At 42.4% G+C, this 57671-nt stretch carries 42 protein-coding genes, 1 tRNA gene and 2 pseudogenes (2 of these 45 cut by a window edge); 29 read left to right on the top strand and 16 right to left on the bottom strand.

Annotation, left to right across the window (positions count from 1 at the left end; translation table 11 throughout):
- Positions 1–2373: the 3' portion of a PAS domain S-box protein gene (locus H6G83_RS16625; protein ID WP_190474251.1), read on the top strand. Its footprint begins 228 nt before the window's first position; only the last 2373 of its 2601 coding nucleotides appear in the window; the start codon falls outside the window, past its left edge; the stop codon is at positions 2371–2373.
- A gap of 371 nt (positions 2374–2744) precedes the next feature.
- Here the strand turns inward: H6G83_RS16625 and H6G83_RS16620 are convergent, their stop codons facing one another.
- Positions 2745–4004 carry an RNA-guided endonuclease InsQ/TnpB family protein gene (locus H6G83_RS16620; RefSeq protein ID WP_190474249.1) on the bottom strand — a complete coding sequence of 420 codons (1260 nt, stop codon included), beginning with the start codon at positions 4002–4004 and terminating at the stop codon, positions 2745–2747.
- A 23-nt stretch (positions 4005–4027) separates the two neighbouring features.
- Here H6G83_RS16620 and tnpA (H6G83_RS16615) point away from each other — a divergent pair.
- Positions 4028–4437: pseudogene (tnpA, locus tag H6G83_RS16615) on the top strand (IS200/IS605 family transposase).
- 138 nt (positions 4438–4575) lie between these two features.
- Here the strand turns inward: tnpA (H6G83_RS16615) and H6G83_RS16610 are convergent.
- A complete protein-coding gene (locus tag H6G83_RS16610; RefSeq protein ID WP_190474247.1) occupies positions 4576–5490 on the bottom strand; it encodes a manganese catalase family protein in 915 nt (304 codons plus the stop codon).
- A 994-nt stretch (positions 5491–6484) separates the two neighbouring features.
- Between H6G83_RS16610 and H6G83_RS16605 the strand changes: the two genes are divergently transcribed.
- The 5 genes from H6G83_RS16605 to H6G83_RS16585 all read left to right on the top strand — a co-directional run bounded on the left by H6G83_RS16605 (position 6485) and on the right by H6G83_RS16585 (position 16652).
- Positions 6485–6979 (top strand): hypothetical protein, encoded by a 495-nt coding sequence (locus H6G83_RS16605; RefSeq protein ID WP_190474245.1) that lies wholly within the window; start codon positions 6485–6487, stop codon positions 6977–6979.
- Between the two features lie 568 nt (positions 6980–7547).
- On the top strand, positions 7548–12767 hold the full coding sequence (locus H6G83_RS16600; RefSeq protein ID WP_190474243.1) for an nSTAND1 domain-containing NTPase: 5220 nt from the start codon (positions 7548–7550) through the stop codon (positions 12765–12767).
- A 115-nt stretch (positions 12768–12882) separates the two neighbouring features.
- A complete protein-coding gene (locus H6G83_RS16595; protein WP_190474241.1) occupies positions 12883–13923 on the top strand; it encodes a nitrilase-related carbon-nitrogen hydrolase in 1041 nt (346 codons plus the stop codon).
- Positions 13924–14002: 79 nt separating this feature from the next.
- Positions 14003–15415, top strand: coding sequence for an aldehyde dehydrogenase family protein (locus H6G83_RS16590; RefSeq protein ID WP_190474238.1), 1413 nt, complete (start codon positions 14003–14005; stop codon positions 15413–15415).
- A gap of 370 nt (positions 15416–15785) precedes the next feature.
- The gene (locus H6G83_RS16585; RefSeq protein WP_190474236.1) at positions 15786–16652 is read left to right on the top strand and encodes an isocitrate lyase/PEP mutase family protein; all 867 of its coding nucleotides are present in this window, start codon (positions 15786–15788) and stop codon (positions 16650–16652) included.
- A 745-nt stretch (positions 16653–17397) separates the two neighbouring features.
- Here the strand turns inward: H6G83_RS16585 and H6G83_RS16580 are convergent.
- Together H6G83_RS16580 and H6G83_RS16575 are read right to left on the bottom strand one after the other, a co-directional pair.
- Entirely contained in the window at positions 17398–17865 is a 468-nt protein-coding gene (locus tag H6G83_RS16580) for an Hsp20/alpha crystallin family protein (protein ID WP_190474234.1), read from the bottom strand.
- Between the two features lie 213 nt (positions 17866–18078).
- Complete coding sequence (locus tag H6G83_RS16575; RefSeq protein ID WP_190474232.1) at positions 18079–19044, bottom strand: stage II sporulation protein M; 966 nt, start codon at positions 19042–19044, stop codon at positions 18079–18081.
- Between the two features lie 81 nt (positions 19045–19125).
- On the opposite strand from H6G83_RS16575, the gene H6G83_RS35380 reads away from it, so the two are divergent.
- A complete protein-coding gene (locus H6G83_RS35380) occupies positions 19126–20091 on the top strand; it encodes a DUF975 domain-containing protein (protein WP_242044635.1) in 966 nt (321 codons plus the stop codon).
- 57 nt (positions 20092–20148) lie between these two features.
- Positions 20149–20922 carry an RDD family protein gene (locus tag H6G83_RS16565; protein WP_190474230.1) on the top strand — a complete coding sequence of 258 codons (774 nt, stop codon included), beginning with the start codon at positions 20149–20151 and terminating at the stop codon, positions 20920–20922.
- Positions 20923–20980: 58 nt separating this feature from the next.
- Here H6G83_RS16565 and H6G83_RS16560 read toward each other — a convergent pair whose 3' ends face one another.
- The gene (locus tag H6G83_RS16560; RefSeq protein ID WP_190474229.1) at positions 20981–21811 is read right to left on the bottom strand and encodes a squalene/phytoene synthase family protein; all 831 of its coding nucleotides are present in this window, start codon (positions 21809–21811) and stop codon (positions 20981–20983) included.
- Between the two features lie 632 nt (positions 21812–22443).
- Between H6G83_RS16560 and H6G83_RS16555 the strand changes: the two are divergent.
- Together H6G83_RS16555 and H6G83_RS16550 are read left to right on the top strand one after the other, a co-directional pair.
- A pseudogene (locus tag H6G83_RS16555) lies at positions 22444–25731 on the top strand (ATP-binding protein); the annotation flags it as partial.
- A 121-nt stretch (positions 25732–25852) separates the two neighbouring features.
- Positions 25853–27628: an SWIM zinc finger family protein gene (locus H6G83_RS16550; RefSeq protein ID WP_190474227.1), complete on the top strand. Its 1776-nt coding sequence runs from the start codon at positions 25853–25855 to the stop codon at positions 27626–27628.
- Positions 27629–27632: 4 nt separating this feature from the next.
- On the opposite strand, the gene H6G83_RS16545 is transcribed toward H6G83_RS16550, so the two are convergent.
- The 3 genes from H6G83_RS16545 to H6G83_RS16535 form a co-directional block, all read right to left on the bottom strand.
- Positions 27633–27995 carry a type II toxin-antitoxin system PemK/MazF family toxin gene (locus tag H6G83_RS16545; RefSeq protein WP_190474226.1) on the bottom strand — a complete coding sequence of 121 codons (363 nt, stop codon included), beginning with the start codon at positions 27993–27995 and terminating at the stop codon, positions 27633–27635.
- Positions 27989–28222, bottom strand: coding sequence for a hypothetical protein (locus H6G83_RS16540; RefSeq protein WP_190474224.1), 234 nt, complete (start codon positions 28220–28222; stop codon positions 27989–27991). The genes H6G83_RS16545 and H6G83_RS16540 overlap by 7 nt, the downstream gene beginning before the upstream one ends.
- 439 nt (positions 28223–28661) lie before the next feature.
- Positions 28662–29171, bottom strand: a complete 510-nt coding sequence (locus H6G83_RS16535; protein WP_190474222.1) for a pentapeptide repeat-containing protein — start codon at positions 29169–29171, stop codon at positions 28662–28664.
- Between the two features lie 468 nt (positions 29172–29639).
- Between H6G83_RS16535 and H6G83_RS16530 the strand changes: the two genes are divergently transcribed.
- The 3 genes from H6G83_RS16530 to H6G83_RS16520 all read left to right on the top strand — a co-directional run bounded on the left by H6G83_RS16530 (position 29640) and on the right by H6G83_RS16520 (position 32893).
- Positions 29640–29825: a hypothetical protein gene (locus tag H6G83_RS16530; protein WP_190474220.1), complete on the top strand. Its 186-nt coding sequence runs from the start codon at positions 29640–29642 to the stop codon at positions 29823–29825.
- A 77-nt stretch (positions 29826–29902) separates the two neighbouring features.
- On the top strand, positions 29903–30703 hold the full coding sequence (locus tag H6G83_RS16525) for an ABC transporter permease (protein WP_190474219.1): 801 nt from the start codon (positions 29903–29905) through the stop codon (positions 30701–30703).
- Between the two features lie 342 nt (positions 30704–31045).
- Positions 31046–32893 (top strand): bifunctional serine/threonine-protein kinase/formylglycine-generating enzyme family protein, encoded by a 1848-nt coding sequence (locus tag H6G83_RS16520; RefSeq protein WP_190474216.1) that lies wholly within the window; start codon positions 31046–31048, stop codon positions 32891–32893.
- A gap of 599 nt (positions 32894–33492) precedes the next feature.
- On the opposite strand, the gene H6G83_RS16515 is transcribed toward H6G83_RS16520, so the two are convergent.
- Complete coding sequence (locus H6G83_RS16515) at positions 33493–34485, bottom strand: DUF1517 domain-containing protein (RefSeq protein ID WP_190474207.1); 993 nt, start codon at positions 34483–34485, stop codon at positions 33493–33495.
- Positions 34486–35583: 1098 nt separating this feature from the next.
- Between H6G83_RS16515 and H6G83_RS16510 the strand changes: the two genes are divergently transcribed.
- The gene (locus H6G83_RS16510) at positions 35584–36843 is read left to right on the top strand and encodes a glycosyltransferase family 4 protein (protein WP_190474205.1); all 1260 of its coding nucleotides are present in this window, start codon (positions 35584–35586) and stop codon (positions 36841–36843) included.
- A gap of 9 nt (positions 36844–36852) precedes the next feature.
- Here H6G83_RS16510 and thiS read toward each other — a convergent pair whose 3' ends face one another.
- Positions 36853–37065: a sulfur carrier protein ThiS gene (thiS, locus tag H6G83_RS16505; RefSeq protein ID WP_190474203.1), complete on the bottom strand. Its 213-nt coding sequence runs from the start codon at positions 37063–37065 to the stop codon at positions 36853–36855.
- Positions 37066–37350: 285 nt separating this feature from the next.
- Positions 37351–38457 carry a thiamine phosphate synthase gene (locus H6G83_RS16500; RefSeq protein WP_190474287.1) on the bottom strand — a complete coding sequence of 369 codons (1107 nt, stop codon included), beginning with the start codon at positions 38455–38457 and terminating at the stop codon, positions 37351–37353.
- 471 nt (positions 38458–38928) lie between these two features.
- Between H6G83_RS16500 and H6G83_RS16495 the strand changes: the two genes are divergently transcribed.
- On the top strand, positions 38929–40617 hold the full coding sequence (locus H6G83_RS16495; RefSeq protein WP_242044637.1) for a DUF1565 domain-containing protein: 1689 nt from the start codon (positions 38929–38931) through the stop codon (positions 40615–40617).
- A 30-nt stretch (positions 40618–40647) separates the two neighbouring features.
- Here the strand turns inward: H6G83_RS16495 and H6G83_RS16490 are convergent, their stop codons facing one another.
- Positions 40648–41286 carry a group I intron-associated PD-(D/E)XK endonuclease gene (locus tag H6G83_RS16490; protein ID WP_190474201.1) on the bottom strand — a complete coding sequence of 213 codons (639 nt, stop codon included), beginning with the start codon at positions 41284–41286 and terminating at the stop codon, positions 40648–40650.
- Between the two features lie 71 nt (positions 41287–41357).
- Positions 41358–41431, bottom strand: a tRNA-Arg gene (locus H6G83_RS16485).
- A gap of 362 nt (positions 41432–41793) precedes the next feature.
- Here H6G83_RS16485 and H6G83_RS16480 point away from each other — a divergent pair.
- From H6G83_RS16480 to H6G83_RS16470, 3 genes are all read left to right on the top strand, one after another.
- Positions 41794–42468, top strand: a complete 675-nt coding sequence (locus H6G83_RS16480; protein ID WP_190474199.1) for an Npun_F0813 family protein — start codon at positions 41794–41796, stop codon at positions 42466–42468.
- Positions 42469–42635: 167 nt separating this feature from the next.
- The gene (locus H6G83_RS16475) at positions 42636–43493 is read left to right on the top strand and encodes a hypothetical protein (RefSeq protein WP_190474196.1); all 858 of its coding nucleotides are present in this window, start codon (positions 42636–42638) and stop codon (positions 43491–43493) included.
- Between the two features lie 18 nt (positions 43494–43511).
- A complete protein-coding gene (locus H6G83_RS16470; RefSeq protein WP_190474194.1) occupies positions 43512–44741 on the top strand; it encodes a hypothetical protein in 1230 nt (409 codons plus the stop codon).
- Between the two features lie 107 nt (positions 44742–44848).
- On the opposite strand, the gene H6G83_RS16465 is transcribed toward H6G83_RS16470, so the two are convergent.
- Positions 44849–45790: an ADP-ribosylglycohydrolase family protein gene (locus tag H6G83_RS16465; RefSeq protein ID WP_190474193.1), complete on the bottom strand. Its 942-nt coding sequence runs from the start codon at positions 45788–45790 to the stop codon at positions 44849–44851.
- 451 nt (positions 45791–46241) lie between these two features.
- Between H6G83_RS16465 and sir the strand changes: the two genes are divergently transcribed.
- Entirely contained in the window at positions 46242–48194 is a 1953-nt protein-coding gene (gene sir, locus H6G83_RS16460) for a sulfite reductase, ferredoxin dependent (RefSeq protein WP_190474191.1), read from the top strand.
- Between the two features lie 148 nt (positions 48195–48342).
- Here the strand turns inward: sir and tnpA (H6G83_RS16455) are convergent, their stop codons facing one another.
- The gene (tnpA, locus tag H6G83_RS16455; RefSeq protein WP_199328467.1) at positions 48343–48735 is read right to left on the bottom strand and encodes an IS200/IS605 family transposase; all 393 of its coding nucleotides are present in this window, start codon (positions 48733–48735) and stop codon (positions 48343–48345) included.
- 59 nt (positions 48736–48794) lie between these two features.
- On the opposite strand from tnpA (H6G83_RS16455), the gene H6G83_RS16450 reads away from it, so the two are divergent.
- From H6G83_RS16450 to H6G83_RS16435, 5 genes are all read left to right on the top strand, one after another.
- On the top strand, positions 48795–50006 hold the full coding sequence (locus tag H6G83_RS16450; protein WP_190474189.1) for an RNA-guided endonuclease InsQ/TnpB family protein: 1212 nt from the start codon (positions 48795–48797) through the stop codon (positions 50004–50006).
- Positions 49963–50202, top strand: a complete 240-nt coding sequence (locus H6G83_RS36415) for a DUF6888 family protein (protein WP_390822127.1) — start codon at positions 49963–49965, stop codon at positions 50200–50202. Before H6G83_RS16450 ends, H6G83_RS36415 begins: the two co-directional genes overlap by 44 nt.
- The gene (locus H6G83_RS16445; protein ID WP_190474186.1) at positions 50199–50399 is read left to right on the top strand and encodes a DUF6887 family protein; all 201 of its coding nucleotides are present in this window, start codon (positions 50199–50201) and stop codon (positions 50397–50399) included. Before H6G83_RS36415 ends, H6G83_RS16445 begins: the two co-directional genes overlap by 4 nt.
- Positions 50400–50462: 63 nt before the next feature.
- Entirely contained in the window at positions 50463–51170 is a 708-nt protein-coding gene (locus H6G83_RS16440) for a 16S rRNA (uracil(1498)-N(3))-methyltransferase (RefSeq protein WP_190474183.1), read from the top strand.
- Between the two features lie 102 nt (positions 51171–51272).
- Positions 51273–52358 carry a tetratricopeptide repeat protein gene (locus H6G83_RS16435; RefSeq protein ID WP_190474182.1) on the top strand — a complete coding sequence of 362 codons (1086 nt, stop codon included), beginning with the start codon at positions 51273–51275 and terminating at the stop codon, positions 52356–52358.
- A gap of 232 nt (positions 52359–52590) precedes the next feature.
- Here the strand turns inward: H6G83_RS16435 and H6G83_RS16430 are convergent, their stop codons facing one another.
- Complete coding sequence (locus tag H6G83_RS16430) at positions 52591–53040, bottom strand: hypothetical protein (RefSeq protein ID WP_190474179.1); 450 nt, start codon at positions 53038–53040, stop codon at positions 52591–52593.
- Between the two features lie 529 nt (positions 53041–53569).
- Here H6G83_RS16430 and H6G83_RS16425 point away from each other — a divergent pair.
- The 4 genes from H6G83_RS16425 to H6G83_RS16410 all read left to right on the top strand — a co-directional run.
- A complete protein-coding gene (locus H6G83_RS16425; protein WP_190474281.1) occupies positions 53570–54235 on the top strand; it encodes an esterase/lipase family protein in 666 nt (221 codons plus the stop codon).
- Between the two features lie 365 nt (positions 54236–54600).
- Complete coding sequence (locus H6G83_RS16420) at positions 54601–55398, top strand: TIGR00297 family protein (protein WP_190474177.1); 798 nt, start codon at positions 54601–54603, stop codon at positions 55396–55398.
- A 199-nt stretch (positions 55399–55597) separates the two neighbouring features.
- Positions 55598–56356, top strand: a complete 759-nt coding sequence (locus tag H6G83_RS16415) for a peptidylprolyl isomerase (protein ID WP_190474175.1) — start codon at positions 55598–55600, stop codon at positions 56354–56356.
- Positions 56305–57671: the 5' portion of a peptidase domain-containing ABC transporter gene (locus tag H6G83_RS16410; protein ID WP_190474173.1), read on the top strand. Its footprint extends 1318 nt past the window's final position; the window shows 1367 of its 2685 coding nt (coding positions 1–1367); its start codon is at positions 56305–56307; its stop codon lies beyond the right edge, outside the window. The genes H6G83_RS16415 and H6G83_RS16410 overlap by 52 nt, the downstream gene beginning before the upstream one ends.

Here is a 57671-nt window from a genome sequence, read left to right as displayed (position 1 = left end):
ATTGAGTCAGGACATCTGTTAGGGATATTCACAGAGCGAGATTTGGTAAGACTAGCTGCATCGAAAATTGATTTTGCGGATTTAAAAATAACTGAGGTGATGACACAACCAGTTATCACCCTGAAAATCTCACATTTTCAAGACATTTTTACCATCTTATCGCTATTTCATCAACATCAAATTCGTCATCTGCCAATTTTGAATGATAGTGAGCAATTAATTGGCATTGTGACTATGACTAGCTTGTTGCCAGCATTGAATCCAATGGAAACACTTTGCAGCCTTCAAGCTTTAATCCAGCAATCTTGTAGCCTGAGCGCATGGTGCGATGAAGCTATCCCCACCATACAGGATCAACAAACAGAAGTTACCTTATATAGTGGCATGGCTGAAGATATCACCGATCGCCAACAATCAGAATTAGCCGTAAAAGACAGTGAAGAATTCTACCGCTTCGTTGTCACAGCCATGAGTGAGGGAATTATATTGCAGCAAGCTGATGGCAAAATTATCACTTGTAACGCCAGTGCAGAGAGAATTTTAGGGTTGAGCCGAGAGCAAATCATAGAACGCACCATTGATGATCAACGTTGGCTAGCCATTCGTGAAGACGGTTCTCCTTTTCCTAGTGAAGAGTATCCAGCAATGGTGACTTTACGTACAGGCCAACCCTGTGCTAATGTGATATTGGGCATTTACAAGCCAAACGGCCAATTAGCTTGGATTTCCCTTAATACTCAGCCGTTGCATCGAGAAAATGAAACAGTCCCTTATGCTGTAGTTACATCCTTTGCCGATATTAGCGAACGGCAAGCCGCACTGCAAGAACGCCAACAAGCAGAACAAAAAATTCGTGAGCAAGCAGCTTTACTAGAAATAGCCACCGATGCCATTTATGTCAGAGATTTACACAGCGAAATCCTATTTTGGAATCAAGGTGCAGAACGTCTGTATGGTTGGTCAAAACAGGAGGCTATTGGCAGGAATGCACAAGAATTACTATATACAGAAACTTTAGTTCACCTCAATGAACAAGCTTTTAACGTTGTCACCCAGATAGGAGTATGGCAAGGTGAATTGCAGAAAGTAACCAAATACGGCCAAGAAATTATTGTCGAAAGCCGTTGGACGCTGATGCGTGATGCAGCAGGGGAAGCAAAATCAATTTTAATTGTTGATACCGATATTACCCAGAAAAAACAACTAGAAGAACAGTTTTTTCGCGCGCAACGATTAGAAAGCTTGGGTACACTTGCAGGTGGCATCGCGCATGACTTAAATAATATATTGACACCAATTTTAGCAGCTGCCCAAATCTTGAAAATTAAATTGCCCAACGAGCAAGAGCGATCGCCTACAGTAGAAGGAGCATCATCACAATACCTGTTAGAGATTCTCGAAAATAACGCCAAACGTGGCGCAGGTTTAGTCAAACAGGTGCTATCCTTTGCACGGGGCTTTAAAGGAGAGCGGATCACAGTCCAACTCAAGCACTTAATTACCGATATTATCCTGATTGGTAAACAGACATTTCCTAAATCGATTGAATTTATCAGTAGCTTCCCGGAAGAACTTTGGGCTGTTTGTGGAGATGTCACTCAATTGCATCAAGTGTTGATGAATCTCGTCGTCAATGCCCGTGATGCCATGCCAGATGGTGGTACTATTAACATCACAGCCGAAAATATTTTTATTGACGAAACCTACTCCAGCATGGTATTGGAGGCGAAAGTCGGCAATTATATTAAAGTAACTGTCGCGGATACGGGTGTAGGAATGTCGGCAGAAATTTTAGATAGAATTTTTGAGCCATTCTTCACTACAAAAGACATAGGCGCAGGTACAGGTTTAGGACTGTCAACGGTACTAGGCATTATTAAAAGTCATGGCGGTTTTGTCACCGTCTCCAGTAAAGTTGGTCAAGGTAGCAAATTTAAACTCTTCTTACCAGCAATTCCCGCAATACCAGATTTACCCACCCAAGAGATAGAAACCCCACCAGGCAATGGAGAATTGATTCTCATTGTCGATGATGAAGCGCCGATTCGGGAAATTGCCAAGATGATTCTCGAAGATCATAACTACAATACCCTCATAGCTGCTAATGGTATCGAAGCGATCGCCCTTTATGCCCAAAACAAACATCGCATCAACGTTGTTCTCATGGATATGATGATGCCAGAAATGGATGGTGTCACAGCCATTCGCACCTTAAGAAAAATGAACTCTCATGTGCGAATTATTGCTACCAGTGGCATTAATGTCACAGAAACCTTAGCACAAGCCGCAATAGTTGGTGTACAGCAAGTTTTATCCAAACCTTTCACCGCCCAGGAATTATTAAACACCTTGCATCATGTACTTCAGGGTTAAGATGGGGGAGTAGTCTGAGCCAATCAAATTGCTGCACCCATTGCATCCTGACAATGATTGCGTTTTCATGACGCAAAAAACCTCTTTGGGTAAATTTACCCAAAAAAAAACCCCTTTTGGGGGATAGGGTAATAGACGTTTGTAGTAGAATCAATATCGTATAGTTAATTCGTCTACGATCACGGTTAACACTGTGGTCGTTTTCCCCATTCTAAGCTGTGTCATTAAAAGCGGGATGAGGGGTCATAGCTCTCACTGCACAGTCAGCCGAAAAGGTGTAACCTATTAGTTTTGGCTTTAGTAGGGTGGGCAATGCCCACCAATTTCCACAAGGGAAGTGCAAGTTGAGAGCCTGAGTGACAACTCTCCCGCTAATTGCAAGCAATATAGCGGGAGCATCTCAAATTCACATAAGAGACTTGCTGCTTCAGTGGCTGACCAACGTCTAAGCCTCCACAGCCAGGAATCGGTAGTCCCACCGACCCAAGTTTTAGTAAGTTAAGTGCGCTGTTCCAGTCACGGTCAATAACCAGTCCACAAGAGCAACTGTGAACACGAACCGCCAAAGTTTTCTCAACTCTCACGCCACAATCAGAGCAATTAATACTTGTGCCTCTAGGGTCAACACCTCGCGTATGCTTGCCGCGTCTTACCGCTACTGCTTGCATGATTTGAAGGAATGCACCCCAGGCAACATCTAGTATTGATTTAGCTAATCGTGTTCTAGCCAGTCCCTTAATATTCAGGTTTTCAAAAATAATTAAGTCATAGGAATTAACTAGCCAATGAGCAACTTGATAATGAAATTCTTTCCTTTGTCTTGCAACGTGCAGGTGAATAAGTGCAACAATATTCGCTTGTTTTTGGTAGTTTTTAGACCCCTTAGTTTTACGTGCGAGTTGGCGTTGCTGACGGGCTAAAGTTGCCTGAGCTTTGCGATAATACTGCGGCACTTCAATGCTTTGCCCATCGGCAGTAGTTAAAAACTTTTCTAATCCTACATCTATGCCAGTAGCGGTTTTAATATCGTCAAGAGGTAGCACTTTGGGTATGCTTTTATCTTCCAAGGAAAAACTTGCATACCATCCATCTGCTTTTTTAAGAATAGTTACTTGTTTAAGCTCAAATCCATCTAGAATTGGTCGGTGTAGGATTACCTCAATTTCACCAATCTTGGACAACTTAAGAATATTACCCGTCAAATGTGCGCCTGCTTTGGCACAGTTGACACGCGGAAACGTGAACGAGCAAATATCACCACGTTTTTTAAATCGTGGTCGTCCTCCTCGTTTCCCATTCTTATCTGGCACTAACCACCGTTTCCACGCTTTGTCTAACCTCATCAGGTTTTGTTGCTGACAGTCAGCGTAAATGCTTTTGTATTTAGGAAACAGTTCTTTAGTTTGTTTGAGATCAGAGGCTTGTGTGTAGTAATCAACTTTGTGTGGTATCTCACCAATTGGTTCACAAACCAAACTGCAACGGTCAAGGAGTGACCTTGTACGGTTTAACCAATCCAGTCTTTGCCCTAGCGCATAGTTGTAGTGACGACGCAGTAACTCACCCCAGGTTTCCATCGTGACAACCTGTTGTGCTGTGGGGTTGAGTTTGTACTGGTAAGTGAGTAACATATACTCATTATATCATTAGTGGAATGAGCTACAACGTAGGATATAGAGCAGTTTACAGCTTAAATATTCATTTAGTGCTTGTAACAAAATACCGCAGAAAAGTAATCAATCAAGCGATGCTGACTCGACTGCAAGAGATATTTGAAAACACCTGCACCAAGTTGAGAAGCAAGGTAACAGAGTTCAACGGAGAATCAGACCATGTTCACTTAGTTATTAGTTACCCACCAGATGTTGAAGGCGCGTAAGTTAGTCAACAACCTCAAAACTGTATCTAGTCGTTTAATTCGCTCCTGAGTTCAATGAACAGGTTAATCTGTTCTATAACAAGCCCGTATTTTGGACAGGTGCTTATTTTGTCGCATCCTGCGGTGGTGTCACACTTGAACAACTTAAATCTTATGTTGAGAAGCAAAATAGTCCTGATGATTGAAGGGGGTTGAACAGAATCCAATCATTCCACAATGCCCCTCACCGCCAACCGGGGAGGTGTGGCGGGAGTACCCTTGTGGGGGTCTAGATGGAAAATGCTCAGGCGCTGTAGCAACGATCACCTCTCGCCCCTCTTCCACTAAATAATGCGCTCAACTAAGGGTGGTGCGCTATGACCGTTACCTGGTTGACCATGTGCAACGTCCCCTGTACCGTGAAGTTTTGGATCTGGTTGTGGTGGGTGTGGTTCTGGCCCTAAAGGTTGGGGGTTAGCAACATACTCAAACTCACCCTTACCATCCATTGAGGGGCCTTTTGCCCAGCGTCCTTGCTCACTTTGATTGCCTTCGGAATTATTCCAGAACTGATAGGCAAATTCACGCTTTTCTAATTCCAATGGGAAGGAACTAGGAACTGGTGTAGTTTCCAAACCAGATTGTTCTAAATCTTCGATCGCAGCTAACCATTGGTTTTGGTGCATTGTATCACGCGCAATCATGAAACTCAAGGTATCTCTCACGCCTTGGTCATCGGTCATTTCAAATAACCTGACTGCTTGCAAGCGTCCTTGACTCTCAGCATGGAGGTTTGAGCGGAAGTCTGCTAAGAGGTTTCCACTAGCAACGATGAACCGACCATTCCCAGGATAGCCCACGCTATCAGATGGGGTAGCGCCTAAACCAGAAACAATGGCGTGTTGAGGGTTCATGGCTGCGTTCATAATCACATCCCTTGGGCTAGTACCACCCATCACCGCACCCACTACTGCATCGCTTGCACCTTCTTCTTGCACTGTGGCTGGTGCTTTATCTAAGAGATGGGCAATCATTGTTGCAAGCATCTCAATGTGACCGATTTCTTCAGTACCAATATCTAACAGCATATCACGATATTTGGTAGGGCCGCGACAGTTCCATCCTTGAAACAGATACTGCATCATTACTGTCATTTCACCAAAAGTTCCACCGATGAGTTCTTGAATTTTCATCGCGTAGACGGCATCAGGTCTTTCTGGTCGTCTATAATACTGCAACCGTTTATTGTGATAAAACATTTTTACCCTAATTAGCGACAGAACTAAGACACATCAATCAATATAGTGTCTCCTCTTTCTTCTAGGAAACTCATTAAATCACTTATCTACATCAGCCACCAGTCAGAGAAAAAAATGACATATTTACCTAAAATTTAGAACTAAAGTTGCACATCATTACTCAATCTTTTCAACCCTATTTAAGGATGTAGATTATTCTTGAGTTTGTCAGTTGTCACTGGTGTTAATGTAGCCTATTGCCTGGGAACTAGCTCTATAAAATTGCTCCGCTATTTCCTACAACTTGGGAAAGAAAAGTTAGTCAGATATTCTAGATTTAAATCGCATAATCGGGGCGGGCAAGATGCCCACCCCACAAGATTTGAATCTAATTTTCTGGCTAGATGAAGCTTTGCCCAATACTTCACAACTAACAACTCACAGCACAAGCATGATGAAAATACCTCATACATATTTATGTATGAGGTAAAACAGAGGAAATCAACAAATGTTTATTAGTCTAATTTGGCTGTTATCTATTAGGAGAAAGTGTTGTGATAGCTTCGCCCCAACCAAAGCGATCGCTATCACAAATCCGATAACATTTGAGGAAGTAGCAGACTAAATTGATGAGTCTGCTTTGAATGCTCCTGAAACAAGTAAAGCTAGGAAAACTAATTCCTAAATCACTTTACTTTCCCTACTTTAGCAAAGACTTGTTTGTGTATGTAGCCACTTTGGCGGAATTTTGCGCGGATTCAATATTGAAAACAAAAATTTCCGATCACTAATATAGAAATTCGATTTTATTTCTCAACAAATCTTAGCATTTGTAGGGCGCTGCACTGCCCACCATATCATGCCGGTGGGCAGTGCAGCGCCCTACGTATATTGCAAAAGGTTATATAAGTAACTTACACATACTGATTGACATTATCGCCAGCAATACGTAATATTATACGTATAGCCTCATGATTAGTTTACTAAAACAGCGTTTTTATAAAACGCACAACCTATGTCTTTCGGAGTTTTGAGTAATATTTTTGCAGATGACCTAGTTACAGCTACTGAGTTGAATCGTCAACCTGGGAAAATTCTGGACAGAGCTTTAGAGCGTCCAGTCACAATTACTCGTAACGATCAATCCTTTGCTTTATTGCGTCGTGATCATGTAACTGCTCTTGTTAAGGTTGCAACACAAAGTAAATCTCTTTTTGAGGCGTTAACTGTTGCTTATTGCTTGTTAACGGGTAAAAAAATAGGTTTTGAACATCCATTTGGATGGCTGAGTGTATTTGACTCAGATGAGTTACAAGAATTTATTAAAGAAGTTAGCGAAGCTTTCCGTTTGATTGATTCTTCAAGTACGGGATGGGACATGATTGAAGCAATCATACATGAATGGCATGAGAGTGCTATTGCGATAACTAGCGATGAATTAGCAGCAGCTTTTCGTGCTGAGATTGATGAAGTACCATTAACTAAACCGTCTGCTGAAAATCCTGCGTGAATGTTATCGAAAAAATATGCTTGAAAACCCCGTCGTTAGACGAAGGCTTTTTGCTAGAATAGTCCATGTGGAAAGGTAATCAACCACAGTAAAAACCCTATTGCTACCTAAAACGTAAATTCTATAGGACTTACGCAACTAGCATATTTTTTCTGTAGGGTGTGTGACGCTGCTAAAATATTTGAACGTAGTCATAAGACTTGTAGCGTCACGCACCAACCACCAATTGTGACAATTGCGTAATTCCTGTTATAATTTTGCAGATACAGCACATTGTATCTGAGTCAGGTAGTCAACGGCGGGCAAGATGCCCACCCCACAACAATTTTATCATTTATATCTGTACCTCATTTACCCGCAACTTGCTGTATCTCGGCGGACACCCTAATCGTTACGAGATGTAGACAGAGTAACATCGTACTGCAACTGCACAAGTGAGCGCCAATCACCCAGGTAAAGTATATATACTTAATAATATATAGTAGCAAAATCTGCAACTTGAACTTTGTAGCTTGCTTCCCCGCTACTCTGGCGTAAGCCTATCCCTATATAATTTTGAATTAAGAAAATGTCTCCACTCGGTATTGCTACCAGTCACTCAACTCATACCCTGACGACAGGGAAAGCGAAACTATGGCTGTTGCTGGTGGGAGTGAACCGATACCAAGATGAAAAATTACCTTCTTTGCGTTACTCGGCTGTTGACTGTCAAGGTTTAGCCGCAGCTTTAGCCGATGCTACTGGGAGGTTCCCCCAAAAAGCAGAGTGGGTACATCATGATTTTGCTTCCCAACTCCCCACACTTGCCACTATCAGGGAGAGTTTAAACCAAGTTATTCATCAGGCTCAACCAGAGGATACGATTTTATTCTACTTCTCCGGTCACGGAATGCTAGAGCCAAATTCCCAGCAGGCGATTTTGTGTTTAGCGGATACTCAAACCGATGACTTACTCAACACAGCTTTAAGTTTACATGAACTTTTGCAATGTTTGCAAAACAGTCAAGCACAAACGCAGTTAGTATGGCTAGATGCTTGTCATAGCGGTAATCTCACATTTAGGGGTGCTAAGAGTAACCACAATCAACCATCTCTACCCAATCCTACATCCCAGATGGTGGAATTATTACGCCAACGGGCGAAACAGAGTAAGGGATTTTATGCTTTACTTTCCTGTGATACTAATCAGCAGTCTTGGGAATTTCCCGAATTAGGACATGGGGTATTTACTTATTATTTGATGCGGGGGTTACGGGGTGAAGCCGCAGATGTGCAAGGTTTAATTGATGCTGATGGACTTTATCGTTATGTTTATCAGCAAACACGGCAATATATAGAACAAACTAACCAACAATTACGGCTAATTAATCAACAAAATCGTAGTCGCGGGGATGGTAAGGTTTATTCTGAATATCCATTGCAAACACCAAAGCGTATTGTTGAAGGTGTGGGGGAGGTAATTCTGGGAGTCAAACCTGCGTTAGTTGCGTCTTTTGACTCCCGCAAAGCTTTAATTGTGGAAGGGTTAACGACTAATCAAATAACTCTGGGTTTTAGTAAACTATTAGGTGGTGTGGGTGGCTTTGAAATTGAGTATTGGCCGTTAGCTCATACTAGTGAAGATTTACAAATTATAATTCAAAATTGCTTACAAAGTAACGAGGCAAAGGCAGAAACCCAAGGGGGACATTTGACTACAGTGCTGTTATATTTGCGGGGACGAATTGATGAGACTGTCAGTAGTGAACCTGTGTTAATGCTGGGGGAAAATACTAGCTTGAGTCGTTCTTGGTTACGACAACAACTGAGGCGATCGCAATACACCCAACAAATTATCATCTTAGATACTCCAGCAGCTAAACACAGTCACATATCCTTACAAGATTGGGTAGAAGACTTACAATTGGGATTCGAGCAAGGACAATGTATCATAGCCGCAGCCTCATCACCCGAAAATCCTCAACAATTCATTCAACTTCTACACTCTACCCTAGAAGCAGCCCAAGCACAATCAAGCTTATCAGCCGCCGCTTGGATTAATCAATTGCAACTATCCGCCCAATTACCGTTACATATATGGCTATCGGGGATACAAGGGGTTATCGAAATTATTCCCGCTAGTATAGCAACTAAGGGTAATGGGGCGATCGCAGTTGATTTAGGTATTTGTCCTTACCGGGGGTTACAAGCCTTTAAGGAAGAAGATAATCAATATTTTTACGGTAGAGAAAACCTCACCCAGCAACTCATAGCAGACTTAGCTATTAAATCATTTATCGCTGTAGTGGGTGCATCAGGAAGCGGTAAATCTTCACTTGTCCAGGCGGGTGTCATAGCCCAACTCCGCCGGGGTAAACAATTACCAGGGAGTCACAATTGGTGGATGAGAAGCTTTCGCCCAGGGCAAAATCCTTTAATTACCCTATCACATTGCCTAGTAGATAGTGGGACAGAGCGAGAAAAAGCTTATCAACAAATGCAAATAGAGGGGATGTTATACCAAGGGGCGCAAGGATTTGCCCATTGGTTACAACAGCGTAGCGAAACGATGGTATTGTTAGTTATAGACCAGTTTGAAGAATTATTTACCCTCGCCTCTAGTGAAGATAGACAGAAATTTCTCGACACTGTTTTGGGGGCGTTGGAGTTAGCAGCAGACAAGTTTAAATTAATTATTACCCTACGGGCAGATTTCATTGCCCCTGGTTTAGAAATACCTGTTTTGGCGAAGCTATTACAACAGTCAAGTGTTTTACTTCCGCCTTGCTTAACTCAAGCAGAATATCGGCGAATTATTACTCACCCCGCCGAACAAGTAGGGTTAACAGTAGAACCCGAATTAGTCGAGGTATTGTTGCAAGAGTTACACAACTCCCCTGGAGATTTACCACTACTGGAATTTGTGCTGGAACAGTTATGGGAACACCGCCGCAATGGGGTAATTACCTTACAAGCTTATCAGCAATACTTGGGCGGGATTAAAGGCGCATTGGAGAGAAAAGCCCAAGGTGTTTACGAAAGTTTAGATGTAGAAGCCCAAGAATGTACAAGGTGGATTTTTTTATCACTCACACAGTTAGGTGAAGGGACGGAAGATACTAGAAGACGGGTATTGAAATCAGAGTTAATTGTCAAAAAATATCCCGTGGCTTTGGTAGAAAGGACATTGCAAGCTTTGACTGCGGCGAAGTTGGTGGTGGTTGGGGACTGGGGACTGGGGACTGGGGACTGGGGGAAAGGGGAAAGGGTAAGGGGGAAAGGGGAAGAGTTTCTATCTCCCTCATCTCCCTCATCTCCCTCATCTCCCTCATCTCCCCCCACTCTCTCATCTCCCACCCTACGGGAAGCTAAAGCTACATCTCCCCCCACTCCCTCCATAACTATAGAAGTAGCCCACGAGGTGATAATTCGCCATTGGTCAACTTTACGCTGGTGGTTGGAGGAAAATCGCAGTAGACTGCGATCGCATCGGCAAATTGAACAAGCTGCGGCTTTATGGAAACAAAATAATCAGCAGCCTGACTTTTTGTTACAAGGTATCCGTCTAGCAGAAGCCCAGGAAATTTATATCAACTACACTGATGAATTATCCAGGGATGTGCAGAATTTTATTGAGGCTTGTCTAGAGGAAAGACGAAGTCAACAGCATCAGGAACAAAGCCGACTCAGACAAGCACAAAGGGCTGTAGCTATTATCAGTACCTTGGGTTTGGCGGCTTTTGGTTTAGCTGTGTTTGCTTACCAACAAACCCAAAAAGCCCAACTCAAGGAAATTCAAGCTTTAAATTCGCTCTCCGAAAACTATCTCCTCTCCCACCAGCAATTAGAAGCACTCACAACTATCGTCCAAGCTGGGAAGTCAGTCCAAAAAGTTCGCTGGGGAATACCCAAAAATACCCGCACTCAAACTGCAACTATCCTACAGCAAGCAGTCTACAACACCCAAGAACGCAACCGTTTACCCCACAATGCTTGGGTAAGTAGTGTCAGTTACTCACCCGATGGGGAAATTATCGCCTCTGGTAGCGCCGATAACACCATTCATCTTTGGCGCAGAGATGGTAAGTTACTTACTACCCTCACAGGTCATAATGATGGGGTGAATGCTGTGAGTTTTTCCCCTGATGGGGAAATCTTGGCTTCGGCTAGTGCAGATAGTACCATTAAACTCTGGCGACGCAATGGTCAACTAATTACTACCATCCCCAGACATGGTAAGGGTGTCAAGACTGTGAGTTTTTCTCCCAATGGGCAAATTATCGCCTCTGGTAATGATGACAGTACCATTAGTCTTTGGAGTCGCCAAGGTAAATTATTACTTACCCTCAAAGGACATAGCAAAGGTGTCAATAGTGTGAGTTTTTCCCCGGCAGGTGATGCGATCGCCTCCGCCAGTGATGACGGTACAATTAGGCTGTGGGGTTTAGATGGTCGCCTCATCTCCACCATCCCAGCCCATACAAATGAAGTCTTGACTGTCACTTTTAGCCCTGATGGAAATACAATTGCTTCAGCCAGTGCAGACAAGACTGTGAAACTCTGGAGTCGTAGCGGAACTTGGCTGCGAACTCTACCAGCACATAATGGTGCTGTTTGGCAAGTTATTTTTTCACCAGATGGTAAATTAATTGCTACCGCCAGCGCAGATAAAACTATTATCCTCTGGTCACGGGATGGTAATATTTTAGGAACCTATTACGGTCATAGCCATGAAGTTAACAGCTTGAGTTTTAGTCCTGATGGCAAAACATTAGCTTCGGGTAGTGATGATAATACTGTGAGATTATGGACTGTAGATACAACAGTACCAAAAACCTTTTATGGAAGTCAAGGTAGTGTAGGTTACGTGAAATTTAGTGATGATGGTCAGACTATCACCAGTCTGAGCGTTGACAACAAAATGAAAGTCTGGAGTTTGGACGGGGAATTACTAGAAAACTTATCTTCTCCTCTAGCTGATGTTACCAGCGTCAGCTTCGCACCCAATGGTAATATAGTCGCTTTAGGTAGTGGCGACAATACTATCCACCTTTACAAACGTCAAGCCCGTTTGTTACGTATCCTCCCAGGTCACAGCCATTGGGTGATGAGTATGAGTTTCAGTCCCGACAATCAAATCTTAGCTTCTGGTGGTACAGACAAAATCATTAAACTTTGGACTGTAGATGGTCGCTTACTGAAAACCCTCTCCGGTCATCATGGTTGGGTGACGGATGTGAAATTTAGTCCTGATGGCAAAAATATCGTCTCCGCCAGTGCTGATAAAACCGTGAAAATTTGGAGTTTAGACGGTAGCCTAATTAAGACTTTACAAGGACATAGTGCGAGTGTATGGAGTGTCAACTTCTCACCCGATGGGAAAATTTTAGCCTCAACTAGTCAAGATCAAACTATCAAACTCTGGAATTTAGATGGTGAATTAATCTCCACCTTGCGAGGACATAGTGATGTAGTTTACAGCTTAACGTTTTCACCTGATGGTAAAACCATTGCCTCAGCCAGCGATGACGGTACAATTAAGCTATGGAACGTAGCCAATGGCACATTATTAAAAACTCTCCAAGGACATCGCGGCGGCGTGAGGACTGTCAGTTTTAGTCCCGATGGTAAACTGTTAGCATCTGGTGGACACGATGGTACAGTCAAAGTTTGGAACCTGGAAGGGATAGAACTACAAACTCTAGATTTAGATAATTTGTTAAACCGCGCTTGCGATCGCCTACATAATTATTTCACAACCAACCCGAATATAACTAAACAAGAGTATCAGCTTTGTTTTGGTCAATAGTCAATAGTCAATAGTCAATAGTCAATAGTCAATAGTCCACTGATAACTGTCAACTGATAACTGTCAACTGATAACTGATAACTGTCAACTGTCAACTGTCAACTGTCCCTCACCTATGACAAACTCTGAGAAACTCAACTCATTCCGGGCTTTGGCGCTGCAAGTTACCTGTCATGCAGTTAATCAAGCGAGCGATCGCCAAGAAGCGGCGTTGATGATGCAAAATACAATTAGCCGCCTAGCACAACAAATTGCGGCGAGTATTGCTTTTATTGGGTTTGACTGTCGTTTAATTGTACTGCCAGAATATTTTCTCACAGGCTTTCCGATGGGGGAAGCTTTGCCAGTTTGGGCAGAAAAAGCTTGTTTAGAAATAAACGGTGCTGAATATGCAGCCTTGGGGAAAATAGCCCAGAAACATCAGATATTTTTAGCTGGTAACGCCTACGAACTTGACCCCCATTTTCCCGGTTTATACTTTCAAACCTGCTTTGTCATCGACCCTTCTGGCTCAGTGATTTTACGATATCGGCGGTTAAATTCATTATTCGCACCCACACCTGGGGATGTTTGGGATAAATACCTGGATATTTACGGCTTGGAAGGGGTTTTTCCTGTGGCGAAAACTGCCATTGGCAACTTAGCCGCCTTAGCATCAGAAGAAATTTTATACCCAGAAGTAGCGAGATGTTTGGCAATGCGGGGGGCAGAAATCTTTTTACATTCTACCTCAGAAATTTACAGCAGAAACCTCACCCCCAAAGATGCGGCAAAAATTACCCGCGCTGTCGAGAATATGGCATACGTAGTTTCTGCCAATACTGCTGGCATCGCTAATATTCCCATCCCTATTTCCTCTGCTGATGGTGGTTCAAAAATTATCGACCATCGGGGAATTGTCTTAGCCGAGACAACCACAGGCGAAAGTATGGCAGCATTTGCGGAAATAGACCTAGCAGCCTTAAGACGCGATCGCACCAGACCAGGGTTAAATAATATACTTTCTCGCCAGAGATTTGCACTCTACGCCCAAAGCTACAGCCAGGCACAATTTTACCCCACAAACACTATGCTGAATCAAGAAGTAGACCGCAAATACTTCATCCAAACACAACAGCAAACCATTGAACGCCTAACGCAGTTGGGCATTATTTGATGGGGAAAGGGGAAGGGGGAAAGGGGAAAGGGGAAAAGGAACAACTGATAACTGATAACTGATAACTGATAACTGATAAATGACCAAAAAAATAGAAGTTCGGAATCCACGGACGGGAAAATTTGATTATGTAATTATACCACCGCCGCCGAGGTTGTTGGCGCAGCAATGTAACCGGGCGCGGCGGGCGCAGTCTCGTTGGCAAGATTTGGGTGTGGAAGGGAGAATTGCCGCAATACAGCAATGGAAACAAGCTATATTATCTAGGCGTGAACAACTTACAGAGGCTTTGGTAAATGATACCGGCAGATTATCTATATCCATACTAGAAATTGACTCTTTTGTCAACAGTATCGATCGCTGGTGTGGTTTAGCGCCGGAGTTACTACAAGAAACTGCCAAAAATACTAGTATCCCTTTTATCTCCTTACAACAAACAACAGTTCCCTACACCCTAGTGGGGGTAATTAGTCCCTGGAATTTTCCCCTATTGTTATCAATGATAGATACAATTCCAGCATTGCTGGCGGGTTGTGCGGTGGTTGTCAAACCTAGTGAAATTGCCCCCCGGTTTGTCGCGCCGTTGTTGATAGCCTTGAATGAGGTTCCTGAGTTGCGCGATGTCCTCATCTTTGTCGAGGGAGGCGGGGAAACTGGGGCTAATTTGATTGATTATGTCGATTTGGTCTGTTTTACAGGTAGTGTAGCTACGGGACGAGAAGTAGCCCAAGCAGCAGCTAGACGGTTTATCCCCGCTTATTTAGAATTAGGAGGGAAAGATCCGGCGATCGTTCTAGAATCAGCTAATATAGAATTAGCCACCTCAGCTATTTTATGGGGTGCAGTCGTCAATACTGGACAATCTTGTTTGTCTATTGAACGCATTTATGTTGCGGAATCAATATTTGAAGACTTTTACCATAAATTAGTCGCAAAAGCTCACCGTCTGCAACTAGCTCATCCTACCGTAGAAAGTGGCGAAATCGGCCCTATCATTGCCGAAAGACAAGCAGGTATTATTAACGATCATCTTTTAGAAGCAGTGGAAAAAGGAGCTGTAATTCATTGCGGCGGTAAAGTAGAAGATTTAGGTGGGGGTTGGTGGTGTCGTCCCACAGTGTTAACTAATGTTAACCATTCAATGAAAGTCATGACTGAAGAGACTTTCGGCCCCATTATGCCAGTCATGTCCTTTGCTACGGTTGAGGAAGCAATATATTTAGCTAATAACTCGATATATGGGTTGAGTGCGGCGGTGTTCGCTGGTACAGCAGCAGAAGCCCTAGCCATTGCCCGACAATTAAAGGCGGGTGCTATTAGTATTAATGATGCCGCTTTGACTGCCTTGATGCACGAGGGCGAGAAAAACGCCTTCAATTTCTCTGGAATGGGTGCTTCCCGCATGGGTGCAGCCGCATTAAAACGGTTCACCCGCAAACAGGCCTTTTTGATTAAAACCAACTCAACTAGTGACCCTTGGTGGTTTGAGTAGGGGAGGGGGGAGATGGGGGAGATGAGGGAGATGGGGGAGATGGGGGAGACTGACAGGTGTAGGTTTTTTATTGGTGTTCCAAAAACCTTGGTTTGGGGTGTAGGGGTGTAGGGGTGTAGGGGTGTAGGGGTGGATGAAACAATGATTTTCTCGTTAGTTTTATAGTCCTTACTCAGAATATGCTGATTGGATACTGTACACAATTAGAAAATCCATTAATTTATCTGCGTGCATCTGCGTGCATCTGCGTTCAATTATTCTATACAGTTTTATATTAAATTTGTATAAAAACATATAAGATAATAATTTGATTAATTACGAATTATGCTGTTGTTGTATTCTGAAACTGTTAATTAATTTGTATTATTCTATGTCTTCCAGCCAAAAACTACGGCAGTTACTTGCAAAACCAGAAATTATTGTCATTCCCGGTGTTTATGATTGCTTAAGTGCCAAATTAGCGGAAAATATAGGTTTTGATGTAGTGGCTACCAGTGGTTTTGGTATCGCTGCATCCACATTAGGTATGCCAGATTACGGCTTGCTCACAGCAACAGAAATGTTATATAGTGTAGGGCGGATTGCACAGTCTGTGACGGTTCCCTTAATTGCCGATTTAGATACTGGTTATGGCAATGCGTTAAATGTGACGCGGACTATCAAGGATGCTGTACAGTTGGGTGTGGCGGGTGTGTTGCTGGAAGACCAAGAATGGCCGAAAAAGTGCGGTCATTTTGAAGGGAAACGAGTCATACCCAAAGCGGAACATAGTCTGAAAATTCGCGCCGCCGTGGAAGCGCGGGGTGAGAGTGGTTTAGTTATTATCGCCCGTACCGATGCCCGTGGCCCATTGGGTTTAGAAGAAGCGATCGCCCGTGGTCATGCTTACATCAAGGCAGGGGCAGATATACTATTTGTGGAAGCACCCCAATCTGTGGCAGAATTAGAAGCGATCGCCGCAGCTTTCCCTCACACACCCCTAGTAGCCAATATCGTAGAAGGTGGCAAAACTCCGCAAATTTCCGCCGCCGAATTACAAAATTTAGGCTTTAAAATCGTCTTTTTCCCCCTCACTGGTTTATTAGCTGTTACCCAAACTCTCACCACTTGTTTAACTCATATTAAACAACAGGGAACTACAGCTAATTTCACAGATATAGTTAACTTTCAAGATTTTCAAACCCTTGTCGGCGTTCCCCAATTTCTGCAAATGGAACAGAAGTTTCTGGAAAAGTAGTAATGCTATGGGAGAATTCCAGATAAAAAAATATCCAAAATGTAGGGTGCGTCAGTACAAAAAATCTTAGCTACACCAATAAAATCTTCATACTGACGCACCCTACTAACTAAATAAATCATGTAGAGACTGATATACAAGGCTCTACCGTAAAGAATAAAGCGCATCTTTATTAAAAATCTGACTTTTCACGGGATCTGGAAGACCTCTCTCCAAACCTCTCTCCTACAAGTCCAGAGGCTTTGATTTCTCCCCCTTCCCTACAAGGGAAGGGGGCTGGGGGGTTAGGTCTGACGGAGAGCTTTTCCACATAACGTGAAAAGTCAGATTAAAAATCAGTATTATGACGCTTTAGTTTTAATATTCATCTTTTCTTTGCGCCATTTGTCCACACTTTTTTTAACTGCTTCTATTTCTGCAAAATTTACTTGCACAGTTGCAGAGGTAAATTCAACACCCAGAGCAGTGCTGACTTCGAGTATTTCTACAAAACTAGCACATTGATAATCCGTCTCCTCATACTCTCTGACTCGTTGTTCATCAACTCCTAATATATCAGCAAGTTCTTCTCCAGAAAAAAGTGGTGGGCAATGCCCACCCTACAAAATAATTAGTTACAGCAAGTTGCAGTTAAATGAGGTACAGATATAAATGGTAAAACTCTTGTGGGGTGGGCATCTTGCCCGCCCTTTTGTACCTCAATCAGATGAAATGTGCTGTATATTTGGGATTCTACAACCTTCGTCTAACCAATATTTACCTTCACCACTTTATTTCTTTCTGACTCTGCTTTAGGCAAAGTTAGACGAAGGATACCATTTTTGTACTCAGCTTTTACCTTATCGTTTTGAATCAGAGTAGGTAGAGGAATTACTCGTTGAAACTTACCATATCTAAACTCAGAACGAGTGATACCGTTTTCTTCAGTCTTGGTTTCAGACTTACGTTCACCGCTAATGGAAATAGACTCAGGACTAGCTTCGACGTGAATATCATTTGCTTCTAAACCAGGGATTTCTAGCCGCAAATGAACAGCATCTTCAGATTCTTCGACTTCAGCCGCAGGTACAAATGTAAATCCCATTTTTTCACCGCCATCTGTTGGCATTAATCTATCAAATAGGCGGTTCATTTGCCGTTGCAAGGTATCAATTTCGCGGAATGGTTCTAAGCGTTCAATTTCCCGGAATGGTTCCCAGCGCATGATTGCCATAATATCACCTCAAAAATGCAATATATGATTATCAGAAGCCATTTAAGCTTTTATGATGACGAAAAGTTATGGTTAGGAATTAATCTTGAGTTTTAAAAGCTTAATCTCTAGCTTCTTTACTTAAAGAGTAGAACAAGACAAAAACCCTGTAGGTTCGGTTCTATGAACATAGGCGATCGCAATTACCGTACTCCCAGATAATTATCCCTGAATCTATCTTTTAGCTGATGACGGTTTCCGATTACAATATGTGTATAAACTGATAAATAACACTGTGCCAAATAAATACTTTAAAGGGTCAGGAATCCGGGGATTAGGGGAGATAAATCCCTCAATAATCCCGGCAATAACTAACAATGGCACAATCCCAAACAGCAACTGCACTGCTTGAGAACCGTAAAATTTTAAGGCATCTCCTCGACGATATGCACCCGGAAATAAAATTGCTCTGGCTAATAACAACCCAGCCCCACCAGCGAAAAAGATAGCGGGTAATTCTAAAGCACCGTGGGGAAAGACGAATGCCCAAAAGGGATAAGCTAGGTTATTCTGTCCTACCAAAGTGGCGATCGCGCCGATGAGTAACCCATTCAATACCATGATATAAACTGTGAATGCCCCGGCTGTAATCCCCCCAGCAACCGCCCCAAAAGACACCTTGAGGTTGTTAATCATAATCCCACTAGATGCCAAAGGTTCAATCCCCACTATTGACCCCATCCACAATTTATGCTCATCTCGCACCTGAGAAATTAAACGTTGTGGTACGATTAACGACATGAATGTTGGGTCTTGCCAAGCATACCACCAAGCAACTATTAACCCTAGAACAAACAAGGCGGTAGCTATAGCAGTATAGGCAAATGTTTGCCGAATTACCCTTGGCAGTTCCCATCGGTAAAATTCAACTACCGCTTGCCATTCCTGCCTTCTGGAACCTTGGTAAATCTGTGTATAAGCACGAGTTGTCAAAGATTGGAGATTTTGTATCAAAATATTACCGACTTGCTGCGTCTGGGCGCGGGCTAAATCTGCGGCTACCGAACGATATAAACTAGCTAACTCTCTAATTTGGGCGGCGTTGAGAGACTTTAGTCCCTTTGTTTCCACCTGTCGTAGCAAAGCATCTAAACGCTGCCAATTTGACTCTCGCCTTGCAACCCAACGTTGAATATTCATAAATTTTGGGAATATTAAAAGTGAACGTACTCTAAGATAGCCTCAAAATCACCCCCGTAATTTCAAGGAAATGTTGCATCTATGGCAAGAAACTTTGGTTCTCCCAATCCTACACAACCACTGAGTGTAGGAAATGTTGTTAGTGCGGGAGTCCGTCTTTACCGTTCTCGGTTAAAACCTTATTTCTTACTGGCTTTAGTAGCATCTTTATGGTCATTCTTACCAATCTTGTTTTTCATACCTGCGGCAATAGTAGTTGTCTGGAACATTCGCTTCAATGCTAATTCCCCTCTGGTATGGCTGATTTTAGTAGTAATTGGCATAATAATTACTTTGTATGCTTTAGGCAAATATTTAGTCAATTCGGCAATTATTTCCAGATTAGCCTTTGGCGAATTAGTGGATCAACTAGAAACGGTTCAAGCTGCTCGCGCTCAAGTCAGTCCTCGGTTATGGACATTTGTACTGACTTCACTTTTATTATTTGTAATTTTCTTCATTATTTTCTTCAATTTGTTTCTATTCTGGGGAATATTCTCCGCTTTTATCCTAGCTTCCCAGGGAGTAGAAACGGTAAATCCAGTTAGGTTAATAATAAGTATCCTTATGTTACTTTTGCTCTCAACTGTTGTTTTATGGTTTATGGCTAAGTTTTTTATAGCTGATGTTCTCATAGCAATTGAAGATAACCTTGATCCAGTGACAACAGTTAGCCGTAGTTGGGAACTAAGTCAAAATAATACTTGGCGTATTGTTTTGATAATATTTGTAGCTGGTTTAATTACAATACCTATACAACTGATCATACAGTTATTAGTTCAAAACACAAGCCAAGCAATCTATGCACGAACATTGCCAGATGTAGTCAATGGTTCAATAAGTGCGATTTCTACTGTTGTTATAGTGTATTTGATGACACTTGTAATAGCATTATTAGTGAGTGCAGTATTTATCCCCTTCTGGCAAAGTATCAAAGCTGTAATTTATTACGACTTGCGTAGTCGCCGTGAGGGGTTAGGCTTGAAGTTACGCGACAACGAAATTTAGTCATTAGTCATTTTACCTACCCTAGTCCCCATTACCCAGTCCCCAGTCCCTAATTTTATGCACTTATTTAACCGAGTCAAATACCGCACCCCAGAAAGTGTAGAATTGGAATTTACCCTCGCTGGCATCGGTAATCGTGCCTTGGCTCTAGTAATTGATTATCTGATTTTAGCGGTGGCTTGGGTGGTGTTTTTGCTCACCTGGGCTGTGATTTCTGCACAGTTGGTAGACTGGTGGACAGAAAATTTTGGTTCGGCGACGGCTGTTTGGCTAGTGGCGATCGCATTTATTGTTAGCTTTGTCATGTACACTGGCTACTTTGTCTTTTTTGAGACTCTATGGCAAGGACAAACCCCAGGTAAAAGCTTTATTAAAATCCGCGTAGTTCGAGATGATGGCAGACCAATTGGAATGCAGCAAGCTACTCTCCGTGCTTTATTGCGACCTTTCGATGAATTTTTGTTTATCGGCTTTTTTTTAATTATGATTAGTCGTCAAGAAAAGCGTTTAGGTGATTTCGTCGCCGGTACAATTGTAATTCAAGCCGAAACCCCAGTCTCATCAACTTTAAATATTTCTGAAGCTGCCAAGTCACTGCATCAAGAGTTACTACAAATTACTGATTTATCAGTATTATTACCCGATGATTTTGCTATAATTCGTGAGTATTTACAGCGACGCAGCGCCATTTCCGCCAAAGCCAGAAGCACCCTATCGCTCAAATTAGCCGAACAAGTTCAAGAAATTCTACACTTAGAAAAATTACCAACCACTAGCGCTGATGTCTTTTTAGAAGCTGTTTACCTTGCTTATCAACAAAGTGGGGAGTAGATGTGTGAGTTATCAGTTATCAGGTGATGTTAACTGATAACTGATAACTGATAACTGATTAACCAGCTTTCAAATTCACACCGTTGATTTGTTCCAGCAGTGCCATAACATCGCTACGGCTGAGTTTTTCTTTGCCGTTGGCGATCGCGTCGATAGTGCCATGTGCTAATGTCAAAGGAATTTGACAAAAGTTGAGTGCAGGGCCATCGGGTAACGCTTGGGTATAGGCATCTGCTAGGGCAAGATTACGCAAAGCATACTCCTGCATATTGGCTGTATTCCAACCTTCAGGAAAGAAGCTGACTCCACGTCCCAAATCTTCAACATGGTTACGCAGGATATTCACTGCTTGTAAACCTCTGCCAAACCCAATTGCTAAAGTCCGGTTGGTTTGTGTGCCATCGTACCAAGTCCATAAATCTGAAAGTAGTAAACCGACTGCACCAGCCACCCCAAAAGTATAACGGTCTAAGTCAGATTCTGTCTGCACTTGCCAGTTATTAACTGCCCAATAAGCCATCCGGTCTGACATGGCCGCAGTCGCATCCCAAATTCGCGGCGCAATTGTTTCTGGCGCTAGCAGTGACCATTCTCGAATCCTCAGAGTAACTTCTTCTAAGGTATTCTCGTAACCGCTAAAGCCAGCTGTGAAGGCATCAACAGGAAAACCATCAACCCCAGCTTGTAGCGTCAAGCTAATCGCCCGTAGCAGTTTTGCTTTAGTAGGATTATCAAGGTTAGGATGGTCTTCAATTTCGTCTATGGCACGCATACACAAGTATGCTGATGCGACTGCCTCTTGTAATCCTGGGGGTAAAATACTAATGGGAATATAAAATGTTCGACTAGTTTCTTTGAGGATTTGCAAGGCATCGCTACGTAAATCCATGTTTTCACTCCTCTGTTGATTTTTACACCACATCCCACTACCAGTTTTTTTGATGATACTGGATATTGTTTTGACTAAACCTTAAAAACTGGAAATTCGCTAATACTGCTCTTAAATTTTAAGAATTTTTTGTATCAAACTTAACAAAGTTTTCAATTTATTAAAATTGTATATATTTTATCTCATCTGTGCTGTAGGTATTTGCGTTGTTGTTGATATTGCATCCTAATTTGTTGGTGTAAAAATAAACAATTATGTTAAACTATTGCCCATCTAAACTTATACATCCTTTCTTGTTAGCTGTTGACTGTTAAACCTCAGCACTGAACTAACCTTGATGAGTAAGTGAGTAATTTAAGAGCGTAATACCTTATCATAACCTCCTGTACTATACCAGAATCACCTGATAGTTCATAGTAAATTCCGAAGTATAAATTATTAAGATTTTATAGAACAATTATCAAAAAGGTGAAAATTTTATTTTGATACAAGCAATTTCTACAAGAAAATTCTTTAGCAGCAATAACCGAGGTAACTGAAAAATATGGGGTTAAATTATTTTAATTAAGGTTTTGATTAGTGGGAATTTTTCAAGGAAAGCGCAAGATTGGTAAAGAGAAGGCGCAAGCTGCAAAGTGAAAATTTTTTACACAATTATTGCCAACGCTACATATATGACCTAAAAGAGGGCATTATTATTTATATTGCTGTGTATTGGCATTTTGTCTGGATAGGCAGAGCAAGAGCTAATGAAAATAGTATTCAGCGACAGCTATAGGGGTACGATCGCACGCCGCTTACTAGTAGCTGCGATCGCCTTACCTCTGTTACTCGGTTGGTTAATACCACAAGCTCAAAGAGTGGCAATATATGACCCAGCTTTGACAATAACAGCATTTGTACTCGTCTTAATTGTCATTTTTGTGATCATCTGGCAAAATGCAGTAGTCATTGAACTCCTCAGCCAACAACGCGATCGCGCTCAGGAAAAATTGCGAGCCTATGAAGAAAAATTGACAACCCTCATCGATGCCAACATTATTGGCATTATGTTTGCCGATGTTTACGGGGGTATCCAACAAGCAAACGACGCATTTTTGGCGATGGTGGGTTATTCTCAAGCGGACTTACTCGCAGGGAAACTCAGATGGAATGACCTCACACCGCCAGAGTATCTCTACTTAGATGAACAAAGTATTGCCGAAGCTCAAGCAAATCCCCAAGGAGCTTGTACACCCTACCAAAAAGAATACATCCGCCAAGATGGGACTCGCATCCCGGTATTAGTCGGTTTTGTATTGTTGGGAGAAAGACGTGAAGAAGCCGTTGCCTTTGTCCTAGACTTAAGCGAACGCCAACAAGCACAAGAGAAAATCCTCCAACTTAATAAAGATTTACAGCGTCGTGTTGTAGAGTTGCAAACCCTATTAGAAGTCATCCCCATTGGTATCGGCATAGCAGAAGACCCAGAGTGCAGAAGTATTAAAGTTAACCCGGCTTTTGCTAAACAATTGCAGATTTCCCCAGATGCGAATGCTTCCCTCAGCGCTCCCCAAGGAGAAAGACCAACATTTAAAGTCTTGCGTGATGGTCGAGAATTGTTACCAGCAGAATTGCCCATGCAGTATTCGGCGGCTCACGGCGTGGAAATTTTAGATTGTGAAGTGGATATAGTTTATGAAAATGGGCAAGCGATCAAGTTGTTGGAGTATATCAGCCCACTGTTTGATGAAGAAGGCAAAACCAGAGGATGTATTGGTGCATTTGTAGATATTACAGAACGCAAACAGGCAGAGGAACTACTGCGAAACCAGCAAAAATGGTTAGAAGATGTCTTAAATCTTATGCCCAGACCACTGTTGTTTATTGAACCAGAAACAGCAAAAGTCACCTTTGCTAATCGCGCCGCCGATGAATTAGCAGGAGGCAAATTTCCCAGGGGTGTATCAGCCGAAGATTATCACAGTGTTTATTATTTCACAGACGCAGACGGCAACCGCATTCCCAACGACCAGATGCCGGGCGTGCGGGTGGCTAGGGGAGAACGCCTACAAGGATTGGAAGTAGACTGGCATACTCAAGATCAAGTATTATCCTTACTCATCTTTGCCGATACCTTACCAGCCATGCACGGCTATCCGGCTACCTGTGTATTAGTTTTTCAAGATTTGACTCAAATCAAGCAGGCAGAAAAAGCCTTGTCTTTGGGTTATGAAAGACTAAAACTACTATTTAGTACAGCTAATGATTTGTTGTCCAGTCAAGAACCAATAGCCCTAATTGAAAGTTGCTTTGAGAAACTTTCCTTGCAAATTGGGCTGGATGTTTATTTCAATTATCTAATAGAAGACAATTCCCAGGTATTGCGTTTAGCTTCCTATGCAGGTATTTCCAGAGAACTAGCACAACAAATCAAGTTGTTAGGCTTTGGGCAAGCTGTGTGTGGTCAAGCTGCCCAAAATCGTTGTCCCATTGCTGTAGAGAATGTGCAACAATCAACCGATCCCAGCACAGAAATAATTCGCTCTGTGGGGATTAATGCTTATTACGCTTACCCCTTAATTGCTCAAGGTAGACTATTGGGGACACTTTCCTTTGGCAGTCGCAGCCGTACCAATTTCACCGAAAATCAAAAGGGCATGATGCAGGCGGTTTGCGACCAAATTGCGATCGCTATGGAACGGGTAGAACTAATTAATTCCCTGCAACGGCAAACCGAGCAATTAACACAAGCCAATCGCATGAAAGACGAGTTTTTGGCTATTTTATCCCATGAATTGCGATCGCCCCTCAACGCCATCCTGGGCTGGGCGCAGTTGCTGCAATCCCGCAAGCTGAATGAGGCGCAAATAGCCAAAGGCTTAGAGACAATCGAACGCAACGCCAAAACCCAAACCAAACTCATCGAAGATTTACTAGATATTTCCCGGATGATTAGAGGCAAGTTGCGTCTTAATGTCTGCACTTGCAACCTGATTCCTATTATTGAAACAGCCATTGAAAATATTAGCCTAGCCGCCCAAGCTAAAGACATTGAATTGACATTTTCCTTAGAAAATCCCCTGACAGAAAACTCACCTTTACAAATTTCCGGCGACCCAGAACGCTTACAGCAAATTATTTGGAATTTACTCACCAATGCCATTAAATTTACACCCGACCGTGGCAAAGTAGAAGTTAGGCTCACTAAAAATCTGAATCACGAAGAAAACCAATCAATCGCCAATAGCTACGCCCAAATCCAAGTTATTGATACAGGTATTGGTATTAATCCGAGCTTTTTGCCTTACGTATTTGACCGCTTTCGCCAAGCTGATAGTTCCAGCACCAGATCCCACGGCGGTTTGGGTTTAGGTCTAGCAATTGTGCGTCATTTAGTAGAGTTACATGGGGGTACTGTCCATGTACATAGTCAAGGTGAAGGACAAGGTGCAACTTTTACCGTCAAATTACCAATCTTATGGGGAAATAAAGCAGTTACAATCGAGCCAACCAGTCAACAAGCTGAAAATCCTACCTTATTGCCCGCTTGTCCTTCATTAGCGGGGGTGCGGGTACTGGTGGTAGATGATGAGTCTGATTCTCGTGATTTCATCGCCACAGTGTTAAAACAATGCCAAGCCGAAGTCAAAGCAGTAGCAACAGTACGAGCAGCATTACAAATAATTCCCCAGTGGAAACCAGATGTTTTGGTAAGTGATATAGGTATGCCCCAAGAAGATGGCTACTCTTTAATTCGCCAACTGCGCTCCTTACCTCCAGAACAAGGGGGAAATATTCCCGCCGCCGCCTTAACAGCTTATGCTAGAGCCGAGGATAGAACCAGAGCCATTCAAGCAGGATTCCAGCTACATTTACCTAAACCTATCGAACCCGCAGAATTGGCTACAGTCGTCGCTAGCTTGATTAAACGTAGTTGATGAGAGATGAGAGGCTAGGGATTGGGCAAGCTTCTCCTTTAATAATTGCATTCATGGAACAGAACACCTAAGCTTGATTTAAAATAAATCCACGCATAGCATTTTTGCAGGCGATCGCTCAATGTCTCTACCCCAAATCAGTGAATTTACAGTTCGTCGTTACGCTAACGCTAAATCTTTCCAACGCGGAGAGGCTTATTTTGAAGCGGGTGCTGTAACTACAATTACTCAACGTGGTCAGCAGATACAGGCAGAGGTTGAGGGTAATGAACGCTTACCTTATCGGGTGACTGTAAATTTTGATGACAAAGGTATAACTACGGCTAAGTGTACTTGTGCTTACAATTTAGATGGTTGGTGTAAGCATATTGTCGCCACAATACTTGTGACCACAAGACAGCCAGAAATTATTGAACAGCGTCCTACCCTGGAAAAGTTACTAGATCGCTTGGATTATGTCCAGACTCAAAGGCTGATACAGGAATTAGTAGCAGAACAACCCCAACTAATTGATGTCATTGATCAGCACGTTAGCTGGATGACTAATCCTATACCCAAACCGATATCTACAAAACCTGGACGGCAAGTTAGTGTAGATTTAGCAGCAATTCGCGGACAAGTCAAGCAGATTTTGCGAGATGCAGTGCGCTATTTTGAGGAAGGATACGAGGAAGACCCCATAACAGAAGATTTGTTTAGTTTGGTGCAAACTGCCGTAGAATTTTCTCAACAAGGCCAGAGTGATAATGCGATCGCCTCTCTGGAAGCCATTACCTCTACCTGTGTGCAAAATTGGGATGAGGTATTAGAATATGGTGCTGACAATGATGAAATTGCCTGGGAATTAAATCTAGCTTGGTGTGAAGTCATCCTTTGTGCGGAACTCACAGCAGAAGAAAAGGTTGACATCCAAGTTAGTTTAGAAGTTTGGCAAGATGAATGGAATGCTGACTTCAGCATGACCTTAGATGCTTTGCGTCAAGGCTGGGACTATCCGCCATTGTTGCGAGTCCTCCAAGGGAATATCAGCGAAATGGGTGTATGGGGACAAGAAATACCCAACTACGCCGATGATTTAGCATTAATTCGCCTAAAAATCCTCGAACGTCAACAACGTTACCAAGAATATCTGTATTTAGCCCAAGCCGAAGGACAAACCCAAGAATATTTAACCATGTTGGGGCGCTTAGGCAGGGTAGAGGAAGCCTTAGCCGCAGCACAAACCCAAATGAAATCGATTGAAGATGCTTTTGCTCTAGCCAAAACCCTAGCTGAACAAGGTTCATTAGCAGAAGCATTAGATATAGCCCAAACTGGATTTAGTTTACCTGGAAGTTGTCAGTATGAATTAGGCATTTGGACAAGCGATTTAGCCGAGGCGTTAGGACATCCTCAAGCCGCTTTACCCGCACTCATGGCCGCTTTTCAAGTCAAACCCTGCTTCGTCGATTACCAAAGGATAGCAGAACTAGCGGGGGAAAAGTGGGAAGGTATCAAAACAGAGTTGTTAAGAATTATCCGCACCTCTAGGAGTTGGGGAGTAGAGTCAGCCAAAGTGGATATATTTTTATATGAAGGACTAATTGAAGATGCTATTTCCACCGTTACCGAACTCAGTTCTTATAATTCAGCCCTAATTCACAGAGTCATGGAAGCGGCTGTATCTCATAACCCAGACTGGGTAATAGCTAACGCCCGTCGCCGTGCTGAAAGAATCATGGATGAGGGCAAGGCAGAATATTATGATGATGCCATAAAGTGGCTGAAAAAAGTACGTGCTGCTTACATCAAATCGGGTAGACAAGCAGATTGGTTAAAATATCGAGAAAAGTTAATAGAAGTCCACGCCCGTAAACGCAAATTAATGACAATGTTCAAAGAACAGGGGTTGGAGTGATAAATTAAATATTGTTGTTAATTTTTATGCCAAGAATAGTACACAATGCCAATTCCAATTGCTCTTGATAGTTTTGTTCTAAATGACCAATAACTTTGATGATTCTCGATTTATCAATGGCTCGAATCTGTTCACAAAGTACAACGGAATTTTGACTTAATCCACCTACTCCAGCAGGAATAAATACATGAGATGGTAAAATAGCTCGGCGGATTTTTGAAGTGAAAGGTGCGATAATAGTATGAGGACTAACAGCGTTAGCTTGATCAATTTGTAGAATTACAGCAGGTCTAATTCCTGCTTGTTCTGTTCCCACAACTGGATTTAAATCACACAGAACTACATCCCCTCTTGTAATATCTACCATTTAATTTCCCCACGATCTAGGCGATTCTCATAGTCTTCTAAGTTAGATAAGTAATCAGAAAAATCCGATTCCACTAACTCTAAAGATTCCCTAGACTTTAGCCATGATGATGAGGAGTCTTCACTGCTAGATTTCCAAACAAGGAAATCTATAAAATTACTTACCTCTTGCACTAGAGACTCTGGAAGTAAGCGAAGTTTGGCAATGGCTTCGTCATGTGCTGTCATAATGAATGCTTTTTAGCCGTGATTTTATTTCTAAGATACTCTGTTTCCGGTAATTTAGCAGTATCTCCAATACATCACTCTACTTCCAGGCGCTCTCTACAGTATTTCACGAATAGCGAAACTGCTGTAAATAGAACGGACTAAATAAATCAAGGTTTGTAGTAAGGACTTCAGTCCTCAAAAAAGGACTAAAGTCCTTACTACGAAACCAATTGTAATAAATTTACACTACTTAACATAGTTTGTTTTATATTCGACCGCGTACTTATAGTGAAAGTTTCTATTAAGTGAAAATTAGACATTGTATAAATATAGGATGATTTTAATAGTTTTGTGAGATAGCCATCATGCTTCCTTGTATTTATGGAACGCTCATGATGCCTATCTCACAATCATCCTTTGATTCAGCAATGCCTAAAAATCAAGTATGAATTATCTACTACTGAACAATAATTCCTTGGGGGTTAATTGAGTCTTCTAAATCTGCACCAGTGAGGTTTGCTCCTAATAAATTTGCATTTGTGAGATTAGCTTTCTCCAAGTCTGCATCATAGAGGTTTGCTCCTTCTAAATTAGCTCCTATAATGCTGGCTTTGCCCAAATCTGCACCTTGTAAATTCGCACCTCGTAGATTAGAGCCTTGTAAAATTGCTCTCTCTAAGTCAGCATTTTGTAAGTTAGCATTCTCTAAATTAGCAGCAGCCAAATTAGTATCTTTCAGGGTTGCTCCTATAAGATTGCAACTTACACATTCGTTAGTTGTTAGTAAACGTCTGACGTTCTCAGCTACAGATGTGATAGGAGCCGGTGCAGGTTGTGTAGTTATGGATGGTGTTTCTGTTTGAGCGCTAGCGCTGGGTTGACCAACTAGAGAAAATGCGACTACAAGTACCATACATACTGTAGTTAATATCAAGTTAGTTAAAGTTTGGGAAATTGATTTTTTCATAAGATTGTGACGGCTTTGTTGCTTTGATTTCTCAATTTAAAGAAATTGATTGATAAAATCAAACATTTTTTTTATTGGTTTTGATAAGTTCAATTAATGAAAGCTCAATTGTTTGTTGGGTTGACCTCAGAGGCTCTCCAGCCTTATCCCAACAATACATATTCACGCTGACCTACTTATATCAGTTCAAAAAATCTGGGCAACAAATCGATTATCTGTAGGGGCGCACATCTGTGCGCCCCTACCCACGTATTTGTCGCCTTCTTTTTGCAAATTGGTATTAGATACGTAGGGTGGGCATTGCCCACCGTATTATGGTTTTGGTGGGCAATGCCCACCCTACTGGCGTGGCAAGACTAAAGTAGTGCATTAATTAACCACAGAGGCACAGAGGCACAGAGATAAAAGAAAATTTTATTGCACTATTTTAAGCTTGCCACGCTACTACTGGACTGGCAAGGCTAAAATGTGGCAATAGGTTTGGATAAATTTGAACGCAGATGTTGGCGCAGCCAATGCTTGGCAACGCTACCGCGTTCGCGCAAGCGTTCTCGCAGAGTACCCGCAGGGTACGCAGATGAACAAGATGATAGATTTTTCGCGCTATGCACAAGTTTAGGCTTGCCACGCCACTACAATTTAAGCTTTACTTGATAAATCAACTCTAATATTGACGTTTACTATTTAGTCGCATATATTTTAGACTTGTTAATACTATAAATAGTAAAAACGTGAATATTTCTCCTCCGCAAAAAAACCGCTTGTTCTCATGGCAGGCGGTTTTCTCCGTAATTATATTTTTATTGATGTACCTACCTATCTTGGTACTAGGATTTTATAGCTTCAATCAATCACCATATAGTGCAACTTGGCAAGGCTTCACTCTTGATTGGTATTACAAATTATTAAGTGACGATCGCATCTTATCAGCTTTGAAAAATAGTTTGCTCGTTGCTGTTTGTGCTGTGAGTATTTCCGCCGTTTTGGGAACCTTAATGGCGGTAGGTTTGGCACGTTATCGTTTCCCTGGAAAGAAGTTGTACCAAGGTGTGGCTTACCTACCGTTAATTATTCCCGATATTGCGATCGCAGTTGCCACCCTTGTCTTCCTCGCCACTTTCGCCATTCCCCTGAGTTTATGGACAATTGTGGCAGCCCATGTAGTATTTTGTCTAGCTTATATCGGTTTAGTTGTCTCATCCCGACTCACAAATTTAGACCCCCACTTAGAAGAAGCCGCACTCGATTTAGGTGCTACACCAATACAAGCATTTATACAAGTATTACTTCCCCAATTAATGCCGGGAATTATTGCCGGCTGTCTACTAGCCTTCGTCCTCAGCCTAGATGACTTTCTCATTGCCAGTTTTACATCAGGTAGTGGTTACAACACTTTACCAATGGAAATATTTAGTAGGATTAGAAGTGGCGTAAAACCTGATATTAATGCCCTCAGTGTCTTGTTAATTTTCACATCAGCAATTATTGCCTTAATAGCAGAATCAGTTCGTTCATTAGGAGAAAAGAAATAAACAAAATCTAAACAAACTTGACAAATCCAATCATTGAATTATATTATTATTTATGTCAGGAATAGCTGTTAACTCTTACATACCCAGTAGGTAAATAAAAGTTTGTAGTAAGGACTTTAGTCCTGCACATCTTTATTCTGAGAAATAAATAGCTCACTACAAACTTCATATTCAAACCATACCTTAATCAAAGAGTAACAGAATTACTAAATAATTTCATCTGTATCAGCCCTGGAAATATTCATACAGATGAAAATAGTTAATATTTAATTGTCTAGATATTGCTGTTCAATTTGTTAATATTGGGGCTAAGTTTGGACATGATGCTATTATCCCTTCATTATGCAAATCTGCCAAAATCCCAATTGCTCAAACCCATTCAATTCTGATGGCTATAGATTTTGCATGAGTTGCGGACAAAGCAACTTCGGCAAACTACTAAGAAATCGCTACCGCGTACTAGGATTATTAGGTGAAGGTGGGTTTAGCAAAACCTACGCCGCCGAAGACGCTGATAGACTAGATGCGCCTTGTGTCATCAAACAGTTCTTCCCACAAGTTCAAGGAACTGGACAACGCTCTAAAGCCGCAGAGTTTTTTAAAGAAGAAGCTTTTCACTTGTATGAACTGGGTGAAAATCACAGTCAAATACCGCGATTATTAGCTTACTTTGAACAAGCTTCCAGCTTATATCTTGTGCAAGAGTTTATTAAAGGATTAACTCTTTTACAAGAAGTCCAGCAAGCAGCTTTCACAGAAGCAAAAGTCCGACAACTGTTAACTGACTTATTACCAGTTCTCGATTTTATTCATCAGAATAACGTCATTCACCGTGACATCAAACCGGAAAATATTATCCGGCGTGATAGTGATGGCAAATTAGTATTAATTGATTTTGGGGGAGCAAAACAAGTCACACAAACGAGTATCGCTAGACAAGCAACAGCTATTTATACCCTTGGCTATGCACCCACAGAACAAATGGCAGGGTTTGCTTGTCATGCTAGTGATTTATATGCTTTGGGTGTGACTTGTGTCAGGTTGCTAACGCAATGTTTACCACAACATAATAGTTATGGAAATTTTGATGATCAGATTTATGATCCGATGAATGGTAAATGGTTGTGGCAAGAACATTTACAGCAAAAAGGTGTCATTGTCAGCGAAGATTTAAGTCGAATTTTAGATAAATTGCTGAAACATTTACCTAGCGAAAGATATCAATCAGCCACAGAAGTTCTCCATGATTTAAAAGTATCTACAAATATTATTGTCGAAACCCAAATACCAACTACTCAACCAACATTAATTCCAGCCGCACCAGTTATACAGAAAACTCAACTACCCTTACCTCCCTTACAAACCTTTGAGTTTGAAGTAATTACGGTAGATACAGGCGGGAGAGTGGTAAACCGCGATCGCAGCCAAGCCAAATATCTGGTAGAAGAATTAAATAAAGACATCACCTTGGAAATGGTGTCAATTCCCGGCGGTGCATACCTGATGGGTTCACCCAACTTTGAAGGAGATGCGGACGAACGCCCCCAACATCAAGTGGCGATCGCACCCTTTTTCATGGGAAAATATCCAGTAACACAAGCACAATGGCGTGCTGTTGCTGGCTTACCCAAAATCAAACAAGCCTTAAATCCCTACCCTTCCAAATATAAAGGACAAAATCGACCAGTAGAAAACGTTTCTTGGCACGAAGCTTTAGAATTTTGTGCCAGACTATCCCAGAAAACGGGAAGGGAATATCGCCTACCCAGCGAAGCTGAATGGGAATATGCTTGTCGTGCGGGAACTACCACCGCATTCCATTTTGGCGAAGCGCTGACTTCTGAGTTAGCTAACTTTAGCGACGCTGAGAGTCAAAATATGGAAGCGAAAACTAGATATCGTAAAGAAACCACAGATGTTGGCAGTTTCCGCATAGCCAACGCCTTTGGCTTGTATGATATGCACGGGCTAGTGTGGGAATGGTGCGCTGACCCTTGGCATATTAACTATCATGGCGCACCAACCGATGGTACTGTGTGGTCAGAAGGCGGTGATATCTATCGTCGAGTATTGCGTGGTGGTTCTTGGAACTTTAGCGCTGAACTCTGTCGCAGCGCCAGCCGCAGTTGGAACGAGTCGGATGGCGGTTTGAGGATATGCGGCTTTCGCGTTGTTTTTTCTGTACGATAAGGCGCTGCACTGCCCACCCTACTGGACTGTCTAGACTAAACTTGTGCATTAACCAACATCTAACATTTTAATCATCTGCGATCATCTGCGTTCATCTGCGTTCAATTTTTTCAAATCTATTGCCACATTTTAGGCTAGACAGTCCACTAGTGGCGTGGCAAGCCTAAACTTGTGCATTAGCGAAAAATCTATCATCTTGTTCATCTGCGATCATCTGCGTTCATCTGCGTTCAAATTTATCCAAACCTATTGCCACATTTTAGCCTTGCCAGTCCACTAGTGGCGTGGCAAGCCTAAACTTGTGCATTAGCGAAAAATCTATCATCTTGTTCATCTGCGTTCATCTGCGTTCATCTGCGTTCAAATTTATCCAAACCTATTGCCACATTTTAGCCTTGCCAGTCCACTAGTGGAATGTCTAGACTAAATTTGTGCATTAGAAAACTCTTGTGGGATGGGCATCTTGCCCGTCCAGTGCAGGCAAGATGCCTACACCACAAGAAAATTTTTTGCAACATTTTAGCCCGGTCACGCCACTACGATTAATGAAAAGCATTGTACCTATGGCACAATGCTGGATCAAATTAGTTAAGTTAGACTTAAACCAACTTCAAATCAGGATACTCAGCAAATAAATCATCAGAAGTGAGAGTATCGCCTTCAGCTTGGGGAGTCCATAACACCTCAATTGCTAGAAGTTGTTCTGCTGGAAGACTACCAATTTGCCGTAAAGCTTGGCGCAAGTCATCAGCGCTGTTAACGGCTGGGAGTTCAACCTTACCCAATGTCGCCGCCAAGAGGGTGACAATAATATATTCGCCAGGGCCTTCAGTAATTAGACGGGTTGGGTTATCTATTTCATCAGCCCCAGGTAAAGCATCTTGGGTACGCGCTGCTTTTAACTGGTTGTTGACGTTAGATAAGGTTTCTTCGGTGAACTTACTGCGTTCTGCTAAAGCTAGGCGGTTAAATTGAGACTCCGCCGCATTTAACTTGGCTTGTTGTGTACCAGCACCCGCATATACCCAATATTCAGGGTGACGTAGCAAAGCTAGGCTAGCTTCTTGCAGCACTTCTGCACGTCCTGCGGGGGAGTTGGTATCAGCCGTTTCAGCGATGTGGTTAAGTTCTGGTTGCAAATCTCGCGCTTGAGCTAACAAACCGACTTGCAAGCGAGATACTGTTACTGTGGGGTTGCTGCTGTAACCAACATCTTCGCCTGCTTCACCACTGGAGACGCGACGGAAAGCTTGGAGTAGGAAGTTAGCGATCGCAAAAAATATTAAAATACCAAATAAACCGCTAAATCCTCCCCCGATACCCCAAAAAGGCAGCAAGAAGGGGAAACCAAAGCCGCCGCCACCAGGGTAAGGTGCATAACCATATCCACCACCGTATCCACCGCCATATCCACCACCAGGAGGTGCATAAGTGCGGCTAGAAGGCGCTCTAAAGGAACCACCACCAATTCGTCCACCACTGCGAGCTGCTAATGCGCCATCGGCTTGTCCCAAAGCCAAAACCAACACTAGTCCCAGGGTAAAGACAGTTTTTAACACAGGTTTGATAGTTTGTAGTAGTTTTTTAGGCATAGTCACATTCGCTCGAAAAACAGTATTACTTATTTAATTCTTATCTTTTGGTGGAAGCATTGCAGTGCTGATGTGATGCCAGCCAGTATCAAAGAGCGCAAGTTTTAAGATTGACAGTAGCTCGGTGTACTTTTTTGGCTACATATTCAATCTACCGCGTCTTGTTCTGGCTAGGCAGCAAACCAGGGAGGGATTTCTGTAGTAGATAACCGTACCTCGAAAGTTATCCCCTTCCAGGGAACTTTGGCATGAATTAATAATTACAGAGAGGTTAAGGCAGTGGTGCGGCTACGCTCACCAACCAGGGGTAGGAGGTTTTTAGCTGTTTGACTAAAACTTTTGTGGTGTAGTTTATTTGCGTCTTCCTACTTATATGTATGTTCTTAAGACTTACGCAAGTGTCATAATCTGACATCAAATGCAACTATTTTACCCTATAGGGCATTTTGGCATGATATTTTAATGTACTTAAGATATTATTTTAACAAGGAAGTTTTTAGTATTTATTGCTTCAGTTTTCTATACAAAAACATCAATATAATTATTGATTTACCTTTTATTTAAAGATATTTATCGCTACCTTCCTTATTAAATAACTAACTTACAACGAAATATTTAATTAACAAATACTTCATAGAATCAATAAATTAATTCCTATATTTCCTATCTTAAAATAGAGTTATCGCTTACTTCTATCTTCCGTTCATTAATCATAGGAACTACAGCAATTTTAATTATGGATGAGGCACTTTATTCTAGCCTCTTGCTGCTGTAGACCTGATTTGATGGCAACTTGTAAATTTTTATAAAGAAAAGTAGTAAATACTGAGATTTTTTAGTTGAAATATTGGCTAAAAATCAAAAAAAGGAGAAAATTTAGATACAAGACCAGTATTTTTTTCAGTAAAATTACTAGTCAAGTTTTTCCTTTCGTCAGGAGGGGTATCAACAATCACAATCAACTTACGCTTACAAGTAAGTAGTATACAAAGTCATTAAATTTTAGCTTTGATGAGACTAGCAGGCTCAAACTATTTACTTCGCTTTAGTTGCAGTTTGAATTATTAGAACTTATTGACTAACTGTATTCAACTTAACATGGAACATATCTCGCAACTGGCAACAAAAATCCAAGACACGACTGCTTCCCCAGATATTTTAGTAATATCTCGTCTTTTCTTGCCTAAAGAAGCTGTGATCGGGGAATATCTTTATAATCGCTGTCTTCAAGATCCAGAACAGGTAGTTGTTTTGGCGGCTAGTTGTAGAGGGGATAAAGTATTTGATCAAGCACAACAGTTTCCTGTATATCGCTGGCCAGATGCTAAATGTTGGCTGGGTGGTTTTTTAGGAAGTTGTTTACAACCTCTGTTTAATTTGGCTGCATCATTTGTTCTCGCCATCAAACTGTATTTTCGTTATCACTACCGTTATATTGAATGGGGACATGGCTACGAGTTTCCCTCACTCTTATTATTGAGCTATATCTTACCTATACGTTTCTTTATTTACTTACACGGTAATGATATTGCTGGTATTTTATCCAATCCTGTATGGCGATCGCTTTTTAAATTAACACTCAAACGCGCCGAAGGAATTGTCTGTAACAGTTGTGCAACACAAGATTATCTCAGAAACACATTCCGCTTACAAACTCCCACCCACGTCATCCATCCCGTAGTCAGACCAGAAAAATTTGGTTTAGCCAGCAACGGTAAGAGTTTAGATGAACTAACCGATGACGATGGCGTTCAGATCAGCATCGGCGATCGCCTGCGTCAAGCCTATAATATCCCTAAAACCGCCATAGTCATTCTTTCTGTAGGACGTTTAATCAAACAGAAAAGCTTTGATCTCGTCATTGAAAACCTACCCCTACTCTTAACTATTGGCGTAGATGTGCATTATATCATCTGCGGACAAGGGCCTTGCGAATCTGAACTAAAATCCTTAGCAGAGCGCTTGCGTGTAGATAAGCGCGTCCATTTTGCCGGATATGTCAACAATCAAGAATTAGCCAGTTATTACGCAGCTTGCGATGTATTCGCCATGCTGACCTCAACCAATACTAAAGCCAGCAGCTTAGAAGGGTTGGGAATTGTCTACTTAGAAGCCAGCTACTTTGGTAAACCCGTCATAGCTTCGCGCCACCCTTCCTTAATTGACGTGGTACGTCACGAAGAAAACGGCTTACTAGTAAATCCCAAGTCTGGTTACGAAGTGTTTCAAGCCTTCAAACAACTGTGCCAAAATCAGCAATTGCGCGAACAACTTGGTAGCCAGGGTAAAGAACTAGCCAAACGCAAAACCATGCACCGTTCATTATACATGGGGCAGGGGTTAGAAGTTAGAAGTTGATCATCAAAATTAACCACCACCAACAATTGTCACTACTTCCAAGCGATCGCCTGATTTTACCTGAGTTTGTTCCCAAAATTGGCGGTGTAAAATCTCCCCGTTATACTCTACCGCCACTAATCGAGGATTAAACCCCAACTGCTGAAGTAGCAAGGGTAAAGGAGTTTGGGATAAACAATTTTGTGTTTCCCCATTTACTTGTAAGGAAATTGAATTAGTCATTGGTCAGTTATCAGTTATCAGTTATCAGTTGTCAGTTATCAGTTATCAGTTATCAGTTGTCAGTTGTCAGTTATCAGTTGTCAGTTATCAGTTGTCAGTTATCAGTTATCAGTTATCAGTTGTCAGTTATCAGTTGTCAGTTATCAGTTGTCAGTTATCAGTTGTCAGTTATCAGTTGTCAGTTATCAGTTATCAGTTGTCAGTTGTCAGTTATCATTACTTTCTTTCCCCTTTCCCCCTTCCCCTTTCCCCTTTCCCCCTTCCCCCTTCCCCCTTCCCCTTTCCCTAACCCTCTGGCTTAATCCGATTGAGTTGTGAAAGCAAGTATTGTGTAACTAGAGTAGGTTGTTCAGCCTGCATGAGCGATCGCACTACCGCCACTCTTTCTGCTCCAGCATCAATTAAATCATTGATATTATTGGCATCTATGCCCCCAATAGCAAACCAGGGTACTGAACTATTTTGAGCAGCATACTTAACATATTCTAAGCCAACTGCTGCCTTGCCTGCTTTTGTCGGAGTTTCATAAACAGGCCCCACACCTATATAATCTGCACCTTCGGCTACTGCTTTTTGCATTTCTGCGGCGTTAGTCGTAGAACGACCAATTAAACGCTGAGGCCCTAATAATTGTCTCGCAATGGCGATCGGCATATCTTGCTGTCCCAGATGTACCCCATCAGCATCCACAGCCAAAGCCAAATCCACCCGGTCATTGATAATAAATAAAGCACCGTAGGTATGACAGAGTTGGCGGAGTTTTGTTGCCAGTTCCAGCCGCACAGTATCATCTGCTTGTTTATCACGATATTGTACCAACGTCAAGCCACCTTTAAGAGCAGCTTCCACAGTTGGTAACAAACTATCCGATGGGGAAGTAACAAGATATAAACGCGATCGCCACAGCAGTTGATGGCGTTGATACCCCATTAAATTAGTTTCCAGAGTGTAAACCCGATACCGCAACTGCTTACAAGCCAGTCCCATCTTCGGATGATATAACTTACCGTATTCCTCCAACACCCGCAAAGCTTCCTCCACACGACAGAAATTAGCTTGTAACAACGCCTTAATACTAGAACGTTGTTCCTCCTGCGGATGGCTCAAATCAGTGCCAGGATCACCTGCTGTATCTCGTGCTGCTCGTAATTCTTCAGTATGCCAACTAGCCACCTCTTGGCGTAAATACTTACATTCAAGCGCCAATTGGGCGCTATTCAAGCCAAAGCGACACCATTCTTCAATAATACGCAACCCTTCACGAGCGCGGTCTAAATTAGCATCTAATATACGGTAAACAACCTGCTGGATTTGCTTGTGTTGGCTGTATGGCTCCACCATTACAACTACCCCATTAGTAATGCTTCCATCGTAATAGCCAGCCTCATTCATATTTGCAACGTTTTTCGCATTAGTCATTAGTCAATAGTCAACAGTCAATAGTCAATAGTCAATAGTCATTAGTCAACAGTCCAAAGTCCATAGTCAACAGTCAACAGTTCTCCCTCATCCCCCTCATCTCTTTCATCCCCCTCATCCCAGTCCACAGTCCCCAGTCCCCAGTCCCCAGTCCCCAGTCCCTTTAATTACTTTGTATTCAAAATAGTCAATAGGTCAATATAGCGGATAACATAATCGACATACTGAATTTTGTGAGAATGAAACTTTAATATTACTTCTCAGGAGTGGTGTGAATTGGTTTCCCCCATTTTGTTTAGATATCATCGCTTAGACACCTTGCAAATTAAGCAAACTTCCCTGGAATTAGCAAGGTATACAGTTTATAGTCTGTCCATACTATCTACTTTGGGACTATGCAGCATAACGGTGCTGACTAGTCTGTCTGGCACTGTTCTGGCTCAGATGCCTTCTGTAGCAGAACAGATGCCTGTGAGTGAAAAAACAATGTCTCAGGTTAATGTACTCTTTGTCAACCCAAGTGCCGGAGATGACACAGCAGGTAATGGTAGCGAAAGCACACCTTTCAAAACGATTACCCAAGCTTTAAAGATTGCTAACCCCGGCACAATAATTAAGCTGACACCGGGTAATTACAGTGAACAAACAGGTGAAATGTTTCCTTTAATGCTCAAACCAGGTGTGGCAATTCAGGGAGACACCAGTAACAAAGGGCAAGGAATTACAATTCAGGGTGGAGGACAGTTTCTCAGCCGCAGCTTTGGGGGACAGAATGTCACCATCGTCGGTGCTAACCAAGCAAGCTTAACAGGAGTGACGGTAACGAATCCTAACCCCCGTGGTTATGGTTTGTGGATTGAATCGAGTAATCCAATTATTAGCGAAAATACCTTTACAGGCAGTACCCAAGACGGTATTTCTGTGCTTGGTAACAGTGCTGCCACAATCACCAAAAACTATTTTTATCGCAACGGAGCTAATGGTATCACCATCGGCGGTAATTCTTCTGCACAGGTGCGAGAAAATGTATTTGAGGAAACAGGTTTTGGCATCAATGTAGCCCAAAATGCCGCGCCAAGCTTAATTAGCAATCAAATTCAAAATAATCGCTCTGGGATCATCGTTCAAGCTAATGCTCGTCCGATTTTGCGGAATAATTTAATTCAGGGTAGTAAAGAAGATGGCTTAGTGGCGATCGCTCAAGCAATGCCAAATTTAGGTAACAATACTGAATCTGGCAGTAACGAATTTCGCAACAATGCCCGATATGACATCAATGCTAATGCCGCTAAACAAGTAATTATTGCTGTTGGTAATACTATCAATAGCAAACGAGTGGCAGGTAAAGTATCATTCAACACCCAAGATGCACCTGTAGCTAATGCCCAACCCACAGCCACATCTAACACTGTGCTATCCAATATACCTAGTAACGGAGAAATTACATTTACCGCCCCAACTGTATCTAATACCAATCGACCTAGCCAGGGCGTATTGCGTCACCAAGGTAACAGTCAGTTACCTGCACTAGTATCAGCCGATTCCCCCTTAACTGTACCAAGGTACAATCGACAACCACCAGCACCCATTCCCAATCAAAGAACAAACCCAAACATACCCGCGAATATTCCTACAGCCACCTCCAGAAGCAAGCTAACTCCAGTGCCAACCGTCAAAACAGAGACAGCACAGTTAAACTATGTGCAGATTGACCCCCACACTGTCGAGTTTGTCGCACCTCAAAATACACAATCAGCGCAAATTGTCAATACTCAAGAACCGTCAACAGTTGGTGATACGAGTATTTTGCCTGTTCCCACAGGTAATGTTCCTTTGGGTAATACCCGAAATATGCGGAGGGTATCAGCGCCGCCAACTAATACAACAGGTTATGAGAATAATTACTTATCAGCCAACACAGGCGCATCTGTACGCTATCGGGTGGTTGTAGAAGCCACAAATGACAGAGAGCAAGAATTAGTCAAAACTCTGGCTCCAGGGGCATTTTCTACAGTCAGGCAAGGTCGTAGAGTTATGCAAGTGGGAGTGTTTAGCGATCGCAACAACGCTGAAGAAATGCTGAGAATCCTCAACAGCAGTGGCTTAAGAACCATTGTTGAGCCTTTGAATTAATTTAGTTCGTAGTCAGGACTAAAGTCCTGACTACGAACTAGTTTTCGCCCAATACCCTCTAGGCGGCTTGTCTATCCCATAAGCCCTACACCATTTCTCCACAGCCTTATCAGACACACCAAAATCTTTGCCAATTTGCGCTGTCGGTTTCTCCCACACCAGCTTTTCTAATTCTTCCTTAGACGGTCTGACTACTTTTCTCGTCAGAACCCTGGCTTCCAGATTCACTTTCCTAGTTGTTAAATCAACTCCAAACTCCTTATATGTTCGCTTAGGCGCTTCTTCCGTAAACTCGATGAAATCTTCCCACCAGTAGAAAGGACTGGCTGATTTAGGGGGTGTAGTTCTAATACAACAACCGCCAAACTTGATTGATGGGTAGACTACCTTACCTATACTTGGTAAATATATGCCGTAGAAGTCAAAATCATCGGGTTTGTACTTTTTTTGATGGTTTCCGTTTTTGTCCGCCCAAGTGCTTTTATTGCTGACAAAGTTATTAGCCGAATATTTAGCTTGGATGCGATAGCATTTTCCATCTTTGTACGCAATCAAGTCAAAAGGGGCGTGTTCCGTAACAACTGGTACAAAAATAGAGTATTCTTTCTCGACTAAATCTGCTATTACCTTAGCGGCAGCAAGATCACCCTTGTCTTTAGTATGGTGCATCAAAGCCAACCCTCACATCTCTAAGGTAATTTACCTTAAATTAAGTATGAAGGAGGTTTTATTTTTATAAACAGGCGCGGCAGGACTTGAACCTGCGACAGTCCGCTTAGAAGGCGGATACTCTATCCAACTGAGTTACGCGCCCAAGTTAAAACTTAGGCTCCTATAGGAGTCATCCAGATAATTATATCGTTTTCTTTAATAATATGCAATCAAAAAATTGCATATTTCCTAGTAGGAAGGCTAAGATCCTAGTCGCCAGTTAGTTGACGTAAATTAAAATGCAGCGTATTGGCTATGAATTAGCTATATTGTGTGGTCAATAGATGGTTATTTGCGTTTTAAGTTGAAAGCTTAGCGGATAAGTTATCTTTGGTAAATTATGCGACAACTACCAGCTAAACTTAACCTACAGTACGTAAGTAATCGCACTCTTGGCGATGCCGCTAAATCAGATTATAAATCGCTTATCTATAAAGCCCCTGTGAGGAGTTAGTTGCTAGTGCCATGTTTATTTTAAAACGGCAGGATGTTGAAATATCAAGCATTCAGCACCCAAAAAAGGATCAGCAAGTGCCGATCCTCCATTATCAGGGGCAGACTTTTCGCTTGATTAGTGTGTTTAAAGGTGGACAAGAAGAAGATGCTAGAGCCTTATGGAGAGAGTTAACCGACAACCGAGGAAAAGCCTGTGTCTTGCTGGAAGAACCGGAGCGCTTTAGCGTTTGGGGTAAGGTACGCTTAGACCAGCTAGGTATAGACCAGCCAGCTAATGATACTGGTGATCACAATAAAAACGGGGTTTTTGTCCAAGCCAGTATTTTGCTGTTGCAAGCCGTCCACATGGATATTGAAGATTTCTTAGGGACAAAGCAGGCTGTACTCTTTGAAAAAGATATCGCTGAAGCCATGCGACAGCAGGAGTTTCCTGAAACGGCTTCAATTGAAGCTGTGAAGTATTGGGTAGCGACTAACCCCTTAGAAGCCCCTAAACTTCCCCCCTGGAAAGAAAACCACGTTTCTAGTTTCCTGCAAGAACTACATAAAATCGGCAAAACCTATTTTGGTAACGCCAACTTCGCTCGACAAGTAGCTGATAAGTTACAAGATATGCCCGAAGGTGAGCGATCGCTTTTTATCTCTTGGTTAAATCAATCTTCACTGAGTAAACTGTGGCTATAGCATAAAAGTTGTAGCAAAAAAAGTCCCTCTCGGTAGGTAATAAATCAATGCTGAGTGCAGGGAAAAGGAAAAGGTTTCTCCCTTTACACCTTCACCTTTCACCTTTTCCCCTCTTCCTAGTCCCTAACCCCTCATCGTACACAACAAACTGCATCTACTTAAACCCTATGAAGAGTTCTTACAAAAATTCGGCTCAAATTAGTAAATCAATTTTTACCACCCAGAACATCGTTTTAGCTAGCATTGGTTGGGGTGTACTGGCGCTGTTATACTTTTTGTTATTCAGTGCCAAAATCCCTGGAGCAGATGGTGTGGCAAGTCGGGCTGAGTGGTATTTGGTGGGAACAAATATTTTTGAAGCCATAGCCTACCTCAACGCCGGGATATTGTGCTTACGGAATTGGCGCAGTCCACAAATTATGAGCAGTCGTAATGTGTGGCTGGCGATCGCCATAGGTATGATTTCTTATTCCCTGGGGGGGATATTTTTTGGCTATACAGAAATAGTTTTAAAAGAAGAACCGGATGCGTCTATCGGCGACGTGTTTTTTGTATTAAGTTATATATCTCTAGGCGTAGGCATGATTTTAGCGGTAGCTGCTAGGCGAATTAATCTAGAAAAATGGCAATGGCTCATAGTCGGGGCAATTGGAGTATTCGGGAGCTTGTTGGCATGGTGGATTTCTATGCAGCAAGCAACAGGCGAACAAGAAACTATAGTCACGATTTTGAACTGGTTTTACATAGTCAGCGACGTGTTGTTATTAATCATCGCCACCACCCTGTTATTAGCTTTTTGGGGCGGACGTGTTTCCCAATCTTGGAGAATGATTGCGGCGGCCGCCTTTTCGCTCTACATTGCAGATATGTGGTTTAAGTACGCTCAAGGTCCTAACTATCAAAGTGGAGAAATATTAGAAGTGTTTTGGGTGTTTAGTGGAGTGTTATTTGGTATGGGCGCAGCCCTAGAATATGACGCATCATTAAGCCGGACTCGGCGGGAGCGCGGAAGAAAACGAGGATAGAAAAGATTGGTATCTACCGTGAGAAAACTAACAAACTCTGACAAACAAGAAATTCTCAAGCTATATCGAGAAACTGCTGAAACGACCTCAACCTTAGCAGAGCGCTATGACGTGAGTAACTCCACAATTAGCCGTCTGCTCAAAAGCACGTTACCGGAAGATGAGTATGAATACTTGGTTTCCTTGAAACGTGCTGCTAGAACTCCTGAAGGCAGAGCGCAGGTAAATTATGATCAGATTCCTTTTTTGAATCCGTCAGAACCAGAAGTACCTGTGATCAGCAGTCAGCAGGTTGAGCCACAACAGCCAGTAGCCAAAGCGGAACCTTTACCGGAAGAGGAGAAGCCAACCCCAGTCATTAGAAGGACGCGGCAAACCGCCAAAGCTGAACCTTTCCCAGAAGAGGAGGAAAAGCCGTCCCCAGTCATTAGAAAGGCACGGCAAACCGCTAAACCGGAACCTTTGCCGGAAGAGGAGAAGCCAACTCCAGTCATTAGAAGGGTGCGGCAAGCCAAAGCGGAACCTTTTGCGGAAATTGAGGAAAAGCCCAGCCCAGTCATCAGAAGGACTCGACAAGCACAACCAGAGTTCTTTGGTGAGGATGAGGACAAGCCAACACCAACAATTAGAAGGGTCAGGCGGCGCTCTGCATCGGAGGAAGAAGACAGGGAGCCAGTAGCAAGGCAATTGGAAATCCCCGTCGTCAAACCCCAGGAAATCGCCAGTATTTCCCATCCCTTGCTGGAAGATGAAACTGCCGAAGTCACCGCGATCGCCGAAATGCTAGGCGAAGACATACTAGACGAATCAGAGGAGTTGGATGATTTAGAGGAAGACTTAGATGATTTAGATGAAGAGGACTACGAGGACGAGGAAGACGACTTAGAGGAATCAAGACCTCTAGTCACCAGAAGGAGATTTGGGGAAGCGCCAGTCCAAGTTTTACCCCTATCTGTGGCATCTTTACCCAAGACTTGCTATCTGGTAATTGACCGCTCCTCGGAATTAATTACCCGACCCCTCAAAGACTTTGGTGATTTAGGGCAAATTCCCAGCTTGGAAACCCAGCAAAGAACACTGCCAATATTCGATAATCACCGTGTCGCCAAACGCTTTTCGACCAAGCGCGATCGCGTCATTAAAGTCCCCGACAGCAGAATGCTACACAAAGCCCGCACCCACCTACAAGCCAAGGGTATCACCCGCCTGTTAATTGACGGTCAGGTCTACTCTTTGTCTCTGGTGTAACGCAAAAGACACGGTTTAGCCGTGTCTTTTGTTTGGGAAAGGGGAAAGGGGAAAAATAACAACTGTCAACTGATGACTGATAACTGATAACTGATAACTGATAACTGTCAACTGTCAACTGCTGCTGCAAAACGATTAGCTAAGTTAATAATGTCTTGTCTACGGGCAATTTGCTTTACCCACTGTTGGGGGATACATTCTATACCATAGTAAATTCCGGCTAACCCACCTGTTACCGCAGCCGTTGTATCTGTATGTCCTCCCAAATTGACCGCTTTCAGCACAGCCTCAGAGTAAGAGGAACTGTTTAATAAGCACCATAACGATGCTTCTAGGGTGTCAATCACATAACCGCCAGAATTTATCTCTGCTTCTGGTAACTGGGCAATTTTTCTACTGAACACCCGATGAAAATGTGGCTGTTCTTGATGATATTCTTCAGCTGAATAAATTTTTTTGATATTTTCTAGCCCTTGTAAATAAGCTGTGGGTAAATCAGCCCCTTTGAGAATCTCAACTGCAATACTAGTGTAGATACCACAAGCCATTTGTGAGCGACGATGAGCGTGAGTAATGGCAGACACTTCATGCACGCGATGAATTAACTCAGGGAAAGTTAAAGTTTTATAACAATAAGCCATTGGTAAAATTCTCATGAGAGAACCGTTACCATTGCTCATTTCACTAATTCCCCCTACGTGTAACGGGGAAATTCCTTGTTTGAGACGCATAATTACGGCATGAGTGCTTTCACCAATACCGAATATTTCTCCACGGGGTGTCCAGTAAGCTTGCTTGTACCAGCGCCAAAAAGAATTTGCGATCGCATCTAATGAATAGCCTCTACATAAACTCTCTGCTAGGCAAAACGTCAAGGAACTGTCATCAGACCAAGTTCCGGGGGGTTGATTCCATGTGCCGTAACCTAACATCTTTGTTACTGGAGATTTAGCTAGTTCGGCGCGGCTAGTAAACTCCACCGGCACACCCAACGCATCACCGACACATAAACCCATCAATCCAGATAAAGTTTTTGGAGCGGTTAGCATTATCCAATCTCCATGTAGACTATCAAAAATTCACTTTATATATTTTCTTAAAAGCTTGTTGCCATAGTTGTTACATCTGAAGTCAGTTATCAGTTATCAGTTATCAGTTATCAGTTGTCAGTTGACAGTTATCAGTTATCAGTTATCAGTTATCAGTTGTTATTTTCTCTTCTTCCCTTTCCCCCTTCCCCTTTCCCCCTTCCCCCTTCCCCTTTTCCCTTTTCCCTTTCCCCCTTCCCCCTTCCCCTTTCCCCTTTCCCTACTCACAAATACAAAAAGCTGGTTTAATTAAGTGTAGAATCACTGAATAAGCCGGCTTTTTGCCGTGTTAAGATTGAGGTATTCTTCATAATTCCGACCGGATTATCGGGAAAATATCAGCCGAGAAAATGCTGCTGACTTGCTAGTTCGGCGATCGCCGAAGCCTTATTGAGAATCATATACAACTCTGATGGTCAAATCTGCTCCTCCTCCTACCACTAGCCGTAAGCCTTCTAAAGTCGAAGGAATTAAAGAAAACAGTAATTTTTTACGTGAACCTGTAGCAACGCAAATCCTTGAGGATACCACTCATTTTACAGAAGAGGCGGTACAAATCCTCAAGTTTCACGGTTCTTATCAACAGGATAACCGCGATAATCGTGTCAAAGGTCAGGAGAAAGATTACCAGTTTATGCTGCGGACAAAAAATCCAGGTGGACTTGTCCCGCCGCAGCTTTACCTGGCTTTAGACAAGCTAGCTGATGAATACGGTAACAGTACCCTACGAGTGACAACTCGTCAAGGGTTCCAACTGCACGGGATTTTAAAGAAAAATCTGAAAGCAGCGATCGCTACAATTATCAAAAACTTAGGTTCAACTTTGGGCGCTTGCGGCGATATTAACCGCAACGTCATGGCTCCCCCTGTTCCTTTCAAAAATCGGGCTGAATACCAGTACGCTTGGGAATATGCCCAAAATATCGCGGACTTGCTCTCACCCCTAACTGGTGCTTACTACGAAATCTGGCTTGATGGCGAAAAAGCCATCAGCGCCGAAGAAAGTCCAGAGGTAAAAGCCGCCAGGGAACGTAATGGTAATGGGACAATCTTCCATGATACAGAAGAACCCCTCTACGGCACTTACTATATGCCGCGTAAGTTTAAGGTAAGTGTGACTGTACCAGGGGATAATTCGATTGATTTATATTCCCAAGACTTAACTTTAGTCGTCATTACCGATGCTCAAGACAACCTGGAAGGATTTAATATCTTTGCGGGTGGTGGTTTAGGACGGACACACAACAAAGAGGAAACCTTCGCGCGACTGGCTGATCCCATTGGCTATGTAGCTAAGGAAGATGTGTACGATGCGGTGAAAGCCATTGTCGCCACTCAACGAGATTATGGCGATCGCACTGACCGCCGTCACGCTCGTTTAAAATACTTAATCAATGATTGGGGTGTGGATAAGTTCCGCGCCAAGGTGGAAGAATATTTTGGCAAACCCCTGGAACCATTCAGACCATTACCAGAGTTTAAATATGAGGATTTCCAGGGGTGGCACGAACAAGGTGATGGTAAGTTGTTCTTGGGCATTTCCATCGAAAACGGTCGGGTAAAAGACGAAGGCTCATTCCAACTGAGAACCGCCTTACGGGAAATTGTCGAGCAATTTAACTTACCCATCCGCCTCACACCCCATCAAAACCTGATTATTTACGAAATTGACCCAGAGAACAAACAAGCCATTCAAGACATTCTCAACCGTCGTGGTGTCGTCTCTGACCCTACCACTATCGACCCGCTAGTGCGCTATGCAATGGCTTGTCCCGCTTTACCTACCTGTGGTCTAGCTATTACCGAATCAGAAAGAGCCATCCCCGGTATTTTAGCAAGAATCCGCGCCCTTTTAGATAAATTTGGTTTACAAGATGAACAATTTGTGGTAAGGATGACAGGCTGCCCCAATGGTTGCGCTCGTCCTTACATGGCAGAATTAGGTTTTGTGGGTAGCGCCCCTGAAAGTTACCAAGTATGGCTGGGTGGTTCACCTAATCAGACACGCTTGGCACAACCTTATGTAGAGAAGTTGCACCACAACGATATAGAAAGCTTGTTAGAGCCGATTTTGGTCTATTTTAAGAAATCGCGCCAACCAGGGGAAAGCTTTGGTGATTTTTGCGATCGCGTCAGTTTTGATGCCATTCGCGAATTTGCCGCCCAGTATGAGCCAGAAACAACACCAGTTACTATCGAACCAGAAGCGCCCCAGGCTGCATCTAAGCCCCGTAAAGCCCGGTATCGGGTCAGCCTACATGATGATTTGTACGCCAAGCTCAAGTCCACAGCTACAACTCAAGGCAGGTCAATGACTGATTTGGTCAGGGATGCGTTAGAGGCTTACTTCCAAAACCAGCCGTAACTCGTGAAATTCCCTCCTGGTATGCTCTAGAGACTATACCAGGAGATTTCCATCAATGTCATCTAAATTCCTCACCTTCTGCTTTTTTGCAGATAGGTATTGCAGTTCAATATTATAATGACCGAAAAAATGGGATTCAAGCCCCGTCCTAGAAGGACGGCTTTTCCTGATTTTTGATATATTCTTTCAAAACTTCTAAAGGCGCACCTCCTACAGAAATGGCAAAATAACTAGGACTCCACAAAGATTCTTTGTGTGGTTTTCTATATCCTGCTTGCCCATAACGACGGCTAGAAACACCTTTTAACGCATTTACTATTTGAGATATAGACAATTTTGGCGGGTACTCAATCAGCGCGTGGACATGATTTCCTTCTCCATTGAACTCGATTACTTGAAAGTCCATTTTTTCAGCGACTTCTTTGAACGATTTTTCAATCAGATCAAGACTTGCTGATGTGAACACAGCGCGTCGATACTTTGTCACGCAGACCAAATGTATTTTTAAATCTGTAACGCTATGTCTTTCCCTTCTAAACATAGTTGTTATTTTACGCAGACCAATATATAATATGCAACAGACCAATTATAACATTAATCATGAAAGCTAGGTATCAATATCGTTTCTACCCTACAGACCAACAGCAACAGAGTTTAGCTCAGTTGTTTGGTTGCGTCCGTGTGGTTTGGAATGATGCCCTGGCTATGTGCAAACAGGAAGAATTGCTACCAAGTAACAACGACTTGCAAAAGTTGGTAATTACTCAAGCAAAGAAAACTGTAGAGCGTGAATGGTTGTCTAAAGTTTCTAACATCCCGTTGCAACAGTCTGTTGCTGATTTGGGAGTTGCTTATAAAAACTATTTTGATTGCTTGAAGGGCAAGCGTAAAGGTAAAAAGGTTGGGAAACCAAAGTTCAAGAAGAAAACCAATCAGCAATCAGCGCGTTTTAGAATTGGTGGATTTTCAATCAAGGGTCATGAGGTATATCTAACTAAAATTGGTAATGTTAAACCAATTTGGTCTAGGGATTTACCGTCATCGCCTACATCCGTCACAGTCATCAAGGATTGTGCTAATCGCTATTTTCTCAGTTTTGTAGTAGAGGATTCCCCGCCCTTAAGGGCGGGGTCAGAACCTGTTGATATTGATGCTAAAAAACAAAGCATTGGTATTGATTTGGGTTTAAAAACTTTTGCTGTCATGAGTAATGGAGAAAAAGCTGTAAGTCCAAACTACTCAAAAACTGACCGAAAAATTCGTAAACTACAAAAGAAATTAGCACGACAACAAAAAGACTCAAAAAGGAGAAACAATACTCGCGTTAAAATTGCTAAACTACATAACCAAATTGCTGATACCCGTAAAGACTTTTTGCATAAGCTATCTACCAAAATAGTGAGTGAAAATCAAGCTATTGTTTTGGAAGATTTAAACGTATCTGGGATGGTTAAAAACCGCAAACTTTCTAGAGCAATTAGTTTACAAGGGTGGAGAGAGTTTAGGGCTTTGTGCGAAGGTAAGTCTGAAAAACTTAATCGAGATTTTCACGTCATAAGTCGATGGGAACCAACAAGTCAGATTTGTTCTGAATGTGGCTACAAATGGGGCAAGCTTGATTTAAAAATTCGGTTGCTTCAGTGCTTAAATTGTGGAACTGAACACGACCGTGATGAGAATGCAGCTAAGAATATAAACAAAGTCGGGATAGGGCATTGCCACGACTCTAAATGGACGCAGAGACGGGGTAAGACTACTTCGGTAGCATCTGTCAGCGAAGCGTCAAGAATCACCTCGCCTTCAGGCAGGTGAGTATGTCAAAAGCCGAGTTTATCCCACTCCAGAGCAGACAATTACGTGTTTTATTCTTTGTCAAAGTGTTACAAGTTTATTTTTGCCAATTTTCATAGTCCGAATTGATGAACGCAGTGGAAATATTTACATTCTGGCAGGAGAGGAAACTGGTATTTTGATTACACGTGATGGCAAATGGAGATACGAAGAATGACAAAACCCGATTTTGCAGCCATGAGTAAGTCCGAGTTGAAAGCTTATCTTTTAAAATATCGCAATGATACCGAAGCATTTCACGCTTTGATGGATAAAATTACATCTGAACCTAATCAGACGTTTTATACAGTTGAGGAAGTTGGAAAGCTACAGGAAATAATTGAAGATAGGCGACGCTTACAAGGAAATGCCTGAGCTTTGTCTGATTTAAGCTATAAATAACCTCTTATAGAAGGTTTCCATAGCAGAGAAAAATTGATGTCTCAACTGCAACGAATGACGATCGCACCCTCCCAACTCCAGCAAGAGCAAATTTTACTCACACCCCAACAACAACATTACTTAAAAAGAGTGTTACGCTTGCGCGATCGCGATCGCTTTATCGTGATGGATGGACTGGGTAAATGGTGGTTAGCCCATATCACAGGCGAACAAGCCCAGGTTTTAGAAGAATTAACTGTCAAAACAGAATTATCTGTATCAACCACACTGCTAGTTGCTTTACCTAAAGGCAGTGGATTTGATGAAGTTGTCCGCAGTTGTACGGAATTAGGAGTAGCTTGTATTGCTCCTGTGTTGAGCGATCGCACTTTACTAAATCCTAGCCCCCAAAAGCTGGAACGTTGGCGACGCATTGCCGCAGAAGCCGCCGAACAATCAGAACGTGCTTTTGTCCCGACAATTTTAGAGCCTGTAGGATTTAATGATGCTGTAGCTAATGCGACAGCAACTCATCGTTATATTTGTGAAGCGCGTGGTGAGTATCCCCATCTAAAAAACGTACTGACACAAATTTCTGGGGAGATTGTAATTGCGATCGGCCCGGAGGGAGGATGGACAGACAGAGAATTAGAACAAGCACTAGCCCATAGCTTTCAACCAGTATCTTTAGGAAAGCGAATCCTCCGCGCAGTCACAGCCCCACTAGTAGCACTATCATTAATTAGTGCAGCTTGTGAATTATAGGTGGGGAGTACTGAGTAAATTATCTCCCCCATCTCCCCCATCCCCTGCTTCCCCCACTCGCTTTTTTGGGAACCATATCATTAGCTTGCATTGAATGGCTCTATGATTGAACAAGTTGCGATCGCCTTTGAGCGTAAAGACTATCCCACAGCCGCTAAACTACTCAAACAGCTGCTAAAAGAGTCGCCGGAAAATCCCTGGGTGCAATTTTATCAAGGGAGACTGTATGAAGTAGCAAATAAGCGTCGAGATGCGGAAAAAATTTATCGACGATTATTAAAGAGTACACAAAATAACAAAATTGTGTTAATGGCACGTCAAGGTTTGCAGCGCCTACGCGAAATTGAGCAAGAAGAAAAACAAAGAGCGATCGCTCAAGCAACAGCCGAACCCTGCAATACTGAACAAGGGGTACTCATCCTAGAACCTTTCAGCAGTGAACTCAGAGCCACAGCCGCCGCCAAATTTGCTCAAATCATGCAGCTAGACCTCTACAATGCTAGGTTAGTGCTTCCTAGCCGTAGTTGGAAATTTTACCGCACCGGGCGCGTCGGTGAACTCAAATTTTACGGCACACAACTACAACAAGCAGGTATTCCATGCTTTTGGACAGCCATCAGCACCATTGAACAAATACAAGTTTTTCAAGTCAAATATTTTTTAGAGTCTCAACCAAAAGCTACTGTTATTTGCTCTAATCATGCAAATCAACTCGGTTCCCTGACATTTGATTGGTCAGAAGTTTCCGCGCGAGTGGTGGGACTTTTGCCTATTTTTGAGGACGTTGTAGACGTTGGCGCTTGGCGTAAACTCGAACGTAAAACCCAAACCCAAGACTACATCCATTTCTGTGATTTACATCTACCCGGCAGACGTTGTATTCTAAGACTCTATGATCAAGGCTATGAATTTCAGCAAGGTGTAGAAGTCACCCCTGTATCTAGCCAAAATACCACCAGAATCAATTGGAATAATTTAACAGACTGGATCAACTCACACTTAGCTCAAGTAAAAGTTTGGTCAGACTTTACACATTTTGCCGATTCGGTATTAGAACAAACAGAAATGCTGAGAAACATTCAGTCACACATTCACCTGTATCGTAGGGAAAAGAGTAACTGGGACTCAGCATTTCATTTGTATAGTGGATTGATATTTATGAGGCTAGGGACTGGGTGTATCAGTTAACAGTTGACAGTTGACAGTTGTTCTCCCCTGTTCCCTGTTCCCCTCCCTCTTAAGGGCAGGTTTTTCATAAAGTAATAAGTGAGGACTATAAGATTCACGCTCATTATCAGACTTTCATCTACCCCTACACCCCTACACCCTAAAATCAGTGTTTTTGGGTCGAAGTGTAAAAAACCTGCCCTTGAAAGGTTCCCCTCCAGGGAGGGGTTAGGGGTGGGTTTCTCCTTACTGTTTAGCCAGGAGTTTTGACTTGGCTAGCCATGTCTAAGTAAGAACTCATATTCGCACCTGGACGACGACGACCATTAGAACTAGAGGCTGAAGGCGCTAAATATTTAGGTGCGAATGTAGTTTCACCTGGTGGTGTTGTATTAGCCACTGGCGCTTTTTCTGGTTCAGCTTGCTTAGGTGCAGCTTTGCCATTTTTACCATTTTTAGATGCTTCTACTTTGGCGATCGCCGGCGCAGGCTTTTTCTCTGTGGCTGGTGGCGCTTCTGCTTTGGCTGCTGCTTTTGTACCGTTGGATGCTACTGGTGCAGCTTGTGGGGCTGGTGCTGGTGCTGTTTGTTCAGTGCTATCTTCTTTCAGCTCTAAGTAGTAGCCACTGCTTTTCTTACCACCGATTAATCCGGTAAGGAAACTGAGAATCCCAGCGATTAATTTTTTGATAAAACCGAACATGAGAATGGCTCCCGAAATTTTATATCTGTAAGTAGACCGTAATGTTAAAACAGTTATCAGTTATCAGTTATCAGTTATCAGGCTTATAGTGGGGGACAAAGAAGCGGCAAAATACGCTTTCACCAATTTATGAGGGACTTAGACCCAAGGATTTAACTGATAACTGTTGACTGTTCACTGTTAAAAATTACGTCGTAATACTACGTTTTTTGACTATCAGCTATTGAGTAACAAACCTTGGAGGTTTGTGCTTTATCAAGCTTAAGAATATAAGCTGAGGTTTTCAGCCTTTGTTGGCAAATACTTACAAGCTGTAGATATCGAGAATTAATTATTCAATTTTACCGCTACACAGAGCAAGATTCTGAAAGGTTGCTTAATAAAAATTAATATAATTTTATTTATGGGTATACATTAATACAACTAATGTATAACCATGAACCAGTGGGAAGAGTGTCATAATCTTTTTGCTGACGGTAATCAGACTCAGTTAAATTTTCAACAGAGGCAAACACAAGCAAATTTGTCAATGAAAACTCAAAATCAGCCACGTAATCCCGTGGTATTAGTGCATGGCATTACTGATACGGAAGTTGTCTTTAATTCGATGGCAGTTTACTTAAGACAATTAGGTTGGACTGTATACACAATAAATTTAGTACCTAACAACGGTGAAGCCCCGCTTAATGTATTGGCGCAGCAGGTAGTTGATTATGTAGCTGCAACCATTGAGCCTGGACAACCCTTTGATTTAGTGGGTTTCAGCATGGGGGGAATTGTCAGCCGTTACTACGTGCAGAGATTGGGAGGTATTGAGCGTGTACAGCGCTTTGTGACGATTTCCTCACCTCATCATGGCACGGTATTAGCTTATGCTTCTAGGCTTCCAGGGTGCGTGCAGATGCGTCCCAACAGCCTATTTCTGCAAGATTTGAATCGTGATGTACAAATGTTGGAGCAGTTAAGTTTTACTTCTATTTGGACACCTTACGATTTGATGATTATCCCCAATCACAGTTCAAAATTGCCTATAGGCAAAGAACTAATTATTCCCGTAGCGCTGCATTCTTGGATGCTGTCAGATTATAGGAGTTTAACAGCCGTCGCCGCAGCTTTAGCAGAACCGATTAATGGCGGGGATTGGGGACTGGGGACTAGGGACTGGGGACTGGGGATGGAGGATTTTGTTAGTTAAGTTACATTTTAAATTTTGATAGTAGTTAGTTGAAATACAGTTTTTCCAGAGTTTAGCTTATATCCTAATTTGGTCATTAGTCATTAGTCATTAGTCCATAATCCATAGTCCATAGTCCATAGTCCAGAGAAAGGTAAAAGGTGAAGGCTTTACCCTTTCCCCTTTCCCCTTTCCCCCTTCCCCTTCCCCTTCCCCTCTTGTAATTAAAAATTAGTTTGCTGTTTTGCCTGTTGACTGTTAGCTTTACCCGTAGAGGGAATATGAAATATGCAGTTTCTCAATGGGGATGAAGGAAAGTAACCACAAAAGTCTAAAATTAGTTATTCTTTTGATATCTTGACAAAACTACTTGTGGTTGTTGGCTGATGCTGTCATTTCTTGGCTCTGCGAATCCTTGGTTGGTGGGAGTTGGACTAAATACTGTTCTATTGAGTCTAGTCTGGTTCGCTCCTAAAAAACTGCTGACTCCAGCCGGTGTGTTTCATGCCTGGTTATTGGGCATACTGATTTGGGGAACTTTAGGCTGGCAGGGATATGTAGTAGTTATGTTCTATTTTATTGTGGGTTCCGGTGTTACACGCATCGGTATGGCACAAAAAGAGGCTCTTGGTATTGCGGAAAAGCGTTCGGGAGCAAGAGGCCCGGAAAATGTTTGGGGTTCTGCTTTAACTGCGGCGCTTTGTGCTATGGGTGTCGGCGTTCTCAATGCTGGGCTTTTCTCACCCAGTCCCCAGTCCCCAGTCCCTAATCCCCAGTCCCTCCTGTTATTAGGTTACGTCGCCAGCTTTAGTACTAAACTTTCTGATACCTGTGCGAGTGAAGTGGGTAAGGCTTACGGTAAAAGCACTTTCCTGATTACTACCTTGCAACCAGTACCTAAAGGTACGGAGGGTGCGGTGAGTTTAGAAGGGACTTTTGCTGGTGTGGTGGGTTCAGTGGCGATCGCTATTATCGGTTGGGGTGTCAATTTAATCAGCCCATTAGGTATTCTTTGGTCTGTGCTGGCTGCTTTGGTTGCTACGAATTTGGAAAGTGTGATCGGCGCTACCCTCCAATCCAAGTATACTTGGTTAACTAATGAAATTGTTAACATTCTTAACACTTTAATTGGTGCGATCGCAGCTATATTTTTGGCTTTTATTTGGGCATACTCTTTTGGTTAGGAGCAAAGGAGGATAAATGTTGAGCGTTGACGAAATTCTCTCTTGGTTTGATAGCTGGAGTAGAACAATAGAGCTATGGCAATAAAATTTAATCAAAATAGCAAATCAATTGAACTAAACCTATTTTATTTTTAAACTTGCCATTACTTATTAATAATTTATAAAATCTTGTTTTTAGCCGTTTTTACCAGGTGTTCTTATGGAAACTCTGTCATTTTTAAGTATTGATGACCAACCAATTTCAATTGAACAAACCGTAAAATACTTGCAATCTTCCGGGAAGTTGGGTCAATTCATTAGTGATGTCCTGCGTCAATATGTCATTGAGCAGGAGATTCAAGGGCGAGATGATGTTGATATCAATCCAGCCCTCACCGAACAAACAGTGATTGATTTTCGCCTGAAAAATCAACTAGCTGACCCCCAAGCTTTTCAGGAATGGTTAGCGAGGAATGGTACAGACTATCAAAGGTTCCATGCCTCAATTACTTCTAGCTTTAAATTAGAAAAATTGAAAAATTTGTTAACACAAGCCAAGCTGCCAGAATATTTTATTGAGCAGAAAATTTTTCTGGATAGAGTTGTATTATCACGGATTGTGGTCGATAGTCGAGAATTAGCAGAAGAATTACAACTGCAAATTGCAGAAGGAGGCAGTTTTGAACAATTAGCCAAAGAGTATTCTGTATTAGACGATCGCCTGGTTAATGGCATGATGGGGCCAATTAGTCGTGGTACTATGCCAGACAAGTTGCGGGCGGCTATTGATGCAGCTAATCCAGGGGAATTAGTCGGGCCTATAGAAATAGATGGACGCTATGGTTTGTTTCGAGTGGAACAATTTCTGCCAGCGTCTTTAGATGATATTCAACTCAAGCAAGCATTACAAAACGAATTATTTGAAAAATGGTTAGCAGAGAAAATTCAAAAGCTGACGGTGAAATTACAAGTGAGTTAAAACTTCTGGATAATGAATCCCTAAAAACCAAAGTGCTAACGGCTATACCTTGGAATCAACCTCCCCTAAGTTGGCTTACTCCTGAGCAAAAAACCCGATTAGAAGAACGTTTAGAAATCCGTCGTTATCGACTAGGTGAAAAAATCTGGTCGAGTGAAGCGGGTGGTTATCAGTTTTTCATCGTCGATGGAAAGGTGCGGTTACGGGACGAAGAAAGCGGTCAATCTTTATCAGCCTTACAAGTGGGAGATTGGTTTGGTGATTTACAAAAGTTACCTGGAGAATACAAGGCTGTAGCCGCTAGTAAAGAAGTGATCTTGGCTTGCTGGGATACCCATTTGTGGGCGGAGATATCTACCCCAGAAATTGAGGATTTTTGGCTGGGATTGGTGAAGGAGAATATAGTAGTTGAAAATGAAGTTAAACCTTTTCATCCTCCCGTTGTCCAGTCGCCACTGACTCCCCAAGAACAGAAGGTAAGTCAGCCAGTTACTACGCCTCTCACCCATAGTTACCCTTTTGTTAGTAGTTGGAATACGGCGGCTGCTTGTTTAACAATGGCCGCACAACAGCTAGAAAATCCAGTGAATTTGGAATGGGTACAACGCCAACTGCGGGGACAAAATCCCAAACAAGTTGTGGAAGCTGGAGAAAAGTTAGGTTTAGTGTTGCGACGACTGCAAGTAAGTTGGGAGGAGTTGCGTCAGCTAACTTTCCCGGCTTTGTTAAGGTTGCAAGTTGAGTCTGTTCCTCAGCCTACTTGGGTGGTGGCTTATGGGATAAAAGGCGATCGCATAATTGTTGCTAATCCTTTAAATCCTGATAATCTTTGTGAAAGTCTACCACAATCAGTATTAGAGCAATGTTGGGATGGTCAGTTGTGGCAAGTAGAACTGATTTCTCGACAAGAAAAATTTAATTTAGGTTGGTTCATCCCAGCCGTTTGGAAATACCGCAAGCTATTAGGCGAAGTATTAATAGCGTCTTTGACGTTGCAGGTGTTGGGTTTAGGCACACCGCTAATTACCCAGGTTGTGATCGATAAAGTCATGGTACAGGAGAGTTTACCCACTCTTGATGTCATGGCGATCGCACTTTTGTTAATAGCCATGTTTGAGTCTGTGTTGGGGATTCTGCGGTTATTTATCTTTACCCATACAGCCAGACGTTTAGATTTAAGTTTATCAGCCCAATTATTCCGTCATTTGTTGCGGCTACCCTTGGCTTATTTTGAGTCACGGCGTGTAGGTGACACAGTAGCCAGGGTGCAAGAACTAGAACAAATTCGTTCCTTTCTTACAGGTACAGCCTTAAC

Source organism: Anabaena azotica FACHB-119 (assembly GCF_014697625.1).
Taxonomy (GTDB): domain Bacteria; phylum Cyanobacteriota; class Cyanobacteriia; order Cyanobacteriales; family Nostocaceae; genus Trichormus; species Trichormus azoticus_A.
The sequence above is the reverse complement of the archived record's forward strand: the minus strand, read 5'-3'. Positions and strand labels throughout refer to the sequence as shown.

What these genes read in the sequence shown, in the direction of transcription:
- H6G83_RS16515 (WP_190474207.1), bottom strand. Translation starts at nt 34,485, where the DNA reads ATGCCTAAAAAACTACTACAAACTATCAAACCTGTGTTAAAAACTGTC.
- H6G83_RS16430 (WP_190474179.1), bottom strand. Translation starts at nt 53,040, where the DNA reads ATGTTCGGTTTTATCAAAAAATTAATCGCTGGGATTCTCAGTTTCCTT.
- H6G83_RS16545 (WP_190474226.1), bottom strand. Translation starts at nt 27,995, where the DNA reads ATGGTAGATATTACAAGAGGGGATGTAGTTCTGTGTGATTTAAATCCA.
- H6G83_RS16550 (WP_190474227.1), top strand. Translation starts at nt 25,853, where the DNA reads ATGTCTCTACCCCAAATCAGTGAATTTACAGTTCGTCGTTACGCTAAC.
- H6G83_RS16415 (WP_190474175.1), top strand. Translation starts at nt 55,598, where the DNA reads ATGGAAACTCTGTCATTTTTAAGTATTGATGACCAACCAATTTCAATT.
- H6G83_RS16465 (WP_190474193.1), bottom strand. Translation starts at nt 45,790, where the DNA reads ATGCTAACCGCTCCAAAAACTTTATCTGGATTGATGGGTTTATGTGTC.
- H6G83_RS16610 (WP_190474247.1), bottom strand. Translation starts at nt 5,490, where the DNA reads ATGTTTTATCACAATAAACGGTTGCAGTATTATAGACGACCAGAAAGA.
- H6G83_RS16435 (WP_190474182.1), top strand. Translation starts at nt 51,273, where the DNA reads ATGATTGAACAAGTTGCGATCGCCTTTGAGCGTAAAGACTATCCCACA.
- H6G83_RS16445 (WP_190474186.1), top strand. Translation starts at nt 50,199, where the DNA reads ATGACAAAACCCGATTTTGCAGCCATGAGTAAGTCCGAGTTGAAAGCT.
- H6G83_RS16520 (WP_190474216.1), top strand. Translation starts at nt 31,046, where the DNA reads ATGCAAATCTGCCAAAATCCCAATTGCTCAAACCCATTCAATTCTGAT.
- sir (WP_190474191.1), top strand. Translation starts at nt 46,242, where the DNA reads ATGGTCAAATCTGCTCCTCCTCCTACCACTAGCCGTAAGCCTTCTAAA.
- H6G83_RS16595 (WP_190474241.1), top strand. Translation starts at nt 12,883, where the DNA reads ATGACAAACTCTGAGAAACTCAACTCATTCCGGGCTTTGGCGCTGCAA.
- thiS (WP_190474203.1), bottom strand. Translation starts at nt 37,065, where the DNA reads ATGACTAATTCAATTTCCTTACAAGTAAATGGGGAAACACAAAATTGT.
- H6G83_RS16425 (WP_190474281.1), top strand. Translation starts at nt 53,570, where the DNA reads ATGAAAACTCAAAATCAGCCACGTAATCCCGTGGTATTAGTGCATGGC.
- H6G83_RS16540 (WP_190474224.1), bottom strand. Translation starts at nt 28,222, where the DNA reads ATGACAGCACATGACGAAGCCATTGCCAAACTTCGCTTACTTCCAGAG.
- H6G83_RS16585 (WP_190474236.1), top strand. Translation starts at nt 15,786, where the DNA reads ATGTCTTCCAGCCAAAAACTACGGCAGTTACTTGCAAAACCAGAAATT.
- H6G83_RS16495 (WP_242044637.1), top strand. Translation starts at nt 38,929, where the DNA reads ATGCCTTCTGTAGCAGAACAGATGCCTGTGAGTGAAAAAACAATGTCT.
- H6G83_RS16490 (WP_190474201.1), bottom strand. Translation starts at nt 41,286, where the DNA reads ATGCACCATACTAAAGACAAGGGTGATCTTGCTGCCGCTAAGGTAATA.
- H6G83_RS16535 (WP_190474222.1), bottom strand. Translation starts at nt 29,171, where the DNA reads ATGAAAAAATCAATTTCCCAAACTTTAACTAACTTGATATTAACTACA.
- H6G83_RS16580 (WP_190474234.1), bottom strand. Translation starts at nt 17,865, where the DNA reads ATGGCAATCATGCGCTGGGAACCATTCCGGGAAATTGAACGCTTAGAA.
- H6G83_RS16565 (WP_190474230.1), top strand. Translation starts at nt 20,149, where the DNA reads ATGCACTTATTTAACCGAGTCAAATACCGCACCCCAGAAAGTGTAGAA.
- H6G83_RS16440 (WP_190474183.1), top strand. Translation starts at nt 50,463, where the DNA reads ATGTCTCAACTGCAACGAATGACGATCGCACCCTCCCAACTCCAGCAA.
- H6G83_RS16420 (WP_190474177.1), top strand. Translation starts at nt 54,601, where the DNA reads ATGCTGTCATTTCTTGGCTCTGCGAATCCTTGGTTGGTGGGAGTTGGA.
- H6G83_RS16600 (WP_190474243.1), top strand. Translation starts at nt 7,548, where the DNA reads ATGTCTCCACTCGGTATTGCTACCAGTCACTCAACTCATACCCTGACG.
- H6G83_RS16510 (WP_190474205.1), top strand. Translation starts at nt 35,584, where the DNA reads ATGGAACATATCTCGCAACTGGCAACAAAAATCCAAGACACGACTGCT.
- H6G83_RS16620 (WP_190474249.1), bottom strand. Translation starts at nt 4,004, where the DNA reads ATGTTACTCACTTACCAGTACAAACTCAACCCCACAGCACAACAGGTT.
- H6G83_RS16560 (WP_190474229.1), bottom strand. Translation starts at nt 21,811, where the DNA reads ATGGATTTACGTAGCGATGCCTTGCAAATCCTCAAAGAAACTAGTCGA.
- H6G83_RS16575 (WP_190474232.1), bottom strand. Translation starts at nt 19,044, where the DNA reads ATGAATATTCAACGTTGGGTTGCAAGGCGAGAGTCAAATTGGCAGCGT.
- H6G83_RS16450 (WP_190474189.1), top strand. Translation starts at nt 48,795, where the DNA reads ATGAAAGCTAGGTATCAATATCGTTTCTACCCTACAGACCAACAGCAA.
- tnpA (WP_199328467.1), bottom strand. Translation starts at nt 48,735, where the DNA reads ATGTTTAGAAGGGAAAGACATAGCGTTACAGATTTAAAAATACATTTG.
- H6G83_RS16500 (WP_190474287.1), bottom strand. Translation starts at nt 38,457, where the DNA reads ATGAATGAGGCTGGCTATTACGATGGAAGCATTACTAATGGGGTAGTT.
- H6G83_RS16480 (WP_190474199.1), top strand. Translation starts at nt 41,794, where the DNA reads ATGTTTATTTTAAAACGGCAGGATGTTGAAATATCAAGCATTCAGCAC.
- H6G83_RS35380 (WP_242044635.1), top strand. Translation starts at nt 19,126, where the DNA reads ATGGCAAGAAACTTTGGTTCTCCCAATCCTACACAACCACTGAGTGTA.
- H6G83_RS16590 (WP_190474238.1), top strand. Translation starts at nt 14,003, where the DNA reads ATGACCAAAAAAATAGAAGTTCGGAATCCACGGACGGGAAAATTTGAT.
- H6G83_RS16475 (WP_190474196.1), top strand. Translation starts at nt 42,636, where the DNA reads ATGAAGAGTTCTTACAAAAATTCGGCTCAAATTAGTAAATCAATTTTT.
- H6G83_RS16605 (WP_190474245.1), top strand. Translation starts at nt 6,485, where the DNA reads ATGTCTTTCGGAGTTTTGAGTAATATTTTTGCAGATGACCTAGTTACA.